This window comes from Alteromonas gracilis, assembly GCF_043642145.1.
GTDB lineage: Bacteria > Pseudomonadota > Gammaproteobacteria > Enterobacterales > Alteromonadaceae > Alteromonas > Alteromonas gracilis_B.
In genome coordinates this window covers 346030-403700 of record NZ_JBHZRZ010000002.1, presented here as the reverse complement: position 1 = coordinate 403700, position 57671 = coordinate 346030, and the positions used below count along the sequence as shown (strand labels likewise).

Below are 57671 nucleotides of genomic sequence, written 5' to 3'. Positions count from 1 at the left end.
AATAATTTCTATAGGTGTTTCAAATACCGCAAGCTCGCCCGAGAATATTTCACGCTCCATCACCAAGGAAGGGGCAACACAAATTAGATCGCTTTCTTTCAATAGTGGTGCGGCGTTGTAAAACTGATTTACCGACATTGCAACGCGGCGTTTAAGCCCTAGATTAGCCAATACCTGATCGGTAGGGCCAGTTACATCGCCCGTAACAGATACTAAAAGATGATCGGCCGCAACAAAGTCTTCTAGCGTCATCTGCGTTTTTGCCAAGGGGTGGTCTGGGCGCATCAAGACAACCCAACTGGGGTCTAGCACATGTTCCGCGCGAATTACCGAGTCGGGTTCTTGCAGCTTTGAAAACGTAAGCTCTGCCTCGGCATCTTTCAATATCTTGTTGGTTTCCATATCGTAATTAGGAATTGCATGAATATTGATGCCTGGCGCTTCATTCTCAATAACCTTGCGAAGCGGGCCCCACACAATAGAAACGATACTATCGGTGGCGGCTATTCTGAAAGTTCGCTTTGCGGTAGCTGGGTTAAAATCAGTAGGATTAACTGCCACCTCAAGCTCACCTAACGGCCCTTGAATTTGGCTCCACAAATTTTTAGCAAACGAAGTGGGTTGAATGCCGCGTCCATCCTTAACAAACAACTCGTCTTTCCATGCGGTGCGCATGCGCGATAGCGCATTCGAAACGGCTGGCTGTGTCATTGATAACCTATCAGCGGCACGCGTAATCGCCCCTTCGGTCATTATGGCATCAAATATCATCAGTAAGTTTAAATCATGTGGACGCATCATCGTCTCCGGTGTTTTGAGCATTTATGGCGCGTGGTGCTAATACTACGTAAACACGCCGTAAACCCATCCATGGGGGCTCCGCTACCGCATCCCTGCGGTAGAGGGTTCACTCCGTATTACCAGCACGCGCCATTTCATTTCTTTAAACAAGTATTTCCAATTTCTTTTTGCTTTTTTCGCTCGTGTCAACGTAATGACATACTTTTTTTATAGGTTAACTCTAAATATATTCACATACAAAATGAATGCGACGAATAACTGTACTTTGTTTTGGTAATGAAACGTGGCTGTAGCCCACGTTTTATCTAAGTTGTTAATAGTGTTGCATTATTTCTTCACAGGTGCGCTCGTTTCCTTTGAACATCATCGAAGCTCTCGCTACTCATCGTATGTATTTTTTCTATACATTGAAAAATGTGATGCATTGCATATAAAAAGATAATTATTTTTATTGTTTGTGGTGGTCCATAATGCATCTCATCAAACTTTAGTCGAACTTAAGAGAGAATCTTGCAATGAAAACTTTTACCCGTTTATTAGCAATTATTAGCCTAACTGCGCTAGTCGCTGCATGCGGTAGTGACGAGCAGGATCCTAGTCAATCTATGCAGGCGAACGCTGGTGTTCCTGTAGATGTCGCGGCAGTTGTATCGCAGCGTTTAACTGAATGGGACAACTTCACTGGTCGTTTAGAATCGCCTCAAATTGTGGCACTTCGCCCTCGCGTTTCAGGTTACATCGATTTTGTCGCTTTTAAAGAAGGCGAATATGTAGAGCAAGGACAAACCTTGTTCCTTATCGACAACCGCACTTTTAAAGCCGAAGTAGCGCGTTTAACTGCGCAGCTTGATGAAGCGAAAAGTCGACTAGAGCTTGCAGAACAAAACTACAAGCGCGCAAACAAACTTCGCAAAACACAAGCGGTGTCGGAAGAAACGCTTGATGCTCGCTTAGCCGAGAAAAACCAAGCGCTGGCCAGCTTTAACCAAACACAAGCTGCACTTGAAGTAGCACGCTTGAACCGAGGCTTCGCGCGTGTTGAAGCACCAATCTCTGGCCGAATTTCACGTGCAAATATTACCGAAGGTAACTTTGTTACTGCTGGTCAAACTGAGCTAACGCGCATTGTTTCAACTGAACGTTTATATGCGTACTTTGACATTGACGAACAAACCTACCTTAATTATGTATCAAGCAGCAAAGCGACATCTGTGAATGACAAACCTGTCGCATTGCGCCTAGCTAATGAGTCTGATTATCAGCACTGGGGCCAAATCGATTTTATCGACAACCAAGTGAATGGTAATACGGGAACATTACGCGTTCGTGCGGTTTTTAATAACGAAGATGATCATTTAATTCCAGGCTTGTTTGCTCACCTTAAATTGGCTGGTGGCACAGACGAACAGGGCATTCTTATTAAAGAAAAAGCCATTGGTACCGACTTGAACAACAAATTTGTACTGGTGGTTAATGATGAAAACAAGGTTGAATACCGTGCCGTTACCCTAGGTGACAAAGTAGGCAGTATGCGCATCATTAAAAGTGGTCTAACACCAAGCGACACAATAGTTGTAGACGGCTTACAGCGTGTACGTCCAGGCGCGCAAGTGGCGGCGAACGAAGTGCCTATGGGTGACCAAGACGCACTAGCAAGCCTAGAAAACTGGCAGTCACAGGTAGATAACGTAACTGAAATAACCAACATGGCGCATTATGAAGACGTACTCGTTAGTGGGTCGGCATCAGGTAGTTCAGTAGCAACTGGCTCTGTAACAGTAGGTCTTAAGTAATGAATATTTCGCAATTCTTTATTAGCCGCCCCATCTTTGCGGGCGTGCTATCACTACTCATCTTCATTGGAGGCGCCATAGCAGTATGGCAGCTTCCTATCACAGAATACCCAGAAGTAGTGCCCCCAACAGTGGTGGTCACAGCCAATTACCCGGGCGCAAACCCTGAAGTTATCGCGGAAACGGTGGCAACACCGCTTGAGCAAGAAATTAATGGCGTAGAAAACATGTTGTACATGTCTTCGCAAGCAACCAGCGATGGTCGCATGACGCTTACCATTACGTTTGCCATAGGTACTGACCCAGACGAAGCAACTACACTGGTTCAAAATCGTGTTAACCGTGCAACGCCACGCTTACCTCAAGAAGTACAGCGTTTAGGTGTTGTTACTGAAAAATCGTCGCCCGACTTAACCATGGTAGTTCACTTAACGTCGCCAGATAACCGCTATGACATGCTGTATCTGTCTAACTATGCCGACCAGTTTGTAAAAGACGAGCTAGCGCGTATTGATGGTGTTGGGCAGGTACGTTTGTTCGGCGCAGGTGAATTCAGTATGCGTGTATGGCTAGACCCAAATAAACTCGCCGCGCTGCAAATGAACCCTGGTGATGTAGTGGCTGCAATAGCCGATCAAAACCAGCAAGCGGCAGCGGGTAGTCTTGGTGCGCAGCCTACTGGTACAAGTGAATTTCAACTATTAATTAATGTGCGCGGTCGCCTTAAAGACGAAACTGAGTTTGAAAATATTATTGTTAAAACGGGTGAAAACGGCGAAATTACACGCCTGAAAGATGTTGCTCGTATTGAGCTAGGCTCTGAGTTCTACGCACTTCGCTCACTTATTAATAATAACCCAGCAGCAGCGCTGCCTATATTCCAAGCACCAGGTTCAAACGCCATTCAAATTTCAGATGATGTGCGTGCACGTATGTCAGAACTGTCGCAGCTTTTCCCTGAAGGCTTGGAGTATGAAATTGCCTACGACCCAACGGTGTTCGTACGTGGCTCTATTGAAGCAGTAATTAGTACATTGCTAGAAGCCGTACTATTGGTTGTGCTTGTTGTCGTGCTTTTCCTTCAAACGTGGCGCGCATCTATTATTCCACTGGTAGCGGTGCCTATTTCATTGGTTGGTACATTTGCCTTTATGCAGCTAATGGGTTTCTCATTAAATGCATTGTCATTGTTCGGCTTGGTACTGGCAATTGGTATTGTTGTCGACGACGCCATTGTTGTTGTAGAGAACGTAGAGCGAAACATCTCTGAGGGCAAAACGCCTTTCGATGCCACTGTGCAAGCAATGAAAGAAGTAACTGGGCCTATTATTGCAACAACATTAGTACTTGCTGCGGTGTTTGTACCTACCGCGTTTATGAGCGGCTTAACCGGTCAGTTTTATAAGCAGTTTGCACTTACTATCACTATTTCTACAGTAATCTCGGCAATTAACTCGTTAACGCTGAGCCCTGCACTATCAGCCTTACTGCTTAAGCCTCACGGCAAAGCAAACGACTGGCTAACGCGCGGTATGGACAAAGTGTTTGGACGTTTCGTGTTTGCGCCTTTCAACCGCTTCTTCGACCGTGGCTCTAAAAAGTACACCGGTGCTGTGGGCGGCCTTATTCGCAAAAGCAGTATTATTATGGTGCTTTACGCTGGATTGCTTGGCTTAACTTATTTCCAGTTTGCCAATACGCCAACTGGCTATGTACCGCCGCAAGACAAACAGTACTTGGTTGCTTTTGCTCAGTTGCCTAACGCTGCAAGCTTAGACAGAACCGAAGAAGTTGTTCGTGAAATGTCGCGCATAGCCATGGAGCACCCGGGTGTTGAAGATGCCATTGCATTCCCTGGCCTTAACATAAACGGTTTTACGAATAGTCCTAGTTCGGGGGTGCTGTTTGCCACGCTTACTGACTTCGAAAAGCGTAAAAGCCCAGAACTGTCAGGTGGTGCAATAGCTGCGCAACTAAACCAAAACTTTGGTTCAATAAAAGGTGCATTTGTAGCCATCTTCCCACCGCCTCCTGTAATGGGGTTGGGCACCATTGGTGGCTTCCGTTTACAGGTTGAAGACAGAGGAAACCTAGGTTTTGAAGAGCTTGAGCGCGTAACGCAAGAGGTGATAGGTAAAGCATGGGCGCACCCAGCACTTACCGATGCCTTTACCAGCTTTACCGTTGCTGTACCTCAGTTAGACGTTGATGTAGACCGCGAGAAAGCCGTTAGCCAAGGTGTGGATATTGATACCTTGTTTACCACTATGCAGGCTTACTTGGGCTCACTATACGTGAATGACTTCAACCTGTTTGGCCGTACTTATCAGGTCAATGTGCAGGCTGATGCGCAATATCGCCAAGATATTGAAGACATCACGCAGTTTAAAATTCGAAATGCGCAGGGCGAGATGATTCCGTTGGGTTCGTTCTTGAATATTGAGCACAGCGCTGGTCCAGACCGTGTTATGCACTACAACGGGTATATTACTGCAGAAATTAATGGTGCGCCAGCGCCGGGCTATTCTTCTGACCAAGCTAAAGCGGCGATTGAAGAGATTCTGGCAGAAACACTACCGCTAGGCATGACCTACGAATGGACTGAGTTAACTTATCAGCAAATTCTTGCCGGTAATGCATCTGCCTTTGTATTCCCACTGGTTGTGTTGTTGGTATTCCTAGTACTTGCTGCGCAGTATGAAAGCTTACGTTTGCCATTGGCGATAATTCTCATTGTTCCAATGACGTTACTAAGTGCATTAATTGGCGTACAAGTTTACGGTGGTGACAACAATATCTTTACCCAAATTGGTCTGATTGTTTTGGTGGGTCTTGCTACGAAAAACGCCATTCTTATTGTTGAGTTCGCAAAAGAGCTACAAGATAAAGGAATGGACGCGCTATCAGCCATTAAAGAAGCGAGCCGCTTGCGTTTGCGCCCTATTTTGATGACATCAATAGCCTTCATTATGGGCGTATTGCCAATGGTTATCTCTAGTGGTGCTGGTGCAGAAATGCGTCAAGCCATGGGGGTTGCAGTATTCTCAGGCATGATTGGTGTCACTTTCTTTGGGTTAATTCTAACACCTGTTTTTTACTACTTGCTAAAGCGCAACGGTTAACTCTCCCGTCTACCCAAGCGTTGCCCTCTTAAGGGGCTCTTTAGGCCACTCATCTGAGTGGCCTTTTTTTTGCCACTATTGGTCTACTTTTGTCTCGTTTTCTGATACTTAAAAGCTTACATTCCCTTTTATCATGTGAGCCAAGTCAGAATCAGCTCAGCATACAAACGGAGAGTCAAATGAAAATAGGTGCAGCGGTAGTAATGGCATTGGGCATGGTGGTTGCGGTGTCTTTACTTGGTGTTCAAGTATCCTCAGCCATGAACGACATGCAAACGTGGGACAGGGTTGTCACTGTAAAAGGGTTATCTGAAAGAGAGTACCTCGCTGATCAAGTTATTTGGCCTATTCAATTTGTTGATGCGGGTAATGATTTACCTCAGCTTTACGAGCACATCGAGAAAAACAGCTTAAACGTTGCAAATTTTTTAGAAGAAAAAGGCATTGATGCAGAAAGCATTACGATTGGAAAGCCTGAAATTAATGACAAGCTTGCGCAGCAATACGGTGGCAATGAAAAAGCGCCATTTCGCTATAGTGCTGTACAAACCGTAACCGTTTTCTCTGACGATGTAGAAATGGTGCGAGAATTAATGCAGCAAATTGGTGAGCTTATTAAAACCGGCATAGTGCTTTCAGAGCAAAGCTATCGCGCTCAACCAGATTACGTGTTCACGCGTTTAAACGATGTTAAGCCCGCCATGGTTGAAGAGGCCACGTTAAATGCACGTGAAGTGGCTGAAAAATTCGCGAAAGACTCAAACAGCACTTTGGGCAAAATTAAACGTGCTAACCAAGGGCAGTTCAGTATATCAAGCCGTGACAGTCACCATCCTCACATTAAAAAAGTACGAGTGGTATCAACGATTGAGTATACGCTTGTAGACTAAATGTCACCGTAATTATTAGGTATCAACTCACACTTTTTTATGTTTTAACAATTGCATTGTCTTGGTGCCTGTTTACCTTAGCCGCTTTGTTTTATAATAAGGGTTAAAAGGCGCCGCCATCTGGGTTAATGAAGCGTGTATAAGGCTAAAGGCTAAAGGCTAGTAGCTTAATCTGTTTGCATGCGTTTAAATTTAAGTGGCTTTTTAAAACCTACCGCTAGACCTATGCGACAAGGTACCTAATGAAAACGCGTGTTATCTTGCTAGTGACATAGGTTCTAATTACTGGTTTCACCCATAAATAGGTTTCGCGACTGATATGACGGAACAGAAGACATCATCTCAACAACTGGAGTTTTTCGAAATTCCAAGTCCTTGTATTGGTGTATGTGAATCTGGTCCTAGAGGTTTTTGCAAAGGGTGTTACCGAAGTCGCGATGAGCGTTTGTACTGGCTTAAAGTCGACGACGCAACAAAGCGCAAAATAATCAGTGCTTGTGTGCGGCGCAAAAAAGCGGTGCTTACGCGCGCTCGCAAGCAAGAGCAAAAAGAGCACAGTGCGTCGAACGAGCAATTTACGCTCTTCCTTGATGACCCGCCAAGCTCAGATTGAGCGGCCTTAAAAGTAAAAAAAGAATAGACTGAGAGTTATTAAATGTCGTTAGATAAGTATGTTTCGTATGCCGCGAAATCATTCACGTTACCTGATCTTTGTGTGCGTTTACGCTCAACCTTAGATAATCCCCGTTCCAGTTCGCAAGACATCGGGGAGTTGATCAGTGCCGATCCGTCGCTTACTGCAAAAGTTCTCAGACTTGCAAACAGCTCGTTGTTTCGCTTTCCTTCTCAAATTGAGTCAGTCGCTAAAGCAGTCAGTGTGATTGGAGGGGAAGCCCTTTACAACTTAGTGATTGCAGAAACAGCCAGTACTGCTTTTAAACGCTTCAGTACGGACGACCTTAATATAGATAAGCATTGGTACTCGTCGGTCTACTGCGGCATGGTGGCGAAGAGTGTAGCGATGAGGCTGAACGTGCGCGGCGCAGAGCGCTTCTTCGTAATGGGAATATTGCAAAACTTAAGTGAGTTAGTGGTGGTTAAACGTGAGCCTAAGCGTTACCAGTCATACTTAAATGCAGACAAAAAAGATTTGCCACATATTAACCAGTTGAACCAATTCGGTTTTACGTTTGCTCAATGCAGCGGTATCATACTCGAAAATTGGCACTTACCGATGGGTTTGTACTATCCGGTAACGTTCATGAATGATGAAGAAAAGCATTCGTCAGATGTCGATATTTGCGTTCTAGCACTGGCAAACCGTATTACTGTTAGCCAACTTGACCAAGAAAACTATGCTGACATTGAACTTTTTACTCCAGAGATAGCCAATACATTAAATCTAGACATGGAAGTGATAAGCAATTCAATTGAATACGCCGAATTAGAAACGGCGAAAATTGTATCGCTTATTCACTGAGCTTCAGTGTATCAACTTTGTCACTTTACTGCGATTGCGTAAATCGCAGTAAACTTCACCAGAGGATGGGTATTACAAGCGTCGTACTATGACGTAATCTAAAAATTAAAAGCTCAACGTAAATCAGGTTATGTTCAAAAAAATCTTCCGTCCAAGCATTGTTGTTGGCATTGTTTGTTCTATTGTCTGTGTATCTGCCAATGCAAGGGACCTCATCGAAACTTTGTATCACGCCGATTTCACCCCTGACACCGATGATGAAATTCCCCGATTTACGCTAGACGGTGAGCTGGGTGTATTACTCAATACGGGGAATACATCTGCAGCTAGCGTTAAAGCTGCCGTTAATGCTGACCACGAAACAGAAAATTGGAGCAGTCTTTATTTTGCTGAACTGCTTTACAAAGAAAGTGGTACGGCTACCACAGAAAGAGACATAAGTGCTCAACGCTTCTATACCAGTGCTCAGTTCGATTACAAACTTCTTACCCCTGGACGGCGTGTATTCATGTACGGCGACTACGAGGACGACAAGTTTACCGGTTATGAACATCGAGCCTCGTTTGCGGCAGGCTGGTCGCAGCGAGTTTGGCGCAACGAAGACAGTGAGTTTCGTTATAGCATAGGGCCGGGTTATACCTTCATTGAAGCCGAAGAAGATAATAACAACCTTGTAAACGACGGCATTATTGTGCGCGCCTCTGCTGAGTACAAATACCGCTGGAGCTCTGGCGCTAAGTTACGACAGTTTGTAAGCACAGAAGCAGGTGAAGAAAACACCAAGTCTCGCTCAGAAACCTCGTTGTCAGCCAACGTGTTTGGCTCGTTAGCAATGAAGCTTTCATTCATTTTAAATCATGAAACTGACACCGCTGAAGATGCCGAAGCGCTTAGTACAGAAACCTCTGTAGCGTTGGTTTATCAGTTTTTTTAATCAATTAGTGTAAATTAACGGTCAATCTTTGCAGTTTCGCCGGGTTCTCATTGACTGATTGCTGTGAAAATGTACACTGCGCAACACAATACATAGGCGCTTTCAGTTGAAGTGTCTTCAATGTACTTCTTTAAATTTCGCGTTGTACTGCTTTGTTTTATCAAGGCTATCAGGTACAACATATGGACCGATAATCAATAGGATTGTTTAATGAAAAAGCAAGTGCTTGCATCGCTGGTTGCAATTTCTCTTTCACCTGCCGTCTTCGCTCAAGACGATGAAGTTAAGCCTTTTACAATGGAAGGTGAGTTAGGTTTTATCTCTACAACAGGTAACACCGATACGACTTCTATCAATGCTGGCATTACCGCGCACCAAGAGCTAGAAGACTGGAGCAACGACTACCTGATTGAAGGCTTGTATCGTCAAGAAACCATTGAAAATGACGAAGGTGAAGATGAAGACGTAACTTCTGCACAGAAGTTCTTCGCATCAGCGCAGGGTAACTACAAACTTGCTAACCCAGATAATCGACTATTCGGCTTCGCATCATACGAAGACGACCGCTTTAGTAACTTTAACTATCAAGCGACATTAGCGGTGGGTTGGAACCAAAAAGTGCTTGAAAACAAACGCCACACCCTTGAATACTCAATCGGTCCGGGTTACTCATTCATTGAAACGCAAGACGAAGAAGATCTTGATAGCGTAATTGTTCGTGCGTCATCGGTTTACTCTTGGAAGATTTCAGATACCGCAAGGTTTACCCAAACCGTGAGTACGGAAATGGGTTCTGACAACACGAAGTCTCGTGCTGAAACAGCGCTTACCGCTACAATTAGTGGAAACCTGTCTATGCGTTTGTCATTCAAACTTGATCACAACACCAATGTTGATGAAGACATCGAGAAACTCGATACAGAAACGGCTGTAAGCTTGGTTTATAACTTTTTCTAAGCCTTAGCAATACATTCCCACTAAAGGCTCAAGAGCAGGGCCTTTAGGCTATCACCGCGATAAAACGGTGTAAAGTTGGGGGGAAGCCAAAATAAAAAAAGCTGCGCTTTAAAAAGTGCAGCTTTTTTAGTTTTTAGGTTACCAACTATGCGTTTATAAGACGTTTATCTAACGGTTATCAAAAACAAGCCAGCGCCTTTCACCGCAGGTTCGCCTTAAAAAGCCTAAAAACAACGCGTGATAAACGCCGAGTTTTTTACTTCTTAATGAAGAATACGGGTTTTAATCGTACCATCAATTTGCTGAAGTTCAGCTAGGGCCTCGTAACCACGGTCTTCTTTAACATCTACAACTACATAACCAATTTCAGCGTTGGTTTGAAGGTATTGCGCTTCAATGTTAATGCCTTTTTCGGCAAACGCTTGGTTAATTTGAGTGAGTATTCCCGGCTGGTTTTTATGCACATGCAGCAAGCGCGAGCGGCCAGTGTGCTCTGGTAACGATACTTCAGGGAAGTTTACTGCTGACAACGTCGAGCCGTTGTCGCTGTACTTCGCCAATTTACCAGCCACTTCAATGCCAATGTTTTCCTGTGCTTCTTGCGTGCTTCCACCCACATGTGGCGTAAGAATAACATTGTCGAACGCGCGAAGCGGCGACTCGAATTCTTCGGTATTTGACTTAGGCTCAACAGGGAATACGTCGATAGCTGCGCCGTTAAGGTGACCGCTTTCCAAAGCGCCAGCAAGGGCGTCGATGTCAACAACCGTACCGCGAGAGGCGTTGATCAAAATACTGCCTTTTTTCATTTGAGACAGTTCTTTCTCGCCAATCATATCTTGTGTTTGTTGTGTTTCTGGAACATGAAGAGAAACCACATCAGACGTATTAAGCAGCTTTTCAAGCGACTTAACCTGTGCAGAGTTACCAAGCACGAGTTTATCTTCAATGTCGAAAAACTGAACGCGCATACCTAAGTGTTCAGCCAGAATACTTAGCTGAGTGCCAATGTGGCCGTAGCCAATAATGCCAAGCGTTTTTCCACGGGCTTCGTATGAACCAACGGCTGTTTTTTCCCATTCACCGCGATGGGCTTTAGCATTTTTACTAGGCACTTGGCGAAGAAGAAGAATAATTTGTCCAAGGACAAGCTCGGCCACAGAGCGGGTGTTAGAAAACGGTGCATTAAAAACTGGAATACCGCGGCGCTGTGTTGCTTCAAGGTCAACTTGGTTCGTACCAATGCAAAAACAACCAATGGCTACCAGCTTCTGCGCTGCTTCAACCACTTTCTCTGTAATTTGAGTGCGCGAGCGAATACCTACAAAGTGGGCATCTTTAATTTTCTCAATTAATTCATCTTCAGGAAGAGAAGTCTTAAGAAATTCAATGTTGCTATACCCATTACTCTTCAGTGTTTCCAAAGCGCTTTGGTGAACACCCTCTAACAACAAAATGCGGATTTTATCCTTCTCTAATGAAACTTTGCTCATGAACTCGCTATCTCTCACTGGTGTAATTGGGGTCGTTTGTACAGCCAAAACTAGCAGTAACTATCACTGGTTTTGCAAGATTTAAGCGCAAAACCCTACCGCTGGTTCACTGGCAACAACGTCTATATTCTCAGCTTTTGGCTAGTGTGCATCTTGCACAAAAAGCACGCTGTTTATTTTTATCGTCAAGTTTTAAGCCTCAACACGCTTAGTAATAGCGACGTCTAGAGGTATTAAATAAAGGACATCTAGACGTCTAAACGGAAATTAACAGAAAACACGTTAAGTTAAAAGCAGAATTTTGTATAGCTTTTCGCCGTTTCAGTTAATTGCTCGTGGTAAAAACCTGAGGCAAAAGAAACCATGACGAAAACCTGGTGACAAAAATCACATGTATTACTTAAAGGTTTCAACGCCTTCGTCAGTTGCACTTAACACAATGTCAGCGCCTCTTAGCGCAAATATTCCGTTGGTCACAACGCCTGGAATGTTATTTATTTTCTGCTCAAGTTCACGTGGATTAAGTATTTCTAGGTTGTGAACATCTAGAATAACGTTGCCATTGTCTGTAACTACGCCTTGTCGATATGCAGGGTCGCCGCCCAGCTTAACAAGCTCACGCGCTACAAATGAGCGGGCCATGGGAATGACTTCCACTGGAAGCGGAAACGAGCCAAGTACAGGAACGCGTTTGCTTTCATCTACAATACAAACAAAGGTCGTGGCGGCACCGGCCACTATTTTTTCGCGAGTAAGCGCTGCACCACCACCTTTAATCATGTGTTTATGTTCGGTAACTTCGTCTGCACCGTCGATGTAAACCGAAAGGTTACTTACTTCATTCAGTTCAAATACTTCAATGCCCAACGCTTTAAGGCGCTCAGTAGATGCCTCTGAACTTGAAACTGCACCTTCAATTTTGTGCTTAATTTTACCGAGCTCTTCAATAAAGAAGTTTACGGTAGAGCCTGTGCCTACACCAACAACGCTGTCTGCTTCTACATAGTCGATAGCGGCTTTGGCAACAGCTTGTTTTTTTGCGTTCTGATCCATGATTACTCTCCGAATTGTTTTGTTCGCAGTGTAACTTATATACTGAACTGAACCCACTAGTTCATGAGTTCAATTTATTAAAGCGAGCTGGCTCATTAAAATCTTATTTAGTGAATTGCAATGTGCGGGTAGGGGTAACAATGGCATCAAGAGGTACGTCCCATGATGCAATAGGAAGTGTATCGACCTGTTGAATATCGTGGGCAATACCTACCAGCTTAGGTTTGCGCGGACAGATAGGGGAGTTTGTGTTTGAATGATGCTGGGTAAAGCTTAGTGTGCGATCGTAATAACCGCCTCCCATACCCAAGCGGTTACCAGCAAGGTCAAAGCCTACAAGCGGCATCAGAATAACGTTGCACTGCGATACTGGAACCACGTTAGCGCAAGACAATTCAGGTTCTTCAATGCTGTATTTGTTCTTTACTAACTTTGTATCGGGCGCGTAAGACAAAAATAATAAATGCCCTTTACAAATAGGGTGAAGTACTGGCAACGCAAACTGCGAAGCATGGGGTGCTTGCCATACGGTGTTGATGTAATGCTTTAAGTTTACCTCGCCGTCGTTAACTAAATACCCTGCCACAACGCGGGCGTCATTTAATAATGACAGTGTGGCAAGCTGCTTTGCTACGCCAAGCGCTGCTGCTTCGTGTTGCTGAGCGCTTAAGTTGCGCCGCGCTTCACGAAGTGTTTTTCTTAGCTGAGCGCGTGATTGCATCAGCCCTTCTAAACCAGCTTGTGCTGCAGCCGTCGTTTTTAGACCAGCGTGCTTTGAAGAGGGGGCGATTAGGTTTATCTGGCCTTGTGTCGTTTGCTTTGAAGTCGTGCCTTTTTTAGAAAATGTTGGCATTTAAGATATACGCTCCCTACCTTGTAGTGCGATTTGAGCGAGTGATTACTTCTCTTTGGCTAAGTAATGGTTCAAAACTCGAATTAGCTCTGTGCTATCAATAGGCTTTGTGAGAACGTCGTTTAGCCCTATTTCACGCAAGTACTCAGGCTGAGTAATAACATCGGCGGTCAAAGCTACAACGGGAAGATGTGGCTTTGTACTCTTAATTTGCGCTGCTGCTTCGTCGCCTTGAATACCCGGCAAATTCAAATCCATAAGTACCAAGTCTACAGGGTTTGACTTTGCATACTCTACGCCTTCTTCCCCGGTGCTGACGATGGAAAGTGGAATGCCTAACTTTTCAAACAGAGTTTGAATAACAACCTGATTAATGTAGTGGTCTTCAACTACAAGCACATTAACCGACGTATCAATATTGACCTGTGCTACAAAGCTTTTAGGTTGTGCTTCAACAAACTGGTTCGCGCTTAGTGCATCTGCGGGCAAAGTGACACTAACTCGGGTGCCCTGGTTCAATTTGCTGCTCACTTTTATGGAACCATCCATCAGCTCAATCAAACGCTTTGAAATATTTAGTCCTAAGCCAGTTCCGCTAATCTTTTGGGCATTTTCCATACGCTCAAAGGGAGTGAAAAGCCGTTTTTGATCCTCTTCACTCATACCAATACCTTCGTCAACGATATTAAATATAACGTTGCCGTTTTTATATTTGACTTGTGCCTTCACGGCTTTACCATGGTTGGTAAATTTAATAGCGTTTGAAAGCAAGTTCAGTGCAATTTGACCAAATTTTGTGTCATCAAAAAAGAGGGATTCTGGAACAGAAGGTTCAATGATTGTGCTGAACGTAATTCCACTATCTTCTGCACGAATTTTGGTAAGAGAAAATAAATGTGTGAAGAAGTCGTTTGTATTTACTGCGCGAGGCATAACCCGCATTTTACCCGCTTCAATTTGCTTAATATCTAAAACGGAATTAACAATTTCTAAAAGTCTTTCACCGCTTTGAGTCACATGCGACAGTGGGGTTGTAAAAGACTCAGGTAAGTTAAGTTTTTGCGCTTCGCCTTCCAATAGCCGGCTAAATGTATTAATGGCATTAAGCGGAGTGCGAATTTCATGACTAACGTAAGATAAAAAGTCAGACTTAAATTGGCTGGTGCGCTCTAGCTCTCGGTTTTTGCGCTTAAGCTCTAAGTGTGCCACAACCGACTTACTTAGCGTTTGTAGCGATGCTTTTTGCGATTCGCTCAACTTACGTGGTTTGCGGTCTATTGCGCAAAGCGTACCAATGGCATGGCCTGAAGGCGTAATTAGCGGTGCACCTGCATAAAAGCGAATATCTGGCGCGCCAGTCACTAACGGGTTATCGAAAAAGCGCGGGTCTTCGCACGCGTTAGGAATTTCGAATACATCTTCTTGCAGTATGGCGTGAGAGCAGAAAGCAATTTCTCGCGATGTTTCTTCGGCATCAAGGCCTACGCGAGACTTAAACCACTGGCGATCAGGGTCTACCAAGCTGATAAGTGCGATAGGCGTTTCACATATTTGTGAGGCTAACGCAGTGAGGTCATCAAAAAGCTGTTCTGCTTCTGTATCGAGTACGTCGTAGCTAAGAAGTTCAGCAAGACGTTCATCTTCATTTTCGTGGAGTGGAGCAGCTATCATATGCTTTTATTTAAACCTAACACTTTAGAAAAAAAGGGATTGTTTTGAAACAATCCCTTAACACTATCATAAAGCGTAGGTGTCTATGAATAGTTGTTCCAGCTTTTTGTGGTCAACTTTAGTCGCTACCTTAATGGTGTTAGCTTCATTCCAAAGTGGGCTAGGCGTTGTGCCTTTAGGAGCAACCACGGTTTGGCCTCTATCTAACGCACCTGTACCAACGCGAACATGACCTTCTGTTAGTTCGAAGAGTTCTGGGTGACGAAGATGCGCAATCGGGAATGCATCGTGGAAGAAGCACACGCGGTCTTCACGGTTTTGCGAGTAGAAATCCATGTAGAACTGGGCGCTTTCTTTCACGAAGCCGCCAAGCGTGTTGTTTTTCTCTTCCAGTTTTTCAACAAAAGCAGGCGAGAACGGCGTGAAGTTAGTCACGTCTAGACCAAACATAGTTAGGTCCCAATCTGCTGCAAAGACGATTTCCGCGGCGTGGGCGTCGTTCCAAATATTCGCTTCGGCTACTGGCGTTACATTACCCGGTACAAATGCTGCGCCACCCATAATGCTCACACCTTTCACCAATTTAGGCAGTTCTGGCTCAAGGCGAAGCGCAAGGGCCAAATTACCTAGTGGTCCAATAGCCACAATGGTGATTTCGCCAGGGTATTTACGCGCCATGTCTACGATAAACTGTGCTGAACTGCGTGGGTCTAGCTCAGTTTTAGGTGCTTCAGGTTTAATATCACCAAAGCCATGTTCACCGTGCACGAAGTGTGCGTAAGTTGACTCTGGACCTACCCAAGGCATACCTACGCCTTTGGTTACAGGAATATCTTTTCCGGCAATTTCACAAAGGGTTAGGGCATTTTGCGCTGCCATTGTAACTGGAACATTACCGTAAACAGTCGTTAAGCCAAGTACTTCAATGTCTGGAGACTGGAAAGCGAAAAAAATCGCCATTGCATCATCAATCCCCGGATCTGTATCTAATATGATTTTATGTGCCATCAAATTGTCTCTATGCGTCTTGCTAGTTGGCGTGTTTCGCTAAGAAACGATCCACTTCTTTTTGTGTAGGAATACTCTGCGCTGCACCTTCGCGAGTAACAGCAATAGCCGAAGCTGCACAGCCGCGACGCAATGCTTGCTTCGCGTCAGTGTGGTTGCAGTAGGCAGACAGGAAGTAACCGATAAAGGTGTCACCTGCAGCTGTTGTGTCAACGGCATCTACAGAGAATGCGTTTACTTCAATAACATCGTTTTTGCGCAACATCATTACACCAGCCTTACCCAATGTAATAATGACTTCGCAATGTGACCACTGTTCTTTGAACACAGTCACAATATCTTCAAGCTCTTCTTTACCTGTAATGGCTGCAGCTTCGGTTTCGTTTACAATCAGTAAATCTACACAGTCTAAAGGAAGCTGTTTTACCGACTCGCTCATAGGCGCTGGATTAAACGCAACTTTTAAATGCTTTTCCTTCGCTTGACGAAGCACTTCTTCAATGCTGCTGGTTTCGTTTTGAGTGAGCACCCAATCTGAAGGGCGAGTATCATCTAGCGCTTGCATAACCGTTTTTGCGGTAATGGTTTGATTAGCACCACCAAAAAGCACAATGGCATTCTCGCCGCTTGGCGTAACTTGAATGATAGCGTGACCTGAAGGAACTTCTGAACACTTCACACCACGGCAATCAACACCTTTTTTGATTAGGTCTTGTTTGAATGAGGCGTCGTTTTCGTGAATGCTGCCAACGTGGCGTACGTCTGCACCTGCTTGCGCTAAAGCAATAGACTGGTTTGCACCCTTACCGCCTAATAAGGTTTGGTAATGGGTAGAGGCCAACGTTTCACCAGGTTGCACAAAGTGGTCTACCTGATAAACGTGGTCAATATTTATAGAGCCAAAATTTATTATTGCCATTTCTTCTTCCGTCGAAAGAGGGCGCTTCCCAGAATGCCGCTGTCCATGTTTCGCCCGTGAACCGAAAAGTTCAGGGCGGAAGTATCACAATTGCCGTAGGCTTCTCGATACGAGTCGAGCTTGCGCAATAGCAGCTGTTTCAACTTCCTTGGTTTATAGCATCGGCCAGGGACATGAATGAACTAGCAAACATCCCAGGAAACATTGTTGTTGTATTAACGCAACAGGGTATAACAAACGCGAGATCTCTTGAAGAGGATCACCTAATGCGCTTTATATTTATTGTGCGTAGTGAATATAAAAGCGGTAGAAAAATACTATTTTCTTGACCAATTGGTCAGCAATTATACACGCATATTAAAGAAGCTCAATAATAACCAAGCAGCTTATTCAAGTATTACTACGCTGATAAACATTTCTGTGCTGTTGCGAGAGGAATTCCGTATCCGACGAAAATGATCTTAGTTGAAATACGGCTATGTTGCTAGCCGTAGTACATGGAAAATTACGCTTAGCGTTAAAAATACGTGCTGTTTGAACAGTGAGTAAACAACATATAATTTCACCTGAGTAAAGTGTGTACTAACTCGACCGCGAACTGTTCATAACTTTCATTTACTTTATATTGGAACTTGGGCAATAGTAGGCTTTGTACATTGAATTTTGCTAGTATTAACTCCATCAAGAGAGGTCAAAGCCAAGTATTAATGGCGCAAAATCTCAACTCACTTAAAACTAAGAGAACGATTCGTGGAAAAACAGCTCGATTACGATAGCGTAAGTAATAAACTGTCACAGCAAGGCATCATTGTAGACGCGGCAGAGGTTCATGGCATTTTATGCGGAATGCTTTGTGGTGGTATGTCTCTTACCGACCAAAAGTGGTTAGAAGCACTCAGCGAAACCATCAATCAGGGCGATGCGTTTAGCGACCAAACGCATCATTTACTCACATCGCTGTTCAATCAAACCTGCCAACAGCTTCTTGAGCCAGAGTTTGCGCTTAATTTACTTCTTCCTGAAGACCAAGCCCCCATTAACGACCGTGGAGCCGCGCTGATTAATTGGGTACAAGGGTTTATGCTTGGTTTCGGACTACATCAACAAGACCTAATGCAGTGTTCAGATGACGTAAAAGAAGCGCTGGAAGATTTTTCTGATATTTCTCGCATGGAAGAACCTATGGATGATGATGAAGAATCAGAAAAAGCACTGTTTGAAGTTGAAGAGTATGTGAAAATTTCAGCCATTTTGTGTTTCAGCGAGCTGGGTCAGTCGCTTCTTGATGATCAACAAGATACGCCATCCGTACACTAATAATTGATAGATAAAGTGCCCAATGTGGGCTTCTTTGTTTTAAAGTGACTTATTTAGGGTTTTCTCATTTATGATTAGTGCGCAAGAGTTTATTGCCAGACAAGACCGACTGCTTGCACAGTGCGGACCAAACAGTGTTTGTATTGTTCCTGCTGCGGGACTAGTAACGCGAAGCCGCGATACCGAATACACGTTTAGGCAAAACAGTGACTTTTGGTATTTAACGGGATTTGAAGAACCCAATGCGTGGCTGATATTGTCGAATCACCCTCGTTATGGTGAAAGCTATCGCGCAATGGTGGTACAAGAAAAAGACAAGAGCGCCGAGATTTGGCATGGCAAACGGTTAGGTGCTGAAGCCGCGTTATCACGATTTAGCTTAGATGAAGCCTTTGAACTGCAAGAGCTTGAAGAAGCCTTATTGGCATCGCTTCAAGGTCAAGACAACGTGTATTTTTCACTGGGCCACAACAAAAGCCACGATAAACTGTTTACAGAAGCCTTAACTACACTTCGTGAAGCGCCTAAAGAATCACTTGCACCGCATGCTGTGTACGACTTAAGCCCTATTTTACATGAAATGCGTTTGTTTAAGTCTGCTTGCGAAGTGGCAATGATGAAGGCGGCCGCTGAAATAAGTGCTAGCGCGCACAAACGGGCCATGCAGTTTACTTCGCCAGGCTGCTACGAATATCAGTTAGAGGCAGAAGTTCACCACGAATTCGCAATGGCGGGGGCACGTTCACCTGCGTACAGTACCATTGTTGGAAGTGGCGACAACGCCTGCATTTTGCACTACACGCAGAACAACGCGCAGATAAGTGACGGTGACTTGATCTTGATCGATGCCGGTGCTGAATATCAAGGTTATGCTGCGGACATTACGCGAACGTTTCCGGCAAATGGGAAGTTTAGTCATCCGCAGCGCGAGATTTACAACATTGTACTTAAGGCACAGCAAAGTGTATTAGACATGCTAGCCCCAGGCGTTACATTATCAGAAGCTATGTTGCACAGTGCGGAAATTATTACGCAGGGTTTAGTTGACCTTGGTGTACTTGAAGGTAGTGTTGCAGAAAACCTAGACAATGAAACCTGGCGACAGTTTTACATGCACGGTTTAGGGCACTTTATAGGGCTAGATGTGCACGATGTGGGCAACTATAAAATTGACGGTGAAGATCGCCCGTTAAAGCCAGGTATGGTAATTACAGTAGAGCCTGGTATTTACATCAGCCAAGACAGTAATGCGCCTGATAAGTACAAAGGCATTGGTGTACGCATAGAAGATGATGTGGTGATAACTGCAACAGGCGTAGACATCTTAACCTCTGATGTGCCAAAAGAAATAGACGCAATTGAAGCGCTAATGGCTGAAAACGAATAACAGGAAAACAAATACAGTGGAATCGGCAGAAGCGGTTGATGTAGTTATTATTGGCGGGGGCATTGTGGGTACCGTGCTGGCCAGAGCGCTGGCAGAAAAGGTTTCACCAAACGCTAGCGCAGGGCTTTCGGTTGCGCTTGTTGATGCGGCAGACCCCACCCAAACCAGTAAAAACCTTGATGACTTCAACCCGTTTACCGATACCCGCGTTATTGCTCTTGCACGACGCACCGTAAATGAACTTTCTGAATTAGGGCTTCAATTAAACGACCTAGCCAAGCAACACAATGGCGAGTTGCCACCACAAATAAAGCACATAGAAGTAAGTGATAAAGGGCACGTGGGGCTGGTAAATCTTGATTACAGCGACTACCACATTGATGCCTTTGGGCAAGTGGTAAGCTTAAGTGCGCTTACTCGCCTTGCCGCAAGTTCCAGTAAGGGCTACCAGCATATTGCGCCAGCAAAAGTCACTAATGTGAAACAGCAGCGTGATTGTGTATCAGTAGCGTTAGACAGTGGCGAAACATTAACAACCAAGCTGTTAGTACTTGCCGATGGTGGTCGCTCAGGATTAGCTGAACAAGTCGGTATTAGTAAAACCGTAAGCAACTATCACCAAACCGCCATTGTATTTAACGTGCACACCCAATTGGCTCACGAAAATAAAGCGTATGAGCGCTTTACTGAAAACGGCCCGCTGGCATTCCTGCCTTTTGATAGTGAAATTGATGGCGTGAAGGCAAACGGCAATGGCTTCTCTGTTGTGTGGACAGTAGAAACAGAAGCTGCCAAAGCTCTGATGGCATTAAATTCAGATGCGTTTATTCATGCATTGCAACAAGCCTTTGGTTATCGTCAGGGTAAAATTACTCGGGTAAGTGAGTTGGCCAGTTACCCACTTGCGCTAACTAAAGCAGACCAAGTAACAAGCCATAGAACGGTGGTGGTGGGTAACGCAGCACAAGCGCTTCACCCTATAGCTGGGCAAGGGTTTAACTTAGGCTTACGAGACTTAACTACGTTGGTGTCGGTGTTACAAACAGCCGCTTCCAGTTACGCCGATTCAAGCCATGCAGTTCAAGTAAGCGAAAAAGGCGCACAAGACGAGGTTAGCCTTTTCGACGCAGGCGGTTTTAGCATTACCCAGCAATACGCCAACTTACGTAAAACCGACAGAGACAACACGGTGGCCCTAACCGATACGCTGGTACGCACCTTTTCTAACCAGTATTTCCCAACAGTGATTGGTCGAAATTTGTCGTTACTGGCGCTTAGTATGATGCCAGAGGCAAAAAAAGCCTTTGTTAAACACACAACGGGCTATGGCGATACACAACACAAAAACAGAGATAACAATGCAGCATGTTGATATAGCGATAGTAGGCGGTGGAATTGTGGGGTTAACCCTTGCAGCCGCGCTTAAAAACAGTGAGTTGACCATAGCCATTATTGATAAGTCTGATTGTTATCAGGAGTTGTCTGATAAGCCCACCGCAAGAGTAAGTGCAATAAATCAAGCGAACATAAAGGCACTACAAGCGTTCAATGTGTGGCCCCATTTACAGCAAGACCGCGCCAACCCTTATACCGATATGCATGTATGGGACAAAGATAGCTTTGGCGATATTCATTTTTCATGTGATGAAATGGGCAGCGACACCCTGGGTGTTATTGTAGAAAACCAGGCTTTAGTTAATGCGCTTGCCAAGTCGTTAGAAACAAACGATGTTGAGACGAGCACGCAGTCGAATGTGCACATGATCACTGCGGGTATCGATAGGGTGCTTGCCGGGCAGCAGCAAACCATGCTGATGCTAGACAACGATTCAGTGGTAAGTTGTCGATTGTTAGTGGGCGCTGATGGTGCTAACTCGTTTGTAAGAAAACAAGCTGGTCTGCCCATCACTTTTAAAGATTATGAGCATACCGCTATTGTGGCTAATATTAGAACCGAAGCGCCGCACAATAACGTTGCACGCCAAGTGTTCACACCAACGGGGCCGCTGGCGCTGTTGCCTATGGCCAATGCCCATGTTTGTTCTATTGTATGGTCGCAAACCCCTGAGCAAGCCAGCTCGCTAATGGCGCTTGATGATAACGCGTTTTGTCATGCTTTGGCCGCGGCAAGTAATAGCGCACTTGGTACTGTTACCCTTGAAACGCAGCGCAGCGCGTTTCCTTTAACAATGCGTTACGCTCGTCAGTGGGCAAAAGATGGCGTAGTGCTGGTGGGGGATGCGGCGCATACTATTCACCCTTTAGCGGGGCAAGGTGCTAACTTAGGCATGCAAGACGCACTTGCATTAGCCAACGCGCTGCAAAAGCTTCACACGGAAGGTAAAGATATAGGGTTGTACAAACACCTTCGCAGCTACGAGCGAAGCCGTAAAACCGAAGCTATGAAGATGATTGCTGCAATGGACGGATTTAAGTTTTTGTTTGACGGCGATGATCCGCTTAAAAAGTTGGTCAGAGGTGTAGGGTTATCGGTAACCGACAAACTTGGTGCGGTAAAAAATGCTTTCGTAAGCCAAGCTATGGGACTATAAAACACTCCTAATATGACATGGATTTTATGTACGTTGGGCGCAGTTATTCTACAAACCGTGCGCAATGCACTGCAAAGTAAGTTAAGCGCGTCGGTTAATACCTCTGGCGTGACGCTGTCACGCTTTCTTCTGGCGCCGCCCATTGCACTTGTCTATTTACTGCTACTTTATGCAAACAGCGCTACGCCACTGCCTCATTTTTCTCAGTTTTCACACCGATTTATTGCTGTGGTGCTGTGCGCCTCGCTTTTTCAAATAGCCGCTACCTCACTAATGGTTATTCTGTTTAAACAAAAAAACTTTGCCATAGGGGCAGGGCTTGCCAAAAGTGAAGCCCTGGTTGCAGGTGTTCTGGGCATGCTGTTTTTTGGCAGCTATTTAAGCCTGCTTGGTTGGGCTGGCATTGTTATTGGTGGTGTGGCTGTTTTTATATTAAGTAGCGGCAATCGGCTTCAAGGTGTTAGTGTAAAAACCTTGGTAATCGGTTTAGCTTGCGGTACATGCTTTGCACTTACATCGTTACTTGTGCGAGAAGCCAGTCATATGCTCAACATAACGCATGCTATTGCAGCAGCGTGGGTGCTTTTGTGGGTGTTGTGCATACAAGCAATTAGCTTAAGTGCGTATATAGCGCTAGCCAAACCCATTGTGTTTAAGCAGTTAGCTGCGGCTAAGTCTCAGGTTTTCGCCATTAGTACAGTAAGCTGTTTGGGCTCTATTTGCTGGTTTACCGCAATGGCGTTGCAGCACGTTGCGCTGGTGAAAACCTTGGGGCAGCTTGAAGTATTACTAACGCTGATATTGTCGCATTACTGGTTAAAAAGCGCTGTTACTCGCCGAGAAATAGCAGGGCTCCTGCTTATTGGTATTGCCGCAATTTTTGTAATGTGGGCCTAAAGAAACTCAAAAAATGTATTAAAAAATGCGTTTCTATTAGAGGATGACAAGAGCGGTTGTTTGTCATGAATACTAACGCTTTGTAAGTATCAACTACAGTGACAGGAAAGGACTATGAACAAGCGACACTTTTTGAAGTTAGCTGGAGCGGGCTTTGCGGTGGTACCCGCTGTGTCTATTGCTGCATTAGGCACCTCGAACAGCGCCAATCAAAACGATATTTCCCACCTCAATAATCTCTCGTACCTAAACAATATAACGGGCTCTGCCAAACCTATTACCGCTGAAGAGCGCAAAGCGCGAATTGAAAAAGCCCAGTCGCTGATGAAAGCGCAAGATATCGCGGCTATTTTAATAGAGCCCGGCGCCGCCATGGACTATTTTTCTGGTATTCAGTGGTGGCGCAGCGAGCGCTTAACCGCTTTGATTATCCCTCAAAAAGGCGAAATGGCGGTGGTTACACCGTTTTTTGAAAAGCCCAGTGTGCTTGAATCGCTGGCTATTGGCGACGATGTAAGAGTGTGGCAAGAACATGAAAGCCCGTTTGAGGTTGTGGCCAGTATTTTAAAGTCGCGGGGAATAAGTAACGGTAACATCGGCTTTGAAAGCAGCGTGCGTTACTTTGTGGTAACAGGCGTTAGCCGCGCACTTCCCAATATGACTATTGTGCCCGCCGAACCAGTCACCCTTGGGTGTCGCATGTATAAAACCTCTAGCGAACTGGCGCTTATGCACAAGGCTAATGAGGTCACATTGCGTGCTTACGAGTTTGTATTTAACAACTTGAAGCTAGGTATGAGCCAGCAAGACGTGAAAGCATTAATGAACAAAGCGCAGCAAAAGTTAGGGGGAAGCAGCGCATGGTGTTTAGCGCTCTTTAATGAGGCTAGCGCATACCCCCATGGTACAAACGCCACCCAAGTGATTAGAGAAGGTTCGGTCATTCTGTTAGACAGCGGCTGTAGTGTTCACGGTTATCAAAGCGATATCAGTCGTACCCTTGTGTTTGGTAAGGCATCTCAGAAAGTGCAAGACGTGTGGCACACCGTACGAGAAGGGCAAAACGTAGCATTTGCGGCTGCTAAAATTAGCGAACCAGCAGGGAATGTTGATGATGCCGTGCGCCAGTATTATGCCAGCAAAGGTTACAGCAAAGACTACGAACTACCAGGGTTGAGCCACAGAACCGGGCATGGCATTGGTATGGAAGGCCATGAAAGCGTGAACTTTGTGCGCGGTGAAAATACGCCGCTACGTAAGGGCATGTGCTTTTCAAACGAGCCCGGTATTTATTTACCCGGTGAATTTGGCGTGCGCTTAGAAGACTGTTTGTATATGACACAAACTGGCCCTGCCTACTTCACAGAGCCCCCTGAAAGTTTAGATAAACCGTTAGGTAAGCTAGTCACTTTGATCACCTAGGCACAAAGTGCTGCCACCGTGTCTCAAAATTTTTATTAGCTGTTACACTTAACAGTCTTACCCAAGTGGATGACGGATTAACTATGCCTGACAGAAAATTTAGATTGGTGACGCGAAGCGATTTTGATGGACTTGTGTGTGCCGTTTTATTGAAAGACTTAGATTTAATTGACGATATATTGTTTGTGCATCCCAAAGACATGCAAGACGGTAAAATTGACATTACTGAAAATGACATAACAACCAATTTACCGTACGTAGCAGGGTGTCATATCGCCTTCGACCATCACCTAAGCGAAACTGTGCGCAACGCAGGTGACATAGAAAATCATATCATCGACCCAAAAGCGCCTTCGGCGGCTAGGGTGGTTTACGACTATTATGGCGGTGCCGACAAATTTCCTAATATTTCAGTAGATATGATGGACGCTGTAGATAAAGGCGACTCTGCTCAGTTTACTGAAGAAGAGATCCTTGAGCCCACCGACTGGGTTTTAATGAATTTTATTATGGATGCGCGTACCGGGCTTGGCCGATTTAGAGACTTTAATATCTCTAACTATCAGCTAATGATGAAGCTGATAGATGCCTGTAAAGATCACAGTATTGAAGAAATACTGGAAATGGAAGATGTGGCCGAGCGAGTGAGCCTTTACCATGAACACAATGAAATGGCGAAGGCGCAAATTGCCAAGTGCTCGACCGTATACAACAACTTAGTGGTATTAGACCTAACAGACCAAGAAACCATTTACGCAACAAACCGATTCGTTATTTATGCCATGTTCCCAGACTGCAATATTTCTATTCACAAAATGTGGGGGCTGAAAAAACAAAACGTTGTGTTTGCTATAGGCAAGTCTATTACTAACCGCACGTCGAACACCAACGTGGGTGAACTTTGCTTAAAGTATGGTGGCGGAGGTCACATGAACGCGGGTACTTGCCAGGTGGAAACTAGTAAAGCAGACACGGTGTTAGACGAGCTTATCAATACCATTATCAACGATGGTTAAACGGTGACGGTCTAGCAGAAAGTAGCGCTTACAGCAGGTAAAAGCGCTAACTTTAAAAAATAACGTGAACTATAGACAAGCGCGCTAACTTTAGAAAAGAACGCTAACTGTATAAAAGAGCGCTAGCCGTATAAAAGAACGCCGCGCGAGATAACGCATAAAGAAAGCAAGGCTTACAACATGACCTTGCTTTTTTTATTTAAATCATCGTTTATGTTTTGTTAGCGATAGGCATTTACCAAGCTAACGCCCAAACTGCCAATCATCACCGCATACACAAGCAGCACAACGGCTACCTTCTTTAATATAAAGCCGTCTTGACCCTCGTCTTGACCCTTAAGCCCCAAAATAGCCGTTACTGCAACAATATTATTAATACATACCATATTGCCCATTGCTGCCCCCACGCTTTGAAGCGCAAGCACTACCGAAAGGGGCAAAGACAGCTGTTCGGCAATGGCGTGCTGAATGCCTGCAAAGGTAAGGTTTGATATTGTTGCCGAGCCAGAAAAAAAGCTACCCAGCGCACCAAGAAGCGGGGCAAAAAAAGGCCAATTACTACCCGATAGTTCTGCCATGTGCTTGCCAATAAGCGACACGGCCGAGTGTTCGCCTCCAAGCATCATTAAGTTCACAAATACAAGGGCGCCTAACAGCGCGAAAAGTGGGCTTTTCAAGCGTATGGCAGTTTGGGCTGACACCGATTTCACTCTTGCTCCAAATTCATCAGTACCAAAACTATACACGCTGGCTAACGCAACAATAATGAAAGGGATTAATGAAGGAATGTAAAGTACGCTGTGCTTCCACTCAATGCTGGTGCCTAAAATACTTTTTAAAGATACCACTAAACTCGCGCTCACCGATACGTCGCCTAACATGCCTAGTGATGCTGCTATATTAGGCTCTCCGTCTTGCAAAAAGCTTCTTAGCCCGAGTTCTGGCAATCGAGTCAGTAAAAGTATAAATACGGTGCCCCATAATGGAAATGAGGCTTTCAAAAGCGCGCTGCGGCTGGGGGGCGCGGCTTCTTTTTCCAAGCCAGCTGAGCCTTGTGCGCCAACTGATTCATGTGCGTAATTTGCTTCCTGTTCGTTATTTTCTTCCTGCGTTTTGGGCTTCGTATCTTTAACATTGGCCGTAGATGAAAGCCCAAAGCCAAATTTAGCCATTAAAACCGTTAAAACAAGGCCAATGCCTCCGCCCAACAAAGAGGGAAATTCAACACTGAAAAAGCTTAATGCGAAAAAAGGAAGGGTGCATGCGCATGTTGAGGCAACGATAAATAGCGAATGTCTGAATATAATTTTCCACGACGGGAGAATTAATCGCAATGCCATAAACACAACAGCTGGAGCAACGAGTGTACTCATTAATGCAGCATGTGTGGCGATATCTATAATGGTATCGTCTGACAATGATAATAGCGACATGCCAAACCATACCGGCGTACCCATGGCGCCAAAAATGACCGGAATGGAATTGGTGACTAAACAAAATAAGGCAACTTTCACTGGCGCAAAGCCTAGGCTGAAAAGTATGGGCGCAGCTATCGCCGCTGGCGTACCAAAGCCACTGGCACCTTCAATAAGAAAAGCAAACGCCCAGCCTACAATCATTAACTGGGCAACACTGTTTTTACTAATGCTATTTAACGCATTTTTTAAGACGGTTATTGACCCTGTTTTCTCCATGCACAGAAACAAGAAAATAGCGCCCGCTATAATGGATAACGGTGTTAATGCAAGTAAAGCGCCCTGAATAACACTTGCATGCACAACCGTGAACGAAGAGCTGCCCTGAAATACAACGATAATATAGGTGACGAAAGCGCATAACGGTAGCGCTTTACTTGATGCCATGCCCTTTGGCTTCACCATTAAGTAAATGAGCAAAGCCAAGGGGGCATAAGCTGCGATTAGCGAATTCATGGCTACCATTCAACGTCTCGACTTTACTTTTTCAACTTACAAAGGTTTTAGTCGGCCTCTAAAACGGGAGAAACAAAGCCATCAGGTTTAAGCGTAAGTACATCGCAGTTCACATTGCTTAACACTTCTTCGGCGGTATTTCCCATCAGAAAGCCCTGAATGCCTGTTCTTGCCACCGAACCAATCACCAAAAGATCGGCTTCGGCTTTTTCAACTTGCAGAGGGATCAGATGTTCAGCATCGCCTTGTACCAACAGCTTTTGGAAATTGCTAAGCAAATGCTTAGGCTGTAACTCTTTGCTGAAATAGTGACTTAGCAAATTAAGTTCACCGCCTTTAAAGCGTTTCTCGCTGGCTAGCAAATCGTCCACCATCTTGTCTGGATGATCGGCAAACAAGCTAACAAACCCAGCTTGCGGCGCGTTAAAAGCATTAAATAAAGTGCAGTGCGTTTCGGGGTTGTCAAAAAAACGCACTACGGTGTCGAGCATCTTCTTGTTCAATTGATCGGCATGAGAAGCGCTGTCGTCTCTGTCGAAGTCCACAGCAACTAAAATATTTTTTGGCAATGCATCAGATTCAGAACGCGTTAATAAAACGGAAGTGGGGCATTTTCTAAGTAGCTTAAAGTCGTCGCTGGCAATGCTGCCAGACAACCAGCTTTTCTCTTCCATTTGTTTAACCACTAATTTTGCATTAACGGCTTGCTGGTAAAGAATAATTTCGACAAAAGGTTTGCCAAATCTAATGTCGCAATTACCAATATCGCCAAATCCATTTTTCGCCGCAAAGTCACTGAATTCACGTTGAACCCTTTCTTCAGCTTTAAGTTCTGGCGTTTCCAAAAGCTCGAACGAAAACAATTTATCGCTGATTACCCATAAAAGCTTTAATGGTATGTTCTGCATTGAAGCTAAATGCTGACTTTTGCGAATTAAAGATGCTGTAGTATCGTTTACTTCATTGAATACACACACCAAGCATTCTGATTGTTCTGCGCTCATTGTTCTCACTCCTTAATTTGTGTCACGATATCGTAAATCTGACCTGCCGATTGCACATGAGGTTGAATGACTAAATCAAAGCCGGCTTTTTTCAGACGCTGTAAATCGGCTTGCGAACTTGCTACGGCAATAGTTTTACCTCGGTATCCTTGTTGCCTAAGGTGCTGTATCAATGCATTGCGCCCATCTTCAAAAGAAACACCGGTATAAAGCCAAGGAAAGGTACAAACTATCCACTGAGTTTGTTCAAGTGATAATTCGTTAAGGAATTCGGCGTCGGTCACATCTCCATATATTGCCCTTAAACCCTGTGCTCGTGCGTTGTGCACCTCGTCAGGGTTTAGGTCGACACCCAAGCCTGAAATTCCCTGTTCTTTTAATTGGCTAAGTAAGTACCCGCCAACTCGGCCAAGACCAAAAATAACCGTTGATGGTGAGCTTGCATCGAATTGGCTTGCGTCTATATGTGACGGGTGCTTTACCATGCGAGACTCTATCCATAGCAGCGCGGGCTCAAAATATCGATAAAGCTCGTGAGAGTACGAAATCATGTAGGTAGAAAAGGCGATAGTAATAATACCCACTAACGTAACAAGCCCCATCACAGAGGGCGCTATATGCCCCATGGCAACGCCCATAGCAATGAAAATAAGCGAAAACTCACTGATTTGCGCCACGGTCAAACCCGCTAAGAAACCCGTTTTAGCGCGATAATTTATTTTTGCCATAATGATAAGCACGATAAGAGGGTTACCAATAAGCACGAATAAAGAGAAAATAAGCGAGGCAGTAAGGTTTGCCCCTAAGTCAGACAGATGAAGCTGTGCACCCAAACCGATAAAGAAAAATAACAACAGAAAGTCGCGTAACGGCGCTAATCGGGTGGCGATAGTTTCTCTAAACGGGGTAGACGCCAGAGCAAACCCAGCCAGTAGACCACCTACTTCCATCCCCAAACCAATGATTTTTCCAAGCGAGGCAAGAAGGGTGGCAATAGCAATTGAAAAAATAAGCAGAAGCTCAGGGGCTCGCGCCATCATTTTGGTAAGCGGGTTGGCAAAGAAGCGAATGAATATCGCAAGCGTCACCAACAGCCCAATAACCGCATAAAGCGAGTGCATGGGTGAAAGCATGCCTTTACTCGTGACATTCGCATCACCCACAGCCATGCTGGCAAGCACTATCATGGCAAGAATAACCACTAAATCTTGAACTATCAAAAAGCCTAAGGCGATTTTGCCGTGAAGGGTGTCGATTTCCCGTTTGTCAGACAACAGCTTTACAATAATGATGGTTGATGAAAAGGTGAGGGCAATACCCAAGTAAAGACTGCTGATTGAATCGAAACCCAGCATTAAGCCGATAGCATAGCCAATGACTGAGGTGAAAAAGACTTGGCCAAGCCCCGTTGCTAGCGACACCACGCCAATATCTTTAATAAGCTTTAAATCAAGTTTGATCCCAACTAAGAAAAGCAAAAGGGCAATGCCTAGTTCAGATAACAGGTTTATTTTTTCCTGAGAGTGCACCAAGTCGAGAGCAGTAGGGCCAGATACAATACCAATTGCAATAAACGCTACAATAAGTGGCTGTCTGAATAGAAGCCCTACTATACCTATTGCTGAGGCCAAACAGAGCAACAAGGTAATTTCAAAAAAAGATGATTGGGCAATAAGTTCGTGCATTCCATTAAAACCAATACTCTATTTGCTCATATTTATAGCATTAAATTTTTTCTCCTTGAATAGTGGTTTGCTGGAAATAAGGGGGGATTTGACGGAAAACAAGTTAAGTGGAAGTTATTCTGTAAATGCTTGTAGTTTGCCGAAAAATAAAAAGCGGTGTCGATAGCTGTTTTAACAAGATGCCGACAGCTGTTTTAAGAAAATGAAAAGTTACCCCCTTAACCTCACCTTAAAAAACTCTGCCAAGGTTTTACTTATAACGGGGTGCTGCGTGTCTTGGTTAAATAGGCAAATATTCACCTTACCCAGTTTAGGTAAATGCGGGTGGTTTAATACCACCAAGTTTGCCGGTAAGCTTGATTTTGCCAGCGCCGTTACGCCTAAGCCCTGTTGAATAGCTGCAACCAACCCCCCTAAATCAGCATTGGTATAGCTAATTTTCCATGCGAAAGTTTGCTGTTTTAACTGCTCTATAACCCGGCTGCGATACATGCAGCCATCTGGCGCAAGCACTAAAGGAATATTATTACCTACCAGCGGATGAGCTGTATCTCCAACCCATACTACGTCATCTTCCAGAACCACTTCGCCTTCCGTTTCTTCATCAGGGTTAACCAAAGCCAAAATCAAATCGAAATGATCACGTTGCGTTGGGTGAAGTAAATCGCGACTTAAAGCAGACGTTACTTCCAATGAAACATCAGGGTAGCGTTTTGAAAACTCACCAATAAGCCCAGGTAAAAGCGTAGAGGCAAATTCGTTGGGAATACCTAAGCGCAATCGACCGCTTAGCGGCGCAGGGGTTAAGCTTCGAAAGATATTATCGTTAAGTTCTAGCAGTTCTTTGGCTTTTGGGTATAACCAGTTACCGTCTGCGCTGGGTACGTGGCGTTGCCCAACTTTGGTAAAAAGCTTTCTGTTTAACTGCGATTCTAGTTTCTTAATTTGCAGACTAATAGCGGGCTGAGAGCGGCCAAGAAAGTCGCCCGCTTTTGCATAGCCACCAAGCTCAATTACGCTTACGAAGGTACGTAAGGTATCTAACGAGAGCTGTTTCATATCTATTAGTCTTTTTAATGTATGAAGGTGTGTTTATTATAAATACAAATGAATTGGTGTAAACATCATTGTGCTTTCCCGTGCGCAACGTGTTTATTCATTTAGAGAATCGAGTCTTTGTGCGCTTTTTAGTGAGTTACTAATACCGTGTCTACCGACTTTGCCATAGCTTTTATAGCGTGAAAGTTTTTATTCGTGATGCGGTGAACAATGGATCCGCCTTTTGATGAAAAGCGCTGCATACCGGCAAAAATGCAATACCACGACGGGCGCAAATATACTAGCTTGTTATCAACCTCATTAAGAGCTTGTTCAAAGTCAGCGCCTTTATCCCAAGCATCCAATAGATGGGTGAGAGTTTCGGGTACTTTAAGATCATTCTGGCAGGCTCTCCAGTAAGGCGTGTCAGCTCGTGTAGTTAGGTAATAATGAGCGGCGATGTAATCACGAATACCGTCAAACATTCGATTCATTTCAATATTGTAATGTAGCATGCGATGCGCGCTTTCACTTTGCCAGCAGTCAACAAAATGGTGCAAAGCATACTGTACAAGCATAAGAGCAGTTGCCTCTAGTGGTTCAATAAAGCCTTGTGACAGACCAATACATAAGCAGTTGCCTTGCCAATGCTCGCTTAGTCGACCCACCTGCATGGTTAAATGGCGCGCGTCTTGTTGCGCACTTAAGTGGTCTAGCGCGATGTGTTGTCGCAGCTCATCTTCAGCCTGCGCTGCACTGCAAAACGCACTGCTGTATACATAGCCATTGCCTGTGCGATTAGTAAGCGGAATATGCCATTGCCAACCGTGTTGTAGTGCGATGGAACGGGTTTGAAGTGCCTTAGTTGGTTCTACTGCGGCGGCACTTGGAATAGCCACAGCGGCATCGTTAAATAAGGTATCGGCGTAACTCGTAAATGTGCGAGCAAGCGTTTGCTTACCTAATAGCCCTCTAAAACCTGAACAATCTACAAATAATTCGGCATTAAGAACTTCACCGTCATTAAGCACAATATGGTTGATGTTTTGCCCCTCAGCAACCACGTCTTGAACGGTTCCAATTTTATGACACACTCCTTTTTGCTTGGCGTAATGCTTTAAAAAGTCACCAAGTAAACCCGCATCAAAGTGATAGGCATAATCAAGGTTAGCTGACGATGAAATGGCGAGCGGTGATATTCCTCTTTCAACCATATGGGCAGCAGTAAAATAATGGGAAGGGTTTACGTCTTCTGCATGCCCCTGGCGCCGCTTGTTAACCGCGCTGAAATACATATCGGCAGTAGGTATGTCTAGCCCTGAAAAAAACGGATGAAAATAGCTGTCGCCTAATGACGTCCACTTTTCGAAGCTTATTCCCATTTTATAGGTGGCATTGCAGTGTAGCATCCACGCGCTTTCATTCACGCCAAGATAGTCAAAGAAATACCGTAAATAAGGCGTAGAGCCTTCGCCTACTCCTACTGTACTGATATCGGCCGACTCAAGAAGCGTTATTCGAGCCGGAGGGGCTTTCGCACTGACTTGGCTCAATTCAATTACGCGGGCTAGGTAACACGCACTCATCCAACCGGCTGTACCGCCACCTACAATGACAATATCTTGAGGCAATGCTCTCATCAGGCTTTCTCTGTTGATGCTCGTACCACTAACTCGGGCACAAAAGTATAATTTAAATTGTCTGCCGTTAACTTGGTTTTTCTAGCGCGTAAAAACTGGATAAGCGATGCCGCTGCATGTTGGGCTATTTCATTGGTGGGCTGAGATGCCGTGGTCAGCGGTGGAAAGGTCTGGCGCGAGAAGGGGCTATTTTCAAACCCCGCTATGGCCAAGTCAGAGGGAACATCAACCCCTTTCATACGCGCACCAAAAAGCGTTCCCGCGGCAATCTCATCGTTACAGGCAAAAACAGCAGAAGGGTGGGGCGACATACCAAGTAAGATCTCGGCGCTTTTGACCCCAGTTTCAAACGAGTACGTGCCTTTTATAATTAACGACTCGTCCAGTTCAATGTTTGCTTCTTTAAGCGCTGCCTTATAACCATTCAAACGCTCAGTGGTCGATTTGTGAATTTCTTCACCAGCAATAAAAGCGATATGTGTGTGACCTTGCTGAATCAAGTGCTGCGTAATGTCATACGCAGCCTTAAAGTCGTTGACCAGCACGTAAGGAAGATTGGAGCTTAATGCCGCGTCTCCCGACAAAATGCGCACATAGTTAATATTTTTAGCATCTAATTCGCTTAACACATCAGGCATCTCAGATAGTGGTGGTGACAAGATAAGCCCGGCGAGTTTCGCTGTTTCAACCATGCTAACTAGTTCTTTAGCAATATTGCTAGAGCTAGCATCACATGGGTGTATTAATAGTTCATAATTATTTTTTCTGCACACATCTAATATGCCTTTTTGCATATCGATAATATAGTAAGCGTTTGGGTTATCGTAAACATAGCCTAATACTGATGCTCCCTTACTTGCGAGATCGCGGGCGGCTTTGTTCGGCGTATATTTCAATGTGGCGATTGCATCTTCTACGCGCTTCAGCGTGTCGGGCTTTACGGTGCCCTCTTTGTTGATAACACGTGAAACGGTTTTAATAGACACGCCTGCCATGTCAGCAACACTTTTGATAGTAGCAGCCAAATTTGTTCTCACTTAAAAAATGGGTCTAGTTTTCAACAATTAACGTTTTTTATTATATTTTTGTTAAAAAAATATTTGCAGCTTTACAATCTGTCATGTAACTTAACACTCAATGACAGCGTTGTCATCTAAAAACTGTACCCTAAATCAACGCCTGTCATTTTATTATTTCAATAAATGACAGCGTTGTCATTTTTGCTGAGAAAGGTTAAACCAATGCTTAAAAACCAACAAAACAAACTTACAAGAAGTGTTCGCCTTGCCATAGCAATGAGCGCATTAACAAGCGTTTCTGCGCCGCTAGCTTTAGCGCAAGAAACGCAAGAAGCAAACGGTGCCAACGAAACGGAAGTCATCGAAGTAAGGGGGATCCGTGGTAGTCAGAAGGCCAACATCAATGCAAAGCGCTTTTCTAACGCTATTGTCGATGCCATTACAGCAGAAGACATTGGTAAATTTCCTGATAAGAATGTCGCAGAAACGTTAGCACGCGTTCCAGGCATCACCATTGACCGTGACTTTGGTGAAGGTCAAGGGGTGACTATTCGGGGTGTTCAACCAGATCAAAACTTAACGTTGGTGAACGGCCAAGCGGTAGGTACAGGTCAGTGGTTTGTTTTGTCAGATGCAACGCGTAATTTTAACTTTGAAATTTTGGCATCAGAAATGATTGCAGGTCTTGAAGTGTACAAATCTTCACAGGCCGATATTGATGAAGGTGCATTAGGTGGTACGGTAATCCTTAGAACGCGCAAGCCGTTTGAGCTTGAGGCTAACTCTGGTCAGATTTCAATTGAAGGGCAGTATGGCGATATTGCCGATGCACTAGACCCAGCGTTGTCTGGCTTATACAGCTGGAAGAATGACGACGAAACGTTCGGTATTCTCTTTTCAGGCTCTTATCAAGAACGGACCGTAGAGCGCGAAACCAACGAAGACTTCGGTTGGTTTGGCCCAAGTATTCCGCGTATTGATCCTCTTATTGAAGCGCCAGCAGGTGCTGATAGAAAAGGCGCGTTGCCTTGGGGGATGGGTTCAGCACTGTTTAAACAAGACCGCGAGCGTATTGGTTTCGATGTTACCGCACAGTGGGCACCCACAGACAACTTTGATATGTCTGTTCATTATTTGTCTTCTACGCTAAAAGCTGACAACGTTAACTCTAACCTTATTGGTATTCCATTTCGCGGTATTGCTTACATGGGAACCGATACTAATACGGGCACAGTAAGCGGCGACAACGTGGTCGAGTCACTAAATGTTGTAGGTGTTGACCAACGTCCTGCTTGGGCAAGATTTATTGCTTACGACAATATATTCCGTGATGGTTCTGAAATGTCTACAGAAATAATCGACATTGAAGGTAACTATCTAATAGGTGATGGTAAGCTTCACTTTCAATTAGGTACAACAACCGGTGAGGGTGAAAACCGAGATTTCTTTACAGAGTTCTGGGCTGATGCGAATGACCCGCGCGCTGCTTTTGATTTTTATAATCCAGGTGGTGAATCACCTTACATCGATTTCACCACAGCAAGCCCATGGCTAGCTAACCCAACCGACGAAATGTGGTTAGGCGGTATTTTCGATCAGTTCAACGGGACTGAAGATACAGAGGACTATTTGCAGCTTGATTATGAGCACAGTGTGGAATGGGGCGCAGTTACGGAAATAAAAACTGGCTTCAAGCGCCGCGATAGAAGTTTTTCACAATCACGTTATAGAACCGATTTGGCAAACCTTGCGCCAACTGGCGAAGGCAGCCTCGGCCCAGCCTCAGCGTTTTGGAATGGCGACATGATAAATGTATCGCATTCAAATACCAATGGCGTGGCAGCAAGCTATTTCTTCCCAGACAAAGACAGTATGTATAGCGCGCTTTATAACGTGGCTGAATGTGCAGGCGATGCAACCACACTATGTCGTCGTACTGATCAGTTCCTAGACGAGTCTTCGTTTGAAATAGAAGAAGACATTACCGCAGCATACGTAATGGCCAAATTCAGCGGAGACGGTTTCAGAGGTAATGTGGGTCTGCGCTACGTTGAAACTGACTCAACGTCTAATGGTTTTGACTTAAATACAGGCGAAGCCGTTGCCTTTGATGGCGGTTATAACGAATGGCTACCAAGCATTAACTTGTCTTACGACTTAGCCGACGATGTATTACTGCGTATGGCTGCATCTCGCGTGTTAACTCGTCCAGCACCGTTCCAGCTTGCGCCTGCGGTAAACCTAACGCCTGAAACTAGCTCAGGCTCAGCGGGTAACCCACAGCTTAACCCGTTAACTGCGAACCAGTTCGAAGTAGGTGCAGAGTGGTATTTTGCTGAGTCTTCAGTTGCCGCTATTACGGTATTTAAGAAAGACATCAACGATTTCATCTTTACAAAAACCGTGTCGAGAGAAATTGACGGACAGCAAATTAACCAGCTGAGAACGCCTGAAAATGGTGGCTCTACGTCAATTGATGGTGTTGAAATGCAAATTCAGCATGTCTTTGAGAATGGTTTCGGTGGTTATGCTAACTACACTTATACCGATGTTGCTGACGCAAGTGTTGATGAAGCGGTACCTGTCACAGATGCAGACGGTAATATTATCGGAGCAACATTGGCCTCACGCCTAGTAAGCTTTCCGAACACGTCAAAAGACTCGTTTAACGTTGGCGTGTTCTACGAAACTGACCTTTATAGTGCACGTTTGAATTATAACTATCGTTCTGAGTACTTTATTGCGCAAGCAGAAATTGGCGACCAGTTCCGTGACGAACAATCGCAGCTAGATGCACAACTTAGCTGGAACGTGACAGAAACGATAACGCTCAAAGCAGAAGCACTGAACTTAACCGATGAAATTTGGGAAAACTACTACGTTCGCAGTAGCGATGGTAAGCGTCTTGGTGGGACACAAAGCGCGAATGGTCGTCGATTCTTCATCGGTGCTAGCATGAGGTTCTAATTTGCTAGGTTGTAAAAATAGCTTGTGTGTTCGCTATTTTTACGTTGCTTAAGGGCAGAGCACAAGCTTTGCCCTTGTTTTTGCGCACCAATTTTTGTTAATAACCACCGAAGGATATATGTAGTGAGAAGCATTTTGGGATTATCGCTGTTGCTTGTGGCTTGTTCGCCGTTACAAGAGACTAATGCAGGCGTTAAGCAACCACAGTTAGACAGCCTAGGCAAAAAACTGACTGTACAATATGCGGTACTGAGCAATACCGATGATACAATGTGCCGTGTTCATATTCCGAACGGTGACTGCTTCTCTTCTCAGATCACATTGCAAAGTAGCGATACTGAAATACCTGCGTCTACCTCGTTGTTTTTTAGTCATATTGCGCCCGTGCGCGGTTTTGACACGCCACATCCTATTTCGATGGAACATATTAATGGCGATTTACACCGCATAACCTTCGATAAGGCCATCGCAGCAAATACTAAAGTAACCATTACTTTATCGGCTCCGTTTTGGCACGCATCACGCTCAGATGCCATGCCGAACTACTACCTTACTTACCCGAGTCTTACGCCAGTGCTGGTTGATTCAACAACGCGTGTGAAAGAAGAAGGCAGTAACTTGTTGGTAAACCAACATACCACGCCATGGAACAGTGAAGCACAATATAAGCGCGTTATTGAAGACAGCATGCCATTGATGAATAGCGTGTATTTGGCATCGAAGTTTTCTCGCATGCAAACGAGCAATACGCCCAATGTAAATAAAAAAGGCACAGACAAAAATAGCAAAGCTCACGTTTCTAATACGAGTTTGAGCGAAGTCAACAAACGCCGAGTCATTCCACAAGTCAGCGAACGAAATGACACAGGTGACACTGTTGCTATTACGGGAATAGCGTTTGATGACAGTGTCGCACAAGGGGTAATCAACGCTCTCGAGCCAGCATTAGCCCAAGCAGCGCACTTCAGCTTAACTCAGCAAGACGATGGGGTGAGTGTTGCCATTGCCCTTGAACCCACCAAGTTTGAAAAGGGTGAATACGAACTGCGCGTAAGTGAGGCTGGCATTGAAATTAACGCAAAAGACACCCAAGGTGCGAATTACGCCGTACTTACACTAGCTCAATTGTACAATGGTGCCACGCGCGCATTGCCCATTACTCGTATTCATGACAAACCGCGGTTTGCGTTCCGCGGTATGCATTTAGATATTGCCCGCCACTTTCCAGGAAAAGACGCTATTGTTACGGTAATCGAGCAAATGTTTACCTACAAGCTCAACAAACTTCACCTGCATTTAAGTGATGATGAAGGCTGGCGTTTAGCTATAGATGCCCTGCCAGAGTTGACCGAAATTGGCGCCTATCGTTGCCATGATTTGTCAGAGCAAACCTGCTTGCTACCGCAGCTTGGCAGTGGGCCGTTTAAGCAAGCTAAAGGCAATGGCTTTCTGACGCAACAAGACTACATCGACATTCTTCACATAGCTAATCAGCGCGGCATTGAAGTTATTCCGTCGTTAGACATGCCCGGTCACGCTCGCGCTGCCATTATCTCGATGAACGCACGTTTCAAACACCTATCAGATGCGGGCCAACATGAAGCGGCCAGTGAATTTCTACTGGTTGATGCACAAGATACCACTCAGTATGAAAGTGTGCAGTTTTACAGTGATAACACGATTAACCCGTGCTTAGATAGCACCTATCACTTTATCAACACCATAATGGGCTCGGTAAAAAAACTACACGAGCAAGCTAACGTTCCTCTTCAGTATTTTCATGTAGGTGCTGATGAAACTGCTGGCGCGTGGGTGGAATCGCCACAGTGCAAAGCCAAAGGGCAAGACGTAGAACGTATCCTTTCTACCTTTGTTACACGCGTACAGCAAATTGCAAAACAACATGATATTGCGATTGGCGGTTGGAGTGACGGCATGGAAAAAGCTGCAGCGACACTGGATAACACTAAAGCGTATACCAATGTTTGGCATTTGCTTGCGGCGGGTGGTGAAAATACTGTATCGCATTTCGCAAAAACCGATATTCCGGTCGTGCTGTCGTTCCCTGATGTGCTTTATTTTGACTTCCCATATCAAAGTAACCCATATGAGCCGGGCTACTACTGGGGCTCAAGGGCAACCAGTACCCAAAAAGTGTTTTCACTGATGCCAAACCATTTGTCTTTACACAGTCACGAGTGGACCGATCGTATGGGGCAAGCTTATACCAGCAACGACAACGTGAATACTTCGTCAGTAGTGGGTATTCAAGGGCAACTATGGAGCGAAGTCACCGTAAATCAAAATGCGGTAGAGTACATGGTATTTCCACGCTTACTCGCGCTGGCAGAGCGTGCTTGGCATGAAGCCCCATGGCAGCAAAACGCGCGCGAGCTAGATAAAGAAAGCCAATTGCAACAAACGCGATATCAAGACTGGCAATCATTTGAGAATGCGATGTTAACCCAACATATGCCGGTACTTGTGGAGCAAGGTATCAACGTACGTGTGCCAATGCCTGCTGCGGTGGTGCGTGACGGCGTGTTACACATGCATGTTCAACCAGGTTTGCAAGCAGAGTATCAAGTGTCGAAGGGCAGTTGGCAGCATTACGTTAAGCCTGTTGCAGTAAGCGCAGAAGCACAAATAAAAGTACGTGCAAGGCTTGAGGGTACGCAAAAAGTAAGTAGACAGGCTCACTTGTAAGTGCCTGTTTTTTATAGCTAAAAATGACAGCGTTGTCATATTTTTACCGTGCTTGACCTAATTATTCAAAACGAGAAGTTTCAATGAGTTCTGATTTATTTTTTATTGGCATTGATGGCGGTGGAACTAAATGTCGCGCAAGGCTAGAAGACAGCAACGGTAAGCTGCTGGGTGAAGGTATAAGCGGCCCCGCCAACATCATGCGCGATTGCGAGTTAGCAAAAGCGTCAACACTAGAGGCGATTTCCATTGCTATTAATGCCGCTAACGCAAGTGTGGGCGTGGCTTCATCCTGTGAGTGCGGTGATGGACACAAGGCTAAGTCAGGTGCAAGCCAAGCTACAAAGAGAGTAGCTACAAAAGGCGTTGGCGCAATAAGCTTGTCGCAATGTGTAGTAGGCGCCGGTGTCGCGGGGGCGAATATTGCTAGCGCTAAGCAAGAATTTGAAGCTTGGTCTCACCCTTTTCATTCAATGCATGTGATAAGCGATTTGCACGCTGCTTGCCTTGGCGCACACGACGGCAAAGAAGGGGCGGCAATTATTATCGGTACAGGTTCAACCGGTACGCTGTGGAAAAACAACGCGTTTAACGATGTGGGTGGACATGGCTTCCCAATTGGTGACAAAGCCAGTGGCGCATGGTTGGGGCTAAAAGCCGTTCAGCACACCTTGCTATGTTTAGATGGTCTTGAACCTATGGACAGTCTTGCTACGCAAATTTGCGCAGCGCTTCAGTCAAGCGACACCGACTCTATCGTCAGTCAATGTGCCACCTTTAATACTCATCATTATGCTGCGCTTGTTGAGCACATGCTGCCTTTGCTTTACACCAAGCACGCGCGTGTTTTGGCATTATTTCAAGAAGGGGCGCAGTACATTGAACGCATGGCGGGTAAGCTATTGACCGAGCACAGCCACGGGCTAGCTATGATTGGTGGGTTGAGCAACGTTTATTCCACATATTTTTCCGATTCAGTGAAAGCGCGTTTAGTAGCGTGTAAGACCACACCTCAAGAAGGTGCTATCTATTGCGCCAAAGCGGCTTATTATCAATTAAAAGGTGAGAAATGAAATTATCAATAATGGCCGAAGAGGCAAGAGAAGTACCAGGGGTAATTGCACAACAATTGAAGAAAAATGAAGATGCAATGCAAGCGCTTGTTGCTTCATTAAAACAGTTAAATCCTCGTCTTATTTATATCATTGGCCGTGGCTCATCAGATCACGCTGGGGTATTTGGAAAATACTTGTTTGAAACCGAAATGGGTATTCCCGTGTGCAGTGCTGCACTCTCTATTGCGGGCATATTTGGCAAGCAGCTCAATTTGAATGGTGCCGTAGCGTTTGTTATTTCTCAATCGGGAAGAAGCCCCGATATTCTTAAACAAACCGAGTCGGCAAAAAAGGGCGGCGCGTTTACGGTTGCCTTCGTGAATGATGAAACGTCGCCGTTAGCCGAGCTTGCAGATGCGGTGATACCGCTTTGTGCCGGTGAAGAAAAAGCGGTAGCAGCAACAAAAAGTTTTATAGCCACATTATCTGCACTGCTTCATTTGTGTGCACGTTGGAGTGACAACAATGCCTTGTTTGACGGGTTAAACGCGGTGCCTGCATTGTTACAAAAGGTTATTGAGTCGCCCAATCAGCTTAGCGCCAGTTACCTAGAAGACATGCGAAATACCGTGGTGCTAGGTCGCGGATTTGGCTACGCGGTGGGCAGAGAAGTTGCGCTTAAATTGAAAGAAGTGCTGGGCATTCATGCTGAGGCTTTCAGCAGCGCTGAGTTTATTCATGGCCCGGTAACACTGGTTGAGAAAAAGTTAAAGCTTATCGCGCTTAATATAGAAGACGAGAGTGCACCATTTCATACCGATATGGTGGACAACGTAAGGGCGAGAGGAGCAGAGTGCCTTGACTTAGGCTTTAACGCCGATGCGTTTGTTAGCAATGTGCATCCGCGCCTTTCGGCAATGTTGTTAATGCAGCGTTTTTATCTGGATGTAGAACACGTTGCCATTGAGTGGGGCTTAAACCCTGATACTCCGCCAGGGCTAAATAAGGTAACCAAAACCCAATGATCACACATGTTCTTTTTGAAAAGGTGCTGGTGGACGGCGCTTGGTTACCAAACCAAGTGCTTAGTGTTGAACACGGCATCATTAAAGGTATTGCCGATTACCCGTTTGCAAGCAACGAGGTAAAGGCGAGCATTTCACAGACTATCAAAGGCACTGTGATACCTGGCTACATTGATACTCAGGTTAACGGTGGAGGCGGGGTAATGTTCAATCATGCCCCTACCTATGAAAGTTTAAAAGTGATAGCCGACGCACATCTTAAGTACGGCACGACAACACTATTCCCTACACTTATAACCGACGATATTCACACCATTGAGCGCGCAGCTGATGCCATTAGTGAAGCACTCGCTGACAAGCATTCAAGTATTGCCGGTATTCACTTCGAAGGGCCGCATTTGTCGGTTGAAAAGAAGGGGGTGCATTTGCCCCGTTATATTCGCCGCCTTACAGACCGTGAGATGGCAACCTATACGCGAAAAGACATTGGCCAAGTATTGCTTACCGTAGCACCAGAAAATGTGTCGAATGACATAATTCGTGATTTGGTTAACAGCGGTGTAATTGTAGCTTTAGGGCACTCTAACGCGCCTTATGACGTTGTACAGCAAGCGCTAGAGGCGGGCGCGACTGGTTTTACGCATTTATTTAACGCCATGTCGCCGTTGACCTCGCGAGAGCCTGGTATGGTGGGCGCCGCCATGCTTAACAGCAGTATCAGCGGCATTATTATTGACCATCAGCATGTACACTCAAAAACCGTTGAATTGGCTTATAAAGTGAAAGGGCCCAAAGAGCTTATGCTGGTCACCGACGCCATGGCGCATGTTGGGGCTAGCGAGGATCGCATCGCGTTTTTTGATACCCATATAACCCGCGAGGGCAACAAACTGACAACGCCTGATGGCACGTTGGCGGGAAGTTGTTTAGACATGCATAGCGCCCTAATCAATAGTGTTAGCGATACAAAAGTTACCCTTGCCAATGCCAGTGTAATGGCAAGTACGACACCTGCTGTATTTACGAAAATGCATGATAGGGTAGGTGATATAGCTATTGGAAAAGCAGCTAACTTTGTTGTTTTAGACAGCGCGAATACGCTTTGCCAAGTGTGGTTGCAAGGAAAACAGCGTATTACAAATTCTATCAACGATAATAAGTCGCTTTTAAGTGAAATAAGCAAATAATAATAATTAAGAGACTTTTGACATGACAACACAAGCTCAACCGAATGTACCCCACTCTCAAGGCTTAAGTCGTTTCGTTCCGATTTTAAGTATTGGTCTATTGTTTTTCATTTTTGGGTTTATCACGTGGCTTAACGGCGCACTTATACCTTTTTTGCAAATGGTATGCGAGCTCACAGAAATTCAGGCCTTACTAATAGCTTTTTGTTTCTACATTGCCTATGTGGTAATGGCTTTACCCATGGCGAAAATACTAGAAAAAACTGGCTATCAAAAGGGGATGAGTTTAGGTCTTGGTATTATTGCAGTAGGGTGTTTACTGTTTGTACCTGCTGCGCTAACGGCAATATTTCCAATTTTTTTGCTAGCACAATTCGTGGTGGGCAGCGGGCTTACCATTTTACAAACTGCATCAAACCCTTTCATTGTGCGTTTAGGCAATGAAGACAGTGCTGCTGCCCGCATTGCCTTTATGGGGTTATTAAACAAAGCCGCGGGGGTATTAGCGCCAATCGTATTTACGAGCTTGGTACTAAGTGGTTTGCCCGATGTTAATCAAGAGTTGCTCGACGCTATGTCCGCAGATACACGCACTGCGCTAATAAACGATATGTCTGTATCGCTTATCCAACCCTACGTAGGCATGGCCATTGCTCTTGGCATTTTAGCGATGTTTTTTATGCGTATTTCGCTTCCATCTATCCATAGCGAGAATGACATTGAGCCAAAATGCGAGCAATCAGGCCAACACAATGACGATACACCAGCGAGCACTAAGCAAATTTTGCAGTTCCCTCACCTGGTACTTGGAGCAATAAGCTTGTTTTTCTACGTAGGTGTTGAAGTGGTGGCAGGCGATACGATTGGGTTATACGGTTCGTCTATTGGCGTCGAGAACGCGACCACACTAACGTCGTTCACCATGGTGGCAATGGTGATTGGTTACGCAGTAGGCTTAGTATGTATTCCGCGTTTTATTTCACAACAAACAGCGTTGTTAAGCTCTGCAATATTTGGTTTATTACTAACAGTTTGCATACTGCTCAGTTCCAACACAGACACAGGCATTTCGAACTTGTTGTGGGGTTGGTTAGGCGTTCAGGCTTTACCAAATACGGTAACTTTCATTGCCTTACTGGGGTTGGCGAACGCAATGGTTTGGCCTGCAATATGGCCGTTGGCTCTTAATAAATTGGGTAAATACACTGCGCAAGGTTCTGCGCTCCTTATCATGGGAATAGCGGGTGGTGCTGTTTTACCTATGGTGTATGGCTTCACTAGCGAGACCATTGGCGGGCAAAGTGCTTACGTCATTATGCTACCGTGCTATTGCTTTATCGCATATTACGCGCTGTGGGGCTGTAAAAAGGAAAATTGGTAGTACGTGAAAGTGTAAAAAAGGCTCTGCGCAATGCAGTGCCTTTAAAAGCCAAATTAATAAGGGTTAAGTGGCGAATAAAAATTAGCGTTGTTGCCGTTAATGGAAATGTTGGTGGCAACGCCGTTATGACTAAATGAATTAAGGTTAATGGTGTTACCTGAATTTAGTCGAATTCGCTGTACATCGTTATAGCGCACTGGCGAGCCGCAGGTCAGTACCTGACGCTGTGTTAACGCAGTTTCTCGAAACACATAAATACTGCCAGAACCATCTGCAACACCGCTATTATTGCTTGTTATGAAGAGTGATGTGTTTTCATCAGCCGCAATAGCAAAGTGGTTTGTTGAGTGCTGTGCCAATGATACCACGGTTCTTCCCATGCGATCGCGCTCAGCAAAATGCGTGTCGGTAAGCGCACTGTTTAACATGGGAATTGAAAGTATACCGTTGCTAAAATTCAACGTTTCGTGGCAGAAGTCTGTAACGACTTCCTCTGAAATTGCGCCAAGTATGCCGTCGGGGTCGTACACGTTGTCGGCCATAAGGGCCATGCCTGCGGACGTTCCGCCAATTACGCCACCTTTATCAAACACATGTTGCATCGCGCTTTGCACTTTTGTACCACTCCACTGGTTCAAATAATCAGACTGATCACCGCCAGCCACAAACACGAACTCTGCGCTGCGGATAACCCAGTCAACGTAGTCTTCATTGGCTTTGTTACGGGTATCAACAATAAGCGTTGTTACCGAGTCGGCAGCCATTAGGCCTTGCAAATAACTGTTGTAGCCGTCGCTGCCTGATGTTCTAAGCACTACCACATCTGCGTTACTGTCAACGTGCCCAACAACGCGGTTACTGAATGCGCTATCAACATCCGAACCACCACCCATCAACAATACCGCGCCATCACCTGCCGTTAAGCCTGCGCAGCTGTCGTTTTCATTGCCGGTAATGTAACTGGTAAGGGTATTGGGAGCAGAGGGACGTGGGCCATAGCCACAGTCGTTGCCACCTCCGCCACCGCCTGTACTGCTAGGAAACGATACGTTTAAGTCGTACCAACCACTCCCCGAATAGCGAGTAAGTTTTAAGACGTAGGTTTCTGCCGCGTTTGCTTGGTAGCTACCTGTTTCTGGTGTGCTGCCGGTTTCACCAGTGTCAACTGCGCCGCCAGAGGTTTTATAAAGAGCCCAATCAAAATCGTCACGGGAATTATGATTAAGGCTAATGTCGATATTGCCAGCCTGTACTACATCGAATTCAAACCAATCGACGTCGCTTCGGCTAAGGTTTCCTTCTACGGTTGTACCGCTGCACATACCAGTATTCGCCTGCGATTCAGTATCGTTAGATTCTGATTCACTGGTAATACATGCGTGCGTGTTTGTTGTTAAAAAAAGGGTTGTTACTAGTGTTGCCACCATGTTCATTATTATTTTTTTCATGAGATAGTTCCTGAATAACAAATACATACAGCCAGCGCTTAGCACTGGAAAATTTTAAAGCAGGTTATTCAGGTGTGACTATTCGTCGAACCACTCACTTAAGTGGTAATCGGTAGAACATGAATGCAGGCCACTAGGAGTATAAGTACAAATGCGCTGTGTCATTGCTTTCTCCTGATTGTGTGGATCTGATTTTATGAAGGTTATTGCTGCTAACGAAACGTTAACAACAGTTCAAAAATACACCAGTGAGGCAAATAGTCAAATAGCAAAATTTAGGTGTGCTTTTCTGGCGTTCAAAGCAATGCAGTTAAAACGCAGCTATTAGCGGCTAGTAACATTATTAAAATGCTGCTCAATATTTGATTTTCTGATATTACTGCGCTTGTACATTTGCTTTTTAAATGTATTGATTAAAATTTCCAATTTGTTACCAAAACGTTGCCTCACTATACTCAATACCGTTTTCTACCTTTCAATTCAAAAAGAGTAAGTGGAATGTCTAATACCACCGCCCTACACGCAAAGCACCTAGAAGCGGGTGCGAAAATGGTCGATTTCTTCGGCTGGGATATGCCTATTAACTACGGTTCACAAATTGAAGAGCATCACGCTGTGCGTCAAGACGCAGGCATGTTTGATGTATCTCACATGACCATTGTTGATGTAAAAGGCGCACAAGCGAAAGCGTATCTTCAGTACCTTTTGGCAAACGACGTTGCGAAATTAAAAGATAAAGGCAAGGCGTTATATAGCGGCATGCTTAACGAAGAAGGCGGTGTTGTAGACGACCTTATTGTTTATCACTTTGAAGAAACAAACTACCGCTTAGTAGTGAACTCGGCAACGCGCGAAAAAGACATGAACTGGTTAATGAGCAAAGCAGAAGGCTTTGACGTAACCATTACCGAGCGCCCTGAGTTTGCCATGATTGCCGTACAAGGCCCTAACGCAAAAGAAAAAGCAGCAACGCTATTTAGCGCAGCGCAAAAAGAAGCGGTATCAGGCATGAAGCCTTTCTTCGGCGTACAAGCAGAAGACTTGTTCATCGCTACCACGGGTTACACCGGTGAAGCAGGCTACGAAATTATGGTGCCTGCCGAGCAAGCGGAAAGCTTCTGGCAAGCATTACTAGACGCGGGCGTTAAGCCATGCGGCCTAGGTGCTCGTGACACACTACGCCTTGAAGCGGGCATGAACCTGTATGGCCAAGATATGGATGAAACTGTATCGCCACTAGCCGCTAACATGGGCTGGACAATTACTTGGGAACCGGCAGAGCGTGACTTCGTAGGGCGTAAAGCACTAGAAGCACAGCGCGAAGCGGGTACCGACAAGCTAGTAGGCTTGGTAATGACTGAAAAAGGCGTGCTTCGTCACGGCCTTAAAGTGAAAACAGAAAGCGGCGAAGGTGTTATTACTTCAGGTACGTTTTCTCCAACATTAGGCCACTCAATTGCCATGGCACGAGTACCGAGTGATGTTGGTGAGACAGTTGAAGTGGAAATGCGCAAAAAGTGGGTTACAGTAAAAGTGGTTAAGCCCTCCTTTGTACGCAATGGAAAAAGTGTTTTATAAGGCCGATAGCTACTAGGCCCCAAAAGTTAACAGAGAATAACAGGAACGATTATGAGCAACATCCCAACTGATTTACGCTATGCCGCTACGCACGAATGGGTTCGCCCTGAAGGTGACGGTGTTTTCACTGTAGGTATTTCTGAGCACGCCCAAGGCCTACTAGGCGACATGGTATTCGTTGAACTACCAGATGTTGGCGACGCAGTTAGTACTGGCGACGACATTTGTGTTGCTGAATCTGTAAAAGCAGCGTCTGACGTATACGCACCTATTTCTGGTGAAATTGTTGCAGTTAACGAAGACCTAGAAGATTCACCAGAGCTTGTGAACTCTGACCCATACGGCGACGGTTGGTTATTCAAAATTAAAGCCGACGACGCAGCAGAAGTAGAAGGTCTACTAGACGCTGAAGGTTACGAAAACAGCATTGACGAAGAGTAATTCGTTACGCTGATTTAAAGATAAATAGTTTAAAAAGGGGCATGAAGGCAATTCAGCCCCTTTTTAACTTGAAGATTTAACGCGCCCTTGCGGCAACCATTACGAGTGCTTAACAACGTTATGTCGAATACTTCCCCTACACTAGCTCAACTAGAGCAAAAAGATACGTTTATCCGCCGTCACATTGGCCCGGGTAAAGGTGAAATTGAAGAAATGCTGTCTGCCATTGGTGCAAGCTCATTAGATGATTTAATTGAGCAAACTGTACCGGCAGGTATTGCGCTACCAGAAGCACTTAAATGTGGTGAAGGGGCGACAGAAGTTGAAGCATTAAGTGAACTTAAAGCCGTTGCGCAAAAGAACAAAATTAACCGTTCTTTCATTGGTATGGGTTACTACGATACTCACGTACCTAATGTAATTCTTCGCAACGTGCTAGAAAACCCAGGTTGGTACACAGCGTACACGCCTTACCAGCCAGAAATTGCGCAAGGTCGTTTGGAAGCTATTCTTAACTTCCAACAAGTAACCATTGACCTAACAGGCCTAGAGCTAGCATCAGCATCGTTACTTGATGAAGGTACAGCGGCAGCAGAAGCCATGGGCCTTGCTAAGCGCGTATCTAAGAACAAAAAATCAAACGCTTTCTTCATTGCAAATGACGTTCACCCGCAAACCATTGACGTGGTTGAAACCCGCGCTGAAATGTTTGGTTTTGAAATCATCAAAGGTGCAGCAGAAGAAGCGGCAGAGCACGATGTATTTGGTGCGCTACTTCAGTACCCAACGACTACCGGTGAAGTAAAAGACATAAGCGACATTATTGCTGCGGTACAAGCGAAAAAAGGTATTGTGGCAGTAGCGGCAGACCTAATGAGCTTAGTAATGCTTAAGTCGCCAGGCGAACTAGGTGCCGACGTTGCACTAGGTAGTGCACAGCGCTTTGGTGTACCTATGGGTTACGGCGGCCCGCACGCGGCGTTCTTCGCAACACGCGACAGCTACAAGCGTTCACTGCCTGGCCGTATTATTGGGGTAAGTAAAGACACCCGCGGTCGCCCAGCACTTCGTATGGCGCTACAAACCCGTGAACAACACATTCGCCGTGAAAAAGCGAATTCGAACATTTGTACTGCACAGGTGCTGCTAGCCAACATGGCAAGTTTCTACGCGGTATACCATGGCCCGCAAGGCCTTAAAACCATTGCTGAGCGCATTCACCGCTTTGCCGACATTTTGGCTACTGGCCTAACACAAAAAGGCGCAGAGAAGGGGGTAGCCCTTAAGCACAGCACGTACTTCGACACGCTAACCGTAATGGTAGACAACAAAGAAGACGTACTTGCAAGCGCCTACGCAAAAGGCATGAACCTACGTGCAGACCTTGAAGGCGCGGTAGGTGTATCGCTAGACGAAACCACTACACGTGAAGACGTAGCAGCGCTATTTGACGTTATGCTAGGCGACGACCACGGACTAACTGTTGAAGGCTTAGACGCAGAAGTAACCACGCAAGACGTGAAGTCTATTCCTGAAAGCTTGGTGCGCACCAGCGACATTCTTACTCACGAAGTGTTCAACAAGTACCACTCTGAAACCGAGATGCTTCGCTACATCAAGAGCCTTGAAAACAAAGACTTGGCGCTTAACCACTCAATGATTTCATTGGGTTCTTGTACCATGAAGCTAAACGCAACGGCTGAGATGATTCCAGTAACGTGGGCTGAGTTCGGCCAACTTCACCCGTTTGCACCACTGGACCAAGCAACAGGCTATCAAGAAATGATTGCTGAGCTTAGCGAGTGGCTAATTAACGTAACAGGCTACGACGCGCTTTCAATGCAGCCTAACTCAGGTGCGCAAGGTGAATACGCAGGCCTATTGGCTATTCAGCGATACCACGAAAGCCGTGGCGAAGGTCACAGAAACGTGTGCCTAATTCCAAGCTCTGCTCACGGTACTAACCCTGCGTCTGCGCAAATGGTTAGCCTAAAAGTGGTAGTAGTAGCGTGTGACAGTAAAGGTAACGTAGACCTTAACGACCTTCGCAAGAAAGCGGAAGAAGTGGGTGAAAACCTGTCTTGTGCTATGATCACATACCCGTCTACCCACGGTGTATACGAAGAAACCGTACGCGAAATTTGTGACATTGTTCACCAGTATGGCGGCCAGGTTTACATGGACGGCGCAAACATGAACGCGCAGGTGGGCATTACGTCGCCTGGTTTCATTGGTTCAGACGTGTCGCACCTTAACCTACACAAAACCTTCTGCATTCCACACGGTGGTGGCGGCCCAGGTATGGGACCCATTGGTGTTAAGTCGCACCTTGCACCATTCCTACCAAACCACACAGTGGTAGACGTAGCGACAGCAGGTAAAGACTGTGGTGCGGTTTCGGCAGCGCCATGGGGTAGTGCGTCTATTCTGCCTATTAGCTACATGTACATCAAAATGATGGGTAGCGCTGGCCTTCGCCGTGCAACCGAAGTGGCTATTCTAAACGCCAACTACGTAGCCAAGAAGCTAGAAGGGCACTACAAGGTGCTTTACAAAGGCAACAATGGCCGCGTAGCGCACGAATGTATTGTTGACCTTCGCCCGCTTAAAGAAGCAAGCGGTGTAACCGAAGTAGACATTGCAAAACGCTTAAACGACTACGGCTTCCACGCGCCAACCATGAGCTTCCCAGTAGCGGGAACGCTTATGATTGAGCCAACCGAGTCGGAAGCGAAGTACGAGCTAGACCGTTTTGTGAACGCCATGATTAGCATTCGCCAAGAAATTGCGAAAGTAGAAAGCGGCGAGTGGGATGCCACTGACAACCCATTACACAATGCGCCACACACGCTAGCAGACATTTGTGATAGCGACTGGAACCGCAGCTACGACCGCATGCTAGCGGCGTACCCAGCACCAGAAGTGCACAGAAACAAATTCTGGCCAACGGTAAACCGTATTGATGACGTATACGGTGACCGTAACCTAATTTGTTCTTGCCCTAGTATTGAGAGCTATGTTGAGGAGTAGGGTGTTTGTTTAGCGGCGTTGCTGTTAAAGCTTGATTGATTTGGAAGGCGAACCGGGTGGTTCGCCTTTTTTTTGCAGGTTTTAGTGATTAAGCGACTGCAGTGACAATAGCGTGGAGCTTTTTGTGTTACGGATTAGTATGGAAAACGAGCTTTAGCTTTTACATCCGATAATTCTTTGAAAAACTGAAAGTCGACATGTGGTATCGAGATTTCTTTTTCGTTAAAGCAGCACTCCTTAAATTTCCTTCCACTCTTGCATGGGCAACCAGAGTTACGGGCAACTTTCGAAAATCTTTTAATTGGGAAGCTCTTGCGTGTCCAATGTGCTTCCCAATTTTCAAATGCATTATCAAGAAAATCGGATAAGTAGTTTATCAATGAAAAGTCCAAAGTTTCATCATTGTGCACAACTGAATATTTTTGTACTGGCTTAGTAACTATTGAAATCTCAAGAAATTCTATATCATGTGCAACATGTAAACACAGTTCTCCATTGTATATTTTCCCCTTTATGTGAGAACACCTCGATCTCGGTCTTACCTTGTGATCACAAATGCTGCATGTGTAATGCCCAACTGTAAATCCAGGACTTGCAAACAGACAATAAGGAAAAAGAGCCTGCCACTTGGCTGTTTGTTTCGCTATGAAGTGACATCTCGATTTGGTGTAAAAATCTGAATCTGAGTTTCTTTCTATCGAGGCAGCATAAGCTTCGCAGCGTTCAAGGTCATTCCAAGCGCCTCGGTACTTTTTTGACTTGATTTTGTCAAACGCTTTTATGAATAGAACATTTGCTTTGATAGCCTCAGATTCTCTCCAGCAATCGTTAGCTAATTTCTCATTTCCAGACGATGCTGCTTCTTTTTTCTTCCTTTCAAGCTCTTCTAGTATTTGACCAATAACTGGCTTACGAGTGTCTTCGATGTTTGTAAGTTCAATCATCATTGCTGAATTCTTTTACTGCATTGAGGGCTTTTTCTACGTCTTCAACTTTTCCGTCATAACAAACTGTCGAGCTTTTCCCATCTTTTTTCTCTACGACGAATTTTAGGGAAATCTTATCGTCCTTGTTTGCTTTAAGTTTGTCATATACATAGGATGAGACGAGACCGCAAAACACAGGTATAACAATATTCTTTACGAAGAATGTGCCAAGCCAAATATCCGCAGCATGAAGCCCCAATTCTTTATACTCATCGTCATTGGCGTATACTTCAGTCTTAAGCGCATTGTTATTCAAATAGTCTAGCGTATCCAAACTTCCGGAATAAAAACAATCGTCGGTGTCGTGTGAAGGAAGGATCAAAACCGCTACTTCATCTATATTCTCTGACAATTCGCTGGGTGCATTTTTTGCTAATTGCTCAAAGGTAATGACAGATGATGAAACGTCGAATCGTTCTTTAAACTCTAATCCAGCCATTCTTTTTATTTCCTCGATAAGTAATTTTTATAACTAAAGCCCACAGAATTAGGAAGTAATACATGTGAGTGGTGTGTATAGAACCCACATGTTAAAATTCCAAAATGCCTGAGGCTGACTTCATGTGCTTGTTGTATTTAATTATTAATGCGTTGTACTAGCAGAGTTATTTGTTCTTGGAGCAATTTAATACGGTTTTCCAGTCTCGATTTCTCATTTATGTGTTTTTGAGTGTCTTGCCAATAACCCAACAGTGTTTCCAATTCTGATTCCACGTCATCTTGTTGTTTTTTCAGATATTCAAGTTGACCAAGTAAATCTGAACTCACAGAAAGACGTTCTATTGTGTTATTTTTCATTTCTAGAGCGTTTTTATAGTTCTCTAACTGCTCATAAGTAGCCTTTAATTTCGCTTGTGATTCTGCGTGCTTTCTGTACAGCTCATTGAATTTTGATTGACATCCTTTTGCTTGAAGTAAGTCATTCTCTAGCCCCGACACTTTATTTTTCAAAGTTTCTTGCTCAACATTACTTAACGTGCATCGCTGTAGCTGATTTTCCGTGAATCTTAATTTTTCAGCATTACTTATGCTTTCTTTTTGAAGACTCAAGTACTCGTCAGTTGCCTTTATATTGTTTTTCATAGAAGCTATTTCAGTTTCTTTTCGAACTAGATCTCTCTCGAGTGGCTTAATCCAAAAGTTATCTGCCATAAACCAAATGCCCGTTCCAAAAGCAAATGATGCACCTATAATCGTTTTCCAATCTCTTTGACTTACGGTCAAACCAAACTTCCTTTATCAAAAATTAAACATAACAGCTTATTATTAAAACTTTATACTACCTCTCCGCTTTCCCTGAAAAACCATTATCTATTTTTTCAGAGGAAACAGGATTAGACGGCCGTTATATTTTTAAAGCAGAAATAAAAAAACGCCACTCCTATCCCCGGGTAAAAATTTATTAAGTTTATAAATTGGCTAACTTTCTGGGTCAAATCTCAATTAACTACAAAATAGGCTTTGAAAGTATCGGTTTGAAACGATTTTCATTCATACTTGCGACTTGAGTGACCACTTGAGAGATTGATAATATTCATCTGCGCTTGGAATTCTAGAAATAAGTGCTTCAATATCCATTTTGTTTAACTCTTGTTCGATATCTTCAATTGATACTCTGAAAAACTCTTTTCGGCGATTTACCCGGTTCAATCGTTTTGTGTCAAACACTCTATGTAATGTTGATTCAAGATTTGGTGCATCATCCGACTCGATAAGGGCATGTACATCGAATGTGAAGGGTACAGATGCATCGCCAAGTTCCCTCACACGGTCCATTGGCTCTAATCGCCTTGTCATGCCAATTTTAAGTACGTCTTTTCCGAAGCTTCCAATATTTGAAATGATGTATACGTGGCCTTGTTTCGTTTCCTGAGCGCGACTTTTCGCGCGCTCCATTTTTTCGTGGGCTAGTGCTAATTCAGATTTAAGTGCGGCAAGCTGTTCTTGATAGGCCAACCGTTCTTGTTCTGATTTTTCAGCGAGTTCAGCTTCAAGTTTGGCTATTGCCGCTGCCGTAATTGCCTCCTCTTTTTCTGCCTCCTTCTGAGCTTTCATTGCCTCTTCACGTGCTTTTTTCTCTTCGCGCTGTTGTTCTCTTAATTCTCGCTGTTCTTCTTTTGCTATCTGCTTTGCTTTCTTATAATTAATTTCGATCTCTAGCCGCTTCATCAAAAGTGCTTTCATTTCGCCATTAATTTCCGCTCGGCTGTCAATCGCTTTAACTAGAGCTTCAGTCGCTATGATCGTCTCTGCAAGCTTTTCCGCTGCAAGGTGACCACTTGATGCTGTTACCTTGGAACATAGCATTTCTACTACACTAAGAAGTAATGCCCCTGCCATGTCTGCCTTTGCAGAAATAGCCACGAACTTACCTACGTTTACATCTGCATTGTGACCTCTGACGTTCTCGATAGCATCAGTAGCGAGTTTCTTTAGCCTCGCTTTAACTGCCTTTCTGTCGTCCACATAACTCTTACTTGATTGAAGATCTTCTTCTGTTAGTAGTTCGATGTCCGCAGCATGCTGACAGCTTCGGTCAGTAATATCTTCAATTAGTGATCTAGACTCTTTTAATCGTGCGCGAATTTCTCTATCAGCTTCTTTTAGCCTTTCAATTCGTGCTTCTGAGGACGCTTCGCGGGTATTTATCTCCTCGATACGCTTTTCTATGTCAGCGTCTGTCTCGGCTTGTTTAGCTTTTGCCTCTCTCAGTATTTTCATACTGCGAGATTTTGCGTTGCTGATGAGTTTATTGAAAAGTCGCTGCCTTGTAGTAAATCGGTGTGCAACCATCAAGAGGATGATGACGAAGAGAAGAGAGGCTATTAAAGCAAAATTGTATTCCATTGATATTCCTTTATCTTTAATCTCACGTGTAAGAGTTACATAATTACTTATCGGTTACCGATTTCATTATTGCGCATCAATCCTTAACGCTAATTCATTCTAACACCCCGAATATTCCCATCCATCACAAGAGCCTTAACCAACCCACTTTCATCACCCACCTCAAACCGAATACTACTCCCATTCTTAGCAAAAAATCGCCCGCCACCCTCATGAAAATACTCTTCATTCTCAACATAAGGTAATGCGTTAAGCACAAAACCATTGGCTGTTTTTTCTAACACAACATCAACAATTACTGGCTTGGTTACCGCATAGGTGCCAGTGTATTGGTTTAACTCATCTTCGCTAATAGGCTCTACGGTTTTTATTTCAGCCTCCGAATAGCCTACTCCTAACGCTTCTTTTAGGCGGATTTCTAGTTCGCTTATTAACTGCCTGCCGTTGTTGCCGTTTGTCATAATGGCGTAGCCGTTGCCGGTATCTAGCTCAATGTAAAGCTGCGACATAAACCCAGCATCTGCGCCGCCATGGCCAAAGCCCAGAATTTCTCCATCGTCACTCATGTTGATAAAAAAGCCTATTCCTACATTAGGCGGCGCAATACTTTGCGTATTGTTGGTTAACATTTCTTGTGCAGTAGCTTGCGATATCCAGTCTGTTTCTTGCCCTAAATACGCACTGCGTACACTGTTTGCCAATTTCAATATGTCTGATGGCGTGCTCCACATGCCAGCCGCAGCTAGTGTGGCGTAAGTATGCGCACCACCTTTAATTGGCGAACCATCACCATCGTAAGGCGTCGCCATATTGTTTGAAAGGTTTGTTGTAATGGGTTGCTCGAAGCCTGAACGTGTCATGCCTAAAGGTTTAAACAAAAGTCGTTGCGACATGGTTGGCAGGGGTTCATTAGCTATGTCTTGCAAGGTAAGCTGAGCTAGCGTAGTGCCGCCACCTGAATAGCGCATTTGTGTGCCTGGTTGAATATCAACAACAACAGCGCTGGTGTTTGCTGGCGCTGTACCTTCTAACACCTGCTGTAACGTAGGCACGGGTTCGCCCGCTGTGTAACCAGGGAAGCCGTGTACTGTGGTGCCCGCTGTGTGGCTTAATAACCGGCGTAACGACACCGCTTCTTGCCCAGTCCATTCGTGTTCAGGCAATTGCCAGCTGGTAAGTAAGTTATTTACGTCGGTATCTAAATCAATGGGGTTATCTTGGCGGTACTTCATCAATACTGCTGCAAATGCGGGCTTAGAAATACTGCCTGCTTGGAATACCGTGTCTTTATCAGCAGCCAGCTTGCTTATTACGTCTTTAACGCCGCTTTGCATGGTCCACGCTAGTTGCCCATTTCGCATAAAAGCGACCGACACGCCAGGCACTTCATAGTGCGCCTGTCGTTGTTCCAAAGACTGGTAATCAACCTTTTGCCCTTCAATGCGAATGCGCTCACTCAACCCTGTTTTTAACAGGTTAGCTTCTTGTGTTTCTTCGGTAGGCGAGGGGGATGCAGCAAAGGTTTCGGGCTCTGCACAGCCCCATAATGAAACTAGGCAAATAGTAAGTGTAATAGCGCTGAGTGTTTTGGCTGGTTTCATGTTAGGTATTCCATTACGCATTTCCTTTAAAGAGTAATTCCAGAGTACTTGGCTAAAATTACGCCGTCAATCAATCTATTACAGCGGCTAAATGGCTAACCACAGAAGCGATGTAAGCAGAAAAAGCAAAACGTGCTCGTCTCATTAAATCCTATTAAGCCGCTTTATACTTTAGATTGAATTAAATTTAATTGGTGAACTTTTGTACAAGCGTGGCGTATTCCTTTTATCTCTTACATTAGGTAAATGCTATGAATATGTCGGTAAACACAATAATTAACGAAGGCGTTTTTGCATCGCCTGAAACGCTAAGCGATGTTGTTTTTTCAACACGTAACGATTTAACGTTTTGGAATGTGTTACCCAAAGCCGAGTATTTCTTTGGTCTTTCAGCAACCGAGCCTGATAAAAAAGGCAGTATTGCCCATTACCTAACCAGCGTACCGCACCACGTTTTAAACGAGATTAACGTAAGCATAAAATCGGAAACGCCATGGCGAGGGGTTATTCCATTTACTGTGAATGGCAACACGTATTGGAGAGATGTATTCGTAAGGCCTATTTTCAGAAAAAACGATGTAGTAGGTATTCAGTGGTTATTAAATACTGCCGCTGAAGAGTTAGTGAATACGGCACAAGCCATTTATCAGCAAGCGAATGTGCAAAAGCCAAATATAAAGCTTTGGGCCAGTTGTGCTGCACTGATTGCGGTTTTTATAGTTGCTTTTATGTTTGCCCAGCCATTAATGACCTACGCGTTTATGTTGGTTACTGGTGTAATAAGTTTTTTGCTATACCCAAATATTCCAAAGCGCAATATGCAGTTTGAAGAATACGATGCCCGTCACTTTCCAGTACAGCAGCAAGTTTTTGCGAAAACACCAGCAACAGCAGTTATCGATTATGAACTAGCGCTAAAAGAGGGTGCGTTAAACGCTGCGATGACGCGCATAGAGTCGGGCACTGAAGACATTGCTGAAGCAATAGTTGATACCAAGAAAAATGCGCAAGAACTGGTAAGTGCCGCACAGCAAAGTGCTGCGGCGTCGCAGCAAATATCTGCTGCATCTAACCAAATGACTGAAGCAATGAGCGAAATCAACCACAGCGCAGAAGCAACGGCTTTAACGTGTTCTACGGCTAAAGAGAAAGTAAACGACTCTGCCAAAGTGGTAGACAGCGCAGCAAGCCACATCGATAAACTGGCTAAACACATTACAACCGCGGCTAACTCGGCAGAAGAGCTCGTGAAGAAAAGTGAGTCGGCTATCGAGTTTAGTTCAAGAATAGATAAAATAGCCGAGCAAACGAATTTGCTTGCACTTAATGCCGCTATAGAGGCGGCTAGAGCAGGCGAGTCGGGCAGAGGCTTTTCAGTGGTGGCAGACGAGGTGCGAAACTTGTCGCAAAGCACGCAAGAAGCGGTAGATGAGATAGAGGAAACCATTGGGTCGATGGTGAAAACTATAGACTTACTAAAGCAAGATTTGATGGAGCAGGTAAGCGTTGCTGAAGATTGCAGCGAGGAAAGCACAAA

Annotated in this window: 43 protein-coding genes and 1 other RNA gene (2 of these 44 only partly in view); 24 read left to right on the top strand and 20 right to left on the bottom strand. The window is 44.9% G+C overall.

The window, feature by feature from the left end; genetic code table 11:
* Nucleotides 1-798: the 5' portion of a LysR family transcriptional regulator gene (locus ACHUFN_RS05830; protein WP_394221600.1), read on the bottom strand. It extends 291 nt beyond the left edge of the window; the window shows 798 of its 1089 coding nt (coding positions 1-798); it begins with the start codon at nucleotides 796-798; its stop codon lies off the left edge, out of view.
* A gap of 518 nt (nucleotides 799-1316) precedes the next feature.
* Between ACHUFN_RS05830 and ACHUFN_RS05825 the strand changes: the two genes are divergently transcribed.
* The 7 genes from ACHUFN_RS05825 to ACHUFN_RS05795 all read left to right on the top strand — a co-directional run bounded on the left by ACHUFN_RS05825 (nucleotide 1317) and on the right by ACHUFN_RS05795 (nucleotide 9977).
* On the top strand, nucleotides 1317-2594 hold the full coding sequence (locus ACHUFN_RS05825) for an efflux RND transporter periplasmic adaptor subunit (RefSeq protein ID WP_394221365.1): 1278 nt from the start codon (nucleotides 1317-1319) through the stop codon (nucleotides 2592-2594).
* Nucleotides 2594-5716, top strand: coding sequence for an efflux RND transporter permease subunit (locus ACHUFN_RS05820; RefSeq protein WP_394221364.1), 3123 nt, complete (start codon nucleotides 2594-2596; stop codon nucleotides 5714-5716). The genes ACHUFN_RS05825 and ACHUFN_RS05820 overlap by 1 nt, the downstream gene beginning before the upstream one ends.
* A 179-nt stretch (nucleotides 5717-5895) precedes the next feature.
* A complete protein-coding gene (locus ACHUFN_RS05815; RefSeq protein ID WP_394221363.1) occupies nucleotides 5896-6606 on the top strand; it encodes an SIMPL domain-containing protein in 711 nt (236 codons plus the stop codon).
* 319 nt (nucleotides 6607-6925) lie between these two features.
* On the top strand, nucleotides 6926-7219 hold the full coding sequence (locus ACHUFN_RS05810; protein WP_394221362.1) for a DUF1289 domain-containing protein: 294 nt from the start codon (nucleotides 6926-6928) through the stop codon (nucleotides 7217-7219).
* A gap of 42 nt (nucleotides 7220-7261) precedes the next feature.
* Nucleotides 7262-8086, top strand: coding sequence for an HDOD domain-containing protein (locus ACHUFN_RS05805; protein ID WP_394221361.1), 825 nt, complete (start codon nucleotides 7262-7264; stop codon nucleotides 8084-8086).
* A gap of 130 nt (nucleotides 8087-8216) precedes the next feature.
* Nucleotides 8217-9020 (top strand): DUF481 domain-containing protein, encoded by an 804-nt coding sequence (locus ACHUFN_RS05800; RefSeq protein WP_394221360.1) that lies wholly within the window; start codon nucleotides 8217-8219, stop codon nucleotides 9018-9020.
* A 210-nt stretch (nucleotides 9021-9230) separates the two neighbouring features.
* Complete coding sequence (locus ACHUFN_RS05795) at nucleotides 9231-9977, top strand: DUF481 domain-containing protein (protein ID WP_394221359.1); 747 nt, start codon at nucleotides 9231-9233, stop codon at nucleotides 9975-9977.
* 263 nt (nucleotides 9978-10240) lie between these two features.
* On the opposite strand, the gene serA is transcribed toward ACHUFN_RS05795, so the two are convergent.
* The 7 genes from serA to ssrS all read right to left on the bottom strand — a co-directional run bounded on the left by serA (nucleotide 10241) and on the right by ssrS (nucleotide 17178).
* Entirely contained in the window at nucleotides 10241-11470 is a 1230-nt protein-coding gene (gene serA, locus ACHUFN_RS05790) for a phosphoglycerate dehydrogenase (protein WP_394221358.1), read from the bottom strand.
* A 396-nt stretch (nucleotides 11471-11866) separates the two neighbouring features.
* Nucleotides 11867-12523: a ribose-5-phosphate isomerase RpiA gene (gene rpiA / locus ACHUFN_RS05785; protein ID WP_394221357.1), complete on the bottom strand. Its 657-nt coding sequence runs from the start codon at nucleotides 12521-12523 to the stop codon at nucleotides 11867-11869.
* A gap of 103 nt (nucleotides 12524-12626) precedes the next feature.
* A complete protein-coding gene (locus ACHUFN_RS05780; protein WP_394221356.1) occupies nucleotides 12627-13376 on the bottom strand; it encodes a 5-formyltetrahydrofolate cyclo-ligase in 750 nt (249 codons plus the stop codon).
* Nucleotides 13377-13421: 45 nt separating this feature from the next.
* Nucleotides 13422-15047: a hybrid sensor histidine kinase/response regulator gene (locus ACHUFN_RS05775; RefSeq protein ID WP_394221355.1), complete on the bottom strand. Its 1626-nt coding sequence runs from the start codon at nucleotides 15045-15047 to the stop codon at nucleotides 13422-13424.
* A gap of 66 nt (nucleotides 15048-15113) precedes the next feature.
* A complete protein-coding gene (locus ACHUFN_RS05770) occupies nucleotides 15114-16055 on the bottom strand; it encodes a nucleoside hydrolase (protein WP_394221354.1) in 942 nt (313 codons plus the stop codon).
* A gap of 22 nt (nucleotides 16056-16077) precedes the next feature.
* A complete protein-coding gene (locus tag ACHUFN_RS05765; RefSeq protein ID WP_394221353.1) occupies nucleotides 16078-16974 on the bottom strand; it encodes a ribokinase in 897 nt (298 codons plus the stop codon).
* Between the two features lie 21 nt (nucleotides 16975-16995).
* Nucleotides 16996-17178: non-coding RNA, 6S RNA (ssrS, locus tag ACHUFN_RS05760), on the bottom strand.
* A 546-nt stretch (nucleotides 17179-17724) separates the two neighbouring features.
* Here ssrS and ACHUFN_RS05755 point away from each other — a divergent pair.
* The 7 genes from ACHUFN_RS05755 (at nucleotide 17725) to ACHUFN_RS05725 (ending at nucleotide 25565) form a co-directional block, all read left to right on the top strand.
* Entirely contained in the window at nucleotides 17725-18291 is a 567-nt protein-coding gene (locus ACHUFN_RS05755; protein ID WP_394221352.1) for a UPF0149 family protein, read from the top strand.
* A gap of 70 nt (nucleotides 18292-18361) precedes the next feature.
* Nucleotides 18362-19678, top strand: a complete 1317-nt coding sequence (pepP, locus tag ACHUFN_RS05750) for a Xaa-Pro aminopeptidase (protein WP_394221351.1) — start codon at nucleotides 18362-18364, stop codon at nucleotides 19676-19678.
* A 16-nt stretch (nucleotides 19679-19694) separates the two neighbouring features.
* Complete coding sequence (locus ACHUFN_RS05745; RefSeq protein ID WP_394221350.1) at nucleotides 19695-21050, top strand: FAD-dependent oxidoreductase; 1356 nt, start codon at nucleotides 19695-19697, stop codon at nucleotides 21048-21050.
* Entirely contained in the window at nucleotides 21037-22230 is a 1194-nt protein-coding gene (locus ACHUFN_RS05740) for an FAD-dependent monooxygenase (protein WP_394221349.1), read from the top strand. Before ACHUFN_RS05745 ends, ACHUFN_RS05740 begins: the two co-directional genes overlap by 14 nt.
* Nucleotides 22231-22242: 12 nt before the next feature.
* Complete coding sequence (locus tag ACHUFN_RS05735; protein WP_394221348.1) at nucleotides 22243-23127, top strand: EamA family transporter; 885 nt, start codon at nucleotides 22243-22245, stop codon at nucleotides 23125-23127.
* Between the two features lie 114 nt (nucleotides 23128-23241).
* Nucleotides 23242-24549 carry a M24 family metallopeptidase gene (locus ACHUFN_RS05730; protein WP_394221347.1) on the top strand — a complete coding sequence of 436 codons (1308 nt, stop codon included), beginning with the start codon at nucleotides 23242-23244 and terminating at the stop codon, nucleotides 24547-24549.
* 83 nt (nucleotides 24550-24632) lie between these two features.
* On the top strand, nucleotides 24633-25565 hold the full coding sequence (locus ACHUFN_RS05725; protein ID WP_394221346.1) for a DHH family phosphoesterase: 933 nt from the start codon (nucleotides 24633-24635) through the stop codon (nucleotides 25563-25565).
* A gap of 221 nt (nucleotides 25566-25786) precedes the next feature.
* Here the strand turns inward: ACHUFN_RS05725 and ACHUFN_RS05720 are convergent, their stop codons facing one another.
* The 6 genes from ACHUFN_RS05720 to ACHUFN_RS05695 form a co-directional block, all read right to left on the bottom strand.
* Nucleotides 25787-27505 (bottom strand): L-lactate permease, encoded by a 1719-nt coding sequence (locus ACHUFN_RS05720; RefSeq protein ID WP_394221345.1) that lies wholly within the window; start codon nucleotides 27503-27505, stop codon nucleotides 25787-25789.
* A gap of 38 nt (nucleotides 27506-27543) precedes the next feature.
* Nucleotides 27544-28500: a universal stress protein gene (locus tag ACHUFN_RS05715; protein WP_394221344.1), complete on the bottom strand. Its 957-nt coding sequence runs from the start codon at nucleotides 28498-28500 to the stop codon at nucleotides 27544-27546.
* Nucleotides 28501-28505: 5 nt separating this feature from the next.
* Complete coding sequence (locus tag ACHUFN_RS05710; RefSeq protein WP_394221343.1) at nucleotides 28506-30185, bottom strand: cation:proton antiporter; 1680 nt, start codon at nucleotides 30183-30185, stop codon at nucleotides 28506-28508.
* 210 nt (nucleotides 30186-30395) lie between these two features.
* On the bottom strand, nucleotides 30396-31244 hold the full coding sequence (locus ACHUFN_RS05705) for a LysR family transcriptional regulator (RefSeq protein ID WP_394221342.1): 849 nt from the start codon (nucleotides 31242-31244) through the stop codon (nucleotides 30396-30398).
* Nucleotides 31245-31372: 128 nt separating this feature from the next.
* The gene (locus tag ACHUFN_RS05700) at nucleotides 31373-32863 is read right to left on the bottom strand and encodes a tryptophan halogenase family protein (RefSeq protein WP_394221341.1); all 1491 of its coding nucleotides are present in this window, start codon (nucleotides 32861-32863) and stop codon (nucleotides 31373-31375) included.
* Nucleotides 32863-33888 (bottom strand): LacI family DNA-binding transcriptional regulator, encoded by a 1026-nt coding sequence (locus tag ACHUFN_RS05695; RefSeq protein ID WP_394221340.1) that lies wholly within the window; start codon nucleotides 33886-33888, stop codon nucleotides 32863-32865. Before ACHUFN_RS05695 ends, ACHUFN_RS05700 begins: the two co-directional genes overlap by 1 nt.
* A gap of 216 nt (nucleotides 33889-34104) precedes the next feature.
* On the opposite strand from ACHUFN_RS05695, the gene ACHUFN_RS05690 reads away from it, so the two are divergent.
* The 6 genes from ACHUFN_RS05690 to ACHUFN_RS05665 all read left to right on the top strand — a co-directional run bounded on the left by ACHUFN_RS05690 (nucleotide 34105) and on the right by ACHUFN_RS05665 (nucleotide 44203).
* Complete coding sequence (locus ACHUFN_RS05690; RefSeq protein ID WP_394221339.1) at nucleotides 34105-36849, top strand: TonB-dependent receptor; 2745 nt, start codon at nucleotides 34105-34107, stop codon at nucleotides 36847-36849.
* Nucleotides 36850-36972: 123 nt separating this feature from the next.
* Complete coding sequence (locus tag ACHUFN_RS05685; RefSeq protein WP_394221338.1) at nucleotides 36973-39555, top strand: family 20 glycosylhydrolase; 2583 nt, start codon at nucleotides 36973-36975, stop codon at nucleotides 39553-39555.
* Nucleotides 39556-39638: 83 nt separating this feature from the next.
* Nucleotides 39639-40628: a glucosamine kinase nucleotide-binding domain-containing protein gene (locus ACHUFN_RS05680; protein WP_394221337.1), complete on the top strand. Its 990-nt coding sequence runs from the start codon at nucleotides 39639-39641 to the stop codon at nucleotides 40626-40628.
* Nucleotides 40625-41635, top strand: a complete 1011-nt coding sequence (gene nagB-II, locus ACHUFN_RS05675) for a glucosamine-6-phosphate deaminase NagB-II (RefSeq protein ID WP_394221336.1) — start codon at nucleotides 40625-40627, stop codon at nucleotides 41633-41635. Before ACHUFN_RS05680 ends, nagB-II begins: the two co-directional genes overlap by 4 nt.
* Entirely contained in the window at nucleotides 41632-42822 is a 1191-nt protein-coding gene (gene nagA, locus ACHUFN_RS05670) for an N-acetylglucosamine-6-phosphate deacetylase (protein ID WP_394221335.1), read from the top strand. The genes nagB-II and nagA overlap by 4 nt, the downstream gene beginning before the upstream one ends.
* A 22-nt stretch (nucleotides 42823-42844) precedes the next feature.
* A complete protein-coding gene (locus tag ACHUFN_RS05665; RefSeq protein WP_394221334.1) occupies nucleotides 42845-44203 on the top strand; it encodes a sugar MFS transporter in 1359 nt (452 codons plus the stop codon).
* 53 nt (nucleotides 44204-44256) lie between these two features.
* Here the strand turns inward: ACHUFN_RS05665 and ACHUFN_RS05660 are convergent, their stop codons facing one another.
* Nucleotides 44257-45651 (bottom strand): Type 1 glutamine amidotransferase-like domain-containing protein, encoded by a 1395-nt coding sequence (locus ACHUFN_RS05660; protein WP_394221333.1) that lies wholly within the window; start codon nucleotides 45649-45651, stop codon nucleotides 44257-44259.
* Between the two features lie 498 nt (nucleotides 45652-46149).
* Here ACHUFN_RS05660 and gcvT point away from each other — a divergent pair, with 498 nt between their 5' ends.
* The 3 genes from gcvT (at nucleotide 46150) to gcvP (ending at nucleotide 50700) form a co-directional block, all read left to right on the top strand.
* Entirely contained in the window at nucleotides 46150-47229 is a 1080-nt protein-coding gene (gene gcvT, locus ACHUFN_RS05655) for a glycine cleavage system aminomethyltransferase GcvT (RefSeq protein ID WP_394221332.1), read from the top strand.
* Between the two features lie 51 nt (nucleotides 47230-47280).
* Nucleotides 47281-47670, top strand: coding sequence for a glycine cleavage system protein GcvH (gcvH, locus tag ACHUFN_RS05650; protein ID WP_159626895.1), 390 nt, complete (start codon nucleotides 47281-47283; stop codon nucleotides 47668-47670).
* A gap of 120 nt (nucleotides 47671-47790) precedes the next feature.
* Nucleotides 47791-50700, top strand: a complete 2910-nt coding sequence (gene gcvP, locus ACHUFN_RS05645) for an aminomethyl-transferring glycine dehydrogenase (RefSeq protein ID WP_394221331.1) — start codon at nucleotides 47791-47793, stop codon at nucleotides 50698-50700.
* A 134-nt stretch (nucleotides 50701-50834) separates the two neighbouring features.
* On the opposite strand, the gene ACHUFN_RS05640 is transcribed toward gcvP, so the two are convergent.
* The 5 genes from ACHUFN_RS05640 to ACHUFN_RS05620 form a co-directional block, all read right to left on the bottom strand.
* Nucleotides 50835-51647: an SEC-C metal-binding domain-containing protein gene (locus ACHUFN_RS05640; protein WP_394221330.1), complete on the bottom strand. Its 813-nt coding sequence runs from the start codon at nucleotides 51645-51647 to the stop codon at nucleotides 50835-50837.
* On the bottom strand, nucleotides 51637-52125 hold the full coding sequence (locus tag ACHUFN_RS05635; protein ID WP_394221329.1) for a hypothetical protein: 489 nt from the start codon (nucleotides 52123-52125) through the stop codon (nucleotides 51637-51639). The genes ACHUFN_RS05640 and ACHUFN_RS05635 overlap by 11 nt, the downstream gene beginning before the upstream one ends.
* A gap of 137 nt (nucleotides 52126-52262) precedes the next feature.
* Complete coding sequence (locus ACHUFN_RS05630) at nucleotides 52263-52910, bottom strand: hypothetical protein (protein WP_394221328.1); 648 nt, start codon at nucleotides 52908-52910, stop codon at nucleotides 52263-52265.
* A 267-nt stretch (nucleotides 52911-53177) separates the two neighbouring features.
* Nucleotides 53178-54533, bottom strand: coding sequence for a GIY-YIG nuclease family protein (locus ACHUFN_RS05625; RefSeq protein WP_394221327.1), 1356 nt, complete (start codon nucleotides 54531-54533; stop codon nucleotides 53178-53180).
* Nucleotides 54534-54622: 89 nt separating this feature from the next.
* Nucleotides 54623-56134 carry a serine hydrolase domain-containing protein gene (locus ACHUFN_RS05620; RefSeq protein WP_394221326.1) on the bottom strand — a complete coding sequence of 504 codons (1512 nt, stop codon included), beginning with the start codon at nucleotides 56132-56134 and terminating at the stop codon, nucleotides 54623-54625.
* 251 nt (nucleotides 56135-56385) lie between these two features.
* Between ACHUFN_RS05620 and ACHUFN_RS05615 the strand changes: the two genes are divergently transcribed.
* A protein-coding gene (locus ACHUFN_RS05615) for a methyl-accepting chemotaxis protein (protein ID WP_394221325.1) crosses the window boundary here: on the top strand, nucleotides 56386-57671 show its 5' portion. Its footprint extends 250 nt past the window's final position; only the first 1286 of its 1536 coding nucleotides appear in the window; its start codon is at nucleotides 56386-56388; its stop codon lies off the right edge, out of view.

Bases quoted from the DNA above. Each gene is read 5' to 3' on its own strand.
- ACHUFN_RS05825 (WP_394221365.1), top strand. From the start codon at position 1,317: ATGAAAACTTTTACCCGTTTATTAGCAATTATTAGCCTAACTGCGCTA.
- ACHUFN_RS05820 (WP_394221364.1), top strand. From the start codon at position 2,594: ATGAATATTTCGCAATTCTTTATTAGCCGCCCCATCTTTGCGGGCGTG.
- ACHUFN_RS05815 (WP_394221363.1), top strand. From the start codon at position 5,896: ATGAAAATAGGTGCAGCGGTAGTAATGGCATTGGGCATGGTGGTTGCG.
- ACHUFN_RS05810 (WP_394221362.1), top strand. From the start codon at position 6,926: ATGACGGAACAGAAGACATCATCTCAACAACTGGAGTTTTTCGAAATT.
- ACHUFN_RS05805 (WP_394221361.1), top strand. From the start codon at position 7,262: ATGTCGTTAGATAAGTATGTTTCGTATGCCGCGAAATCATTCACGTTA.
- ACHUFN_RS05800 (WP_394221360.1), top strand. From the start codon at position 8,217: ATGTTCAAAAAAATCTTCCGTCCAAGCATTGTTGTTGGCATTGTTTGT.
- ACHUFN_RS05795 (WP_394221359.1), top strand. From the start codon at position 9,231: ATGAAAAAGCAAGTGCTTGCATCGCTGGTTGCAATTTCTCTTTCACCT.
- serA (WP_394221358.1), bottom strand. From the start codon at position 11,470: ATGAGCAAAGTTTCATTAGAGAAGGATAAAATCCGCATTTTGTTGTTA.
- rpiA (WP_394221357.1), bottom strand. From the start codon at position 12,523: ATGGATCAGAACGCAAAAAAACAAGCTGTTGCCAAAGCCGCTATCGAC.
- ACHUFN_RS05780 (WP_394221356.1), bottom strand. From the start codon at position 13,376: ATGCCAACATTTTCTAAAAAAGGCACGACTTCAAAGCAAACGACACAA.
- ACHUFN_RS05775 (WP_394221355.1), bottom strand. From the start codon at position 15,047: ATGATAGCTGCTCCACTCCACGAAAATGAAGATGAACGTCTTGCTGAA.
- ACHUFN_RS05770 (WP_394221354.1), bottom strand. From the start codon at position 16,055: ATGGCACATAAAATCATATTAGATACAGATCCGGGGATTGATGATGCA.
- ACHUFN_RS05765 (WP_394221353.1), bottom strand. From the start codon at position 16,974: ATGGCAATAATAAATTTTGGCTCTATAAATATTGACCACGTTTATCAG.
- pepP (WP_394221351.1), top strand. From the start codon at position 18,362: ATGATTAGTGCGCAAGAGTTTATTGCCAGACAAGACCGACTGCTTGCA.
- ACHUFN_RS05740 (WP_394221349.1), top strand. From the start codon at position 21,037: ATGCAGCATGTTGATATAGCGATAGTAGGCGGTGGAATTGTGGGGTTA.
- ACHUFN_RS05735 (WP_394221348.1), top strand. From the start codon at position 22,243: ATGACATGGATTTTATGTACGTTGGGCGCAGTTATTCTACAAACCGTG.
- ACHUFN_RS05730 (WP_394221347.1), top strand. From the start codon at position 23,242: ATGAACAAGCGACACTTTTTGAAGTTAGCTGGAGCGGGCTTTGCGGTG.
- ACHUFN_RS05725 (WP_394221346.1), top strand. From the start codon at position 24,633: ATGCCTGACAGAAAATTTAGATTGGTGACGCGAAGCGATTTTGATGGA.
- ACHUFN_RS05720 (WP_394221345.1), bottom strand. From the start codon at position 27,505: ATGGTAGCCATGAATTCGCTAATCGCAGCTTATGCCCCCTTGGCTTTG.
- ACHUFN_RS05715 (WP_394221344.1), bottom strand. From the start codon at position 28,500: ATGAGCGCAGAACAATCAGAATGCTTGGTGTGTGTATTCAATGAAGTA.
- ACHUFN_RS05710 (WP_394221343.1), bottom strand. From the start codon at position 30,185: ATGCACGAACTTATTGCCCAATCATCTTTTTTTGAAATTACCTTGTTG.
- ACHUFN_RS05705 (WP_394221342.1), bottom strand. From the start codon at position 31,244: ATGAAACAGCTCTCGTTAGATACCTTACGTACCTTCGTAAGCGTAATT.
- ACHUFN_RS05700 (WP_394221341.1), bottom strand. From the start codon at position 32,863: ATGAGAGCATTGCCTCAAGATATTGTCATTGTAGGTGGCGGTACAGCC.
- ACHUFN_RS05690 (WP_394221339.1), top strand. From the start codon at position 34,105: ATGCTTAAAAACCAACAAAACAAACTTACAAGAAGTGTTCGCCTTGCC.
- ACHUFN_RS05680 (WP_394221337.1), top strand. From the start codon at position 39,639: ATGAGTTCTGATTTATTTTTTATTGGCATTGATGGCGGTGGAACTAAA.
- nagB-II (WP_394221336.1), top strand. From the start codon at position 40,625: ATGAAATTATCAATAATGGCCGAAGAGGCAAGAGAAGTACCAGGGGTA.
- nagA (WP_394221335.1), top strand. From the start codon at position 41,632: ATGATCACACATGTTCTTTTTGAAAAGGTGCTGGTGGACGGCGCTTGG.
- ACHUFN_RS05665 (WP_394221334.1), top strand. From the start codon at position 42,845: ATGACAACACAAGCTCAACCGAATGTACCCCACTCTCAAGGCTTAAGT.
- ACHUFN_RS05660 (WP_394221333.1), bottom strand. From the start codon at position 45,651: ATGAAAAAAATAATAATGAACATGGTGGCAACACTAGTAACAACCCTT.
- gcvT (WP_394221332.1), top strand. From the start codon at position 46,150: ATGTCTAATACCACCGCCCTACACGCAAAGCACCTAGAAGCGGGTGCG.
- gcvH (WP_159626895.1), top strand. From the start codon at position 47,281: ATGAGCAACATCCCAACTGATTTACGCTATGCCGCTACGCACGAATGG.
- gcvP (WP_394221331.1), top strand. From the start codon at position 47,791: ATGTCGAATACTTCCCCTACACTAGCTCAACTAGAGCAAAAAGATACG.
- ACHUFN_RS05640 (WP_394221330.1), bottom strand. From the start codon at position 51,647: ATGATGATTGAACTTACAAACATCGAAGACACTCGTAAGCCAGTTATT.
- ACHUFN_RS05635 (WP_394221329.1), bottom strand. From the start codon at position 52,125: ATGGCTGGATTAGAGTTTAAAGAACGATTCGACGTTTCATCATCTGTC.
- ACHUFN_RS05625 (WP_394221327.1), bottom strand. From the start codon at position 54,533: ATGGAATACAATTTTGCTTTAATAGCCTCTCTTCTCTTCGTCATCATC.
- ACHUFN_RS05620 (WP_394221326.1), bottom strand. From the start codon at position 56,134: ATGAAACCAGCCAAAACACTCAGCGCTATTACACTTACTATTTGCCTA.